Raw genomic sequence first — 57,671 nt, forward strand, 5'->3', positions numbered from 1 at the left:
CTGCCGAGGAAGCACGGCGACGACTGCCTGCAGGAATTGCGCTGGCTCTACGACCGGCGCGATCTCGCAGAGGCCAGGGCTGATCTTGCCGCATGCCTTGCCAAATGGTCGGCACGCTATCCGCGCCTGACAGGCTGGGCCGAGGATGCCATCGAACAAACCCTGACCTTCTTCCGGCTGCCGCGTCAGCATCACAAGCACCTCAAGTCCACCAACATGCTGGAGCGGCTCAACGAGGAAATCCGCCGGCGCACCTATGTCGTGCGCATCTTCCCCAACACCGAAAGCTGCCTGCGCCTGGTCAGGGCCTTGGCCGTCGAGACCAACGAAAACTGGATGGAGGCCAACCGATACATCAACATGGACGACCTGCGCGAGCACAAGAAGCTCGCTCTGCGCCAAGCCGCATGACCAGCATCATGGCCGCCCCATTTTGCAGAACTTGACGCACACAACCACTCTCCAGTGTGGTCGGCACCGTCACGTCACCCAACTGTAACGTTGCCCCCGACAGCGCCGACCACGCTCAATGTTGGCTGATTAGGCCGGGGCCTCCCCTGTACGAAACCGTACCTTTGAACCTCCTTCGCTAAAAAGAGAGTAAATAACTCCCTTCGCCGGAAGGGAGGCCGCGATGGATCTAATAAGCATTTAGAAACCGCACGTGCGGTGATGGAAACCAGCTTTCAGTTGCAGAGCCGGTCGATGACCGGAACAGCTGCGTTCCGCAGCCACATGGACCACACCCGGCAAGCCATCCAAGAGTCGCGCGAACTGCTCAAGCGCCTTCGCCAACGCTACCGCGAAGATATGGCCCAGGTGCTCGAAGACGAGGACGATCTCGCGCCGATGCGCATATCGGGGTTCGATGCCGACGTTCTCCGCTCCGCATTTCAAAACCTAGTCAGGGATGCAGACGTGCCCGAGTGTCAGTGGCGCGTTGTTGCTGAATGCTTGGTACGCGCCATCGATGCGGCAGGTAAGCTGTTCCTCGGCCTCGGTATCGGCCTAGGTGTGGCAATTTGCAATCCGGCTCCCCTGTCTTGGCAAACGCGACGTGAGCCGCCTGCAAGGCAAGGGAGCACTCGTCACGGTCGCGCTTGATCAATTCCGGCAGGATAACGGTCCTTCCGGCCAGCCGCCCAGCAGCAACCAGCCGTTTTACTCAGCGCTAGCACCCTTTGGCTCCGGCGTGATCTCCTCGACCTGCACGTTTTCGCCGATCTCTCTCGCCCAGGCCAAGGCTTTAGCCTTGTCGTTGGTCGTAAGCACCGTGCGCCAGTTCGGCGCTTCAAACACGCTCACAACGTAGGTTGTCACCGACTCGTTGACCATGCTCCACCTTTGCCTACTTCATAAAGGTGTGGTGCCCTCATATTAGCATGAGCGTATATAACTTGGTAGTCAGCCTACGCAGGCCTGGCCGGCTGGGAAATAGGCAGATTCGGCCGTGGCGCCCGTCAGTCCACCAAGGGCTGCGCCGTATATTAGCTACATCTCGACTAAAAAGCTGTCCGCTCCAGAATCCTGTCATGGCTCGGGGAATAGGCATCGGCGACGAGGTGGCGATAAACGGCCACAGTGCGCAGGCGGGTCGACGAGGACCACGTCAGCGTCAGCATACCCAGCTACAACTTCCCCCATTCGATCCTCGATCGCACGACGAAGGTGAAGCGCGGGCAGCAGATCGAACTCGTCGGCAACGTCACCTATGTCGACGAGCAAGGCGGCAAGGTGACAATTATACTGGACCGCCGGTCACGGTCGACATCGACAAGGTCAGGCTGGTGCAGGCCTATGTGCCGCCGAAGCGCAAGAAGCCTCTGCGCGATATGGCCCACTAGGTGCCCTTAGCTTGGCCTTGGAATGGCGAATCGCCGGCTGATCCTTACTGGAACGAGATGCCCACGGCCTAGATGATAGAGCCGGACAGGGTGACTGTGAAATCCCTGGTCGCATCGTTCTCCGTTGTGGGTATCGACCATGCGTCGGTCGCAACAGGCCGATCGTTGGTCAAAGCAATCTCGTCATGAATTGGGCTGTCGCCCCCGCTCCATGAGCCGACTGCGCCACTGCCGGTGATCGACCCCGACAAGAAGAAGGCCGCCCCGGACGTTTTGACTTCAACGTCGGCCAGGGTTTGTGGTCTGCGTCCACTGATGCTTATTCGCATTGGAGCGGACAGTATCGTCGGCAAAAGAGGGTCCGAAAAGGCCTTTCGGCAGCTCCCTCGTAGGAACGAAAAAAGATGAGAAGCGGAACTTGCGTGTGCAGTATTTGCACACGAACCCTCATAAACATCTGATTTTGTTAATCTTCTTCCCCATCCATCATAGGTGCCACGGTCAGTCTATGCTCTTGATTTTTCAGCATCTGTTTAACATCAGAACCTTAGAACCTGCCGCACACGCTGCGTCAGCGAGACCTCCCTGCAACGCGACGTTGCGCGGCGCCGGGGCACCGACACCAAGTCGATCGCGGTGAGACGCCGACCAAGTCCGTATAGCGCGCCTGAAAACTTTCGGCGAACTCATCGACCTCCATATCGACGACATGTGCGATGTAGGCAAGTCCCCTCGCCGCTCCAAGGCCGCAGCCCTCGCTATGCTCCGAACATCTGGGGAAGTGCAGCATCGCCACCCTCGATCGCGAACGGCTCGTTCGCTTCGGTCGTGATCGAGCCGCCCAGGGTGCCGGACGATGAGTCTCGGTATCGACATCACCTAGGGAAAGTCGTTGAGCGTCGTTCCTGGATGATCTGCCTGGTCGTGATCGCGACAGCCGCTGGCGAGAGCCGCCAAACACGCATGAGATTGTCTGAAGCGGAGGACCATCCATGGAAGGACCCATTTCGAGCTATTTTGCATCGATTGAACCCGTGGGGCCCTGACGTTTTCTGGACCGCTTGCTGCATCCGGCGCGGCATTTCAAACATCCCCACGACGTTTTGGCCGATGTTGCCCTGGACGATCAGGAGAAGCGCGCCATTCTTTCGCCATGGGCATCGGATGCCTGCGCCGTATAATCCGTGCCAGCGCTTCGCATGCTGCCGCGAGCGGGTGAACCGGTCAGCTTCGACACGATCATGGATGCGTTGCAACAGTTGGATCAATCGGATGAGCGTGCCGGTCCTGACTGCAGTGACAGCGCGGCAGTGGCCGCGTTCGTACCATTCGTCGATCGGATTTAAGGGCGACGTAGTTGTTCTTGCACCATGGACCCGTCGGCGAGTGACCCCGCCGGCGGAAGGGGTGGCATTGGTGCGTTCGCCCAGATTGCCGATGAAAATTTTCCTATTCTTGCTCTTGAAGGTGCAAGTCGCGATTCTAAATTGATGGTCGCCGGCCGCCCAATGGGGCCGGCAACACCAGGAGGCGCCAAGGCTCTTGGGCGCCTTCTGTTGTCCATGTTGCTCAAAGGAGGATGTGGCTATGAAGACAAACCTCGATTTTACCCCTCTATACCGGTCCAGCATCGGCTTCGACCGCATGGTCGACATGCTTGAAAGTGCGAGTCGTGTGGCCTCGTTCGACAACTGGCCGCCCTACGATATCGCCAAGGATGATCAGTATCGCATCACGATGGCGGTCGCCGGTTTCCCGCAGGACCAGTTGACCGTCACCTACCAGCCCAACATGCTGGTTGTGAGCGGGTCGCAATCCGGCGATGAGAACGGCCAGTATCTCTACCGCGGCATCAACGGGCGCGCTTTCGAGCGTCGGTTCGAACTGGCCGATCATGTCAAAGTCGAGGGCGCCAGCCTTGAGAACGGGCTGCTGAGCATCGATCTCAAGCGCGAGGTTCCCGAGGAGATGAAACCGCGCAAGATCGAAATCTCCAGCGGGGCTCCCATGCCGAAGATCGAGGCGCCCAAGGTCGAGACCGACAAGCTGGCCGCCTGAGCAATCCACCATGAAGGCTTTCGCTTGAGCCGGGCGTCCCGCCCGGCTCAGAGACCTACGAAAGGAGAAAGACAATGAGCGTACGTGACTTGATCCCATGGGGCCGGGGCAACGGAAACTCGGCGCCCAGTCTCTTCCCTGATGGAGATCGAGACCCCTTCGTCTCCCTCCACCGGGAGGTAAACCGGCTGTTCGATGACGCCTTCCGCAGCTTTGGCGCCAGACTGCCGGCCTTCGGTCCCTCTTTCGCCGCCAGTTGGCCGAGTGTCGAAATCTCCGACACGGACAAGGAAGTCCGCGTCACGGCGGAAATACCTGGCCTGGACGAGAGCGACATAGAAGTCCTGCTGGAAAATGGGGCGCTCAAGCTTAAAGGCGAGAAGCGTTCCGAGACCGAGGACAAGGACCGGCAGTTCTCCGAGCGCTTCTACGGTCGCTTCGAGCGCCTCATTCCGCTCGGCTACGAGGTTGAAGAAGACAAGGTCAACGCCGCCTTCAAGAACGGGGTGCTGACCGTGACGTTGCCCAAGACCGAGCGGGCGCAGGCGAAGGCCAAGCGGATCGCAATCAACGGGAAGAACTGACGGATGCAGTATGGGTGGCGGCCCTTACGGCCGCTGCCCGTGCGACCCTTCATAACGGGATGGACAGGCAATGGAGACAGTTCAAAGCAGCGACAACATCAGGAACCCAACCAAGACGTCCGTCCGGCCTGACAATGACAATCGGCCTCGTCTAGACGGGCCGGCTTTGTCATGGGGACGGTCAGTGTTTCCGGACGGCGCAACGGCGCGGATCTACCAGCCCTGCCGCTCGGCCATGACCTCGGCAAAGCCCCGCAAGGACTGGCGATTGGTCTTCGAACGCCGCACAGCCCCGTTCATCGAGCCGCTGATGGGCCTATACCGGTGGCCGGGACACCTTGACCCAGGTTGAACTTAACTTTCCGACGCTGGAAGCGGCCATCCGTTATGCCGAGCGTCAAGGCCTCAATTACGTGGTGCAGGCGGCACCTCCTGCTTCCCAGGCCAAGATCAGGAGTCAGCATGTATCGCAGGAGAAACAGGCCTTTTCCGACGTAGTTTTGCAGCGTGTGCGATTGGCTTGGCTCCAGGCAAGCCATGGTTACGGCACGGGTGTACAGGCAGGGCACATACAGACGGCGCTTTCCGAGCCCGAGACTTTCTACACCTCTCCGATGCAGGTGGTGGATGATCCCGTCCTTTCACCCGACGAGAAACGCGCTGTGCTCAAGAACTGGGCCTGGAACGAGTACCTGATCGACGTGGCCACCGCCGAAGGCATGCCGGAAAATGCACGCCCGTCGCGATTGGACGAGGTCGAACTCGCCTTGCTGGCCTTGGAAGTCCGAAACCGGGGCTTCCAGACCAGGACCAGCCCGGTGCACTCCCGGATAGCCGCATGATGAGGCAAGAAGGAACCCACTGATCGTCTTCGACGCCCAACGGACCATCCCGAAACCCTTCCCGCTTGCGGTCGCGGCAGCGGGCGGGCGCGCGCCGACAACTTTCCCAATGCGTGGGCGCCCGATTGCGCCTCGGCAGAACTCGGCCCAGTTGTTAGGATCGCTGATATGGACTCCAATGAATTGGCGACAGAGGTTCCTATGTATCAATCCTTCAACGGCTCCGCCCATCCCCTGGCACCGAAAGAGATCGCGATCGCTGCCGTCCCCGAAGACGAGCGTGTCTGGGTCCCACAGGCGGAGGGCGTCTGGTTCCGACCACTTATGCTCAACACAATGCAAGGGCAGTGGTGCAATCTGCTCCGCGTACGCCGGGCCGGGATATTAAGCCGTCATCTGCATCCGGCCCCCGTGCATGGCTATGTGATCAAGGGGCGTTGGCACTATCTTGAACACGACTGGGTGGCAGAGACGGGATCTTACGTTTTCGAGCCGCCCGGTGAAATCCACACGCTCACAGTTCCAAGCGACGTGCCCGAGATGATCACCTTCTTCAACATTTCCGGCTGCATGGTTTACCTGGACAAGGATAACAAGCAGATTGGTTTCGAGGACGTTTTCACCAAGATCGACATGTGCAGAAATCACTATGCGAGCGTGGGTCTCGGTGACGATTTCGTCGATCAATTCGTACGGTAGACATCCGCCCGTTTGCCTTCCGCTGCGGTGAGTTCGCGGTCCGCCACAGGGGCGAAACGAGGAGATATTGGTGACCGACTCCATATGGGCCATGCCCTTCTTCGCGGGCAAGACCGTCGTCATTACCGGAGGCACGACAGGTATCGGAAACGGCATCGCCATGGCGTTCGCCGAGGCCGGGGCAATTGTCCACGCGACGGGGGCCACGGCCGCCGAGGTAGCGGCCGCTCGTGCATACGGCACCGCCGTCTCGTATTCAGTACTCGACGTCCGGGACATGACTGCGGTCGAAGGATATTCCAGTCAGTTCACATCCGTTGCAGCGCTCGTAAATTGCGCAGGGGTAAACCTGCGCGCCGCCGAATTCACTGTCCAGGGTTTCGAAACGGTGGTCGATATCAATCTCACCGGCTCCATGCGGAGTGCGAGCGCGTTCCGAGGGGCACTCTCGAACGGGGGCGCCATCGTCAACATCGCCTCGATGTTCGCGTTTTTCGGCGCGGCTCATGCCCCGGCTTACGCCGCATCCAAGGGCGCCATCGTGCAACTTACCAAGTCGCTCGCCATCGCCTATGCCGGGGATGGCATCCGCGTAAACGCATTGGCGCCTGGCTGGATCGAGACCGCCATGACCGCCGCGCCACGGGACCGATCCAGTTCGCAACGCGGAATTGATGAAACGCACTCCGATGGGTCGCTGGGGTACGCCGGGCGACCTGACCGGCCCCGCCTTGTTCTTGTGTTCTTCGCTCGCGGGGTTCATCACTGGGGCAATTCTGCCGGTTGACGGTGGCTATCTCATTGCGTGAGGCGTTGGCTATGCTGCGCGACCGATCTCCAAGCCTGTGTCGTCGAGATCAAGATCGAACGCGACCAATCGACCATGCCTGACCGCAATTGCCGCCACCAACTCCGCAAGCTCGCCATCCGTATGCTCGCAAAAAGCTGCCTGTTTCCTGACAATCGTGACCGCATCCCGGGTCGATACGACAGAGAACGGCCTCCGGGATCTCACGAATGATTCCGCAACCTCGGCGACGGATGAAGCTCGGTCAAAATTATCTTGCATACTTGCACCTCTGTACGACGCTAGCCCAAGCTCGGCCCGCGCAAATTGTTCCCATTGGCCTAATGCAGCCAGTTAGCATCCGGCTTGGGCTCCTTTGTGTGCGAAGGCCGGGAGCAACGCGACATGGCCGTCGCCGTCTGCCTTGGACAGTCGGCTGGACGTATTCGTCTCCGAATACGAACACGGGGCCGGACGCCTAAAAACGAGGAGGATCAGATGTGTCCAAGCCGCTCGCCAAAGTTTCCGATCCTCGGATCACCGCAGTTCCCGCGCAACAAGTCGCCGGGAGGACTGTTTGCTCGCGTTAATTGCGGTCGACCGACTCCTGGCTCATTCGCCGCCTCGCCAGTTGGCTCCGGTCAGCCGGCCTCGTCCGTCTCCGTCATCGCTGGCCGGCGGACGATCCAATCCACCAAACCGGCTTCGGTCTGCTCGCAGGCCACGAATTCGCGCACCAGACTTCGCGCCAGCTCGCGCCATTGACACTCGGGCACGTTCATCTCCGCGATCAGATCTCGGCATGCAGCGCGTATGATGTCGGCATCGAAGGCTGACACGGCGACAGGACCACGGTCTGTATTCTTTGCTCGAGGAGTGTCGTCGCCCTGACGTTCGCGAAAGCGCCTCAGCACCTCGCGCGATGCGGCGATCGCTTGTCGGGTTTGACTCATAGCCTCGTAAAATCCAACTTCGCGGACCGGTGAGCGGTGCCGTGATAGAATGAAGTCCTCCATAACCGCATGCGCAGTGTCCGTACGCGTTGCAACCATCGCCGCCTCCCTGCAGGCGCACCCAATGCTTGCAGCTTCTGCCGGTGTTCGGGCGGCCGCCTGCATTTGTCGAGTCGCTGCTATGATCGCGTGAGTTAAAGCCGGTGAAGCGTCGCTGCAATTACAAATGTAAGTGTAGCATCCGATAAGTGGTATGCCCGCTGGCTGCGGCGGCGGCGAGTTCGTTCTTCAGACGGTCGAAGTCTTCCTCGGCGAAGCGCTCTCCGCGTTGCCGGAACGAGGAAGCAGGATCTGGACAAAATGCATGCGGCCGTGCCGCCGTTCAGGGGGCGCTATTGGCGAAAATCCGCCAATTTCCGCCAGTCGAAGACAACGCCCACTCCAGGCTCGTCGGGTGCTATCGCCAAACCATCCTGAAGCCTCAGCGGCTCAGTGGTATAATGGTCAATATCAAAACTATGCGCCTCCACCCAGCCGGCATTTGTCTGACCTGCAACGAGGCTGACATGAAGTTCCTGCATCCCGTGACTGCAGACCGGAATGCCAGCCTTGCGTGAGAGCGCTGCCACGCGCAGCCAGCCGGTGACCCCGCCGCAGTTGGAGGCGTCGGGTTGGATGTAGGCGAGATTCGACCAAGCGAAGGCATGCTCGAACTCCTCGATGACATGCAGGTTTTCTCCCATTGCCAGGGGCATTCCGGTCGCCTTGGCAATGCTGGCGTAACCCTCATAGTCGTCGGGTATGATGGGCTCCTCGAACCACAGCAGATCGTAGGCGGCGAATGCTCTCGCTGCCTCGATCGCTCGCGGGACGTCCAGCGCGTAGTTGGCGTCAACCATAAAGGTGACATAAGGGCCGATGCGCTCGCGAACTGCCTTCACCCGGGCCACATCCTCGGCAAGGTCGTCCTTGCCGACCTTGATCTTCACCCCGGTGAAGCCGGCATTGAGATAGGAATCGATGCTGGCCAAAAGCTGATCGAGGGTGAAGTTTAGGTCGATGCCGCCGCGATAGGCCTTGGCGCTCTTCCCGGCCCCGCCCGCCATCTGCCAAAGCGGCAGGCCGCTACGCCGGCCCTTGAGGTCCCATAATGCGATGTCGATCGCCGAGATCGCGAAAGAAGCGATGCCGCCGCGCCCGACATAGTGGATGTGCCAGAGCATGCCGTCGTAGATCGTGTCGATTTGCGTTGCGTCGCGTGCCTTGAGGAACGGCGCGAGGTCGTGATCGATCATTGCCTTGATCGCATAGCCGCCCCTGCCGCCGGTGTAGGTGTAGCCTGTGCCCTCGGTGCCGTCGGCAAGCCTCAGCGTGACGGTGACCAGCTCGAAATGCGTGTGCGCGCCGTGCTTGGCATCGGTCATCACCTCACGCAGTGGGACCCGAAACAGCCGGGTCTCGACTTCCTTGATTTCGGTGCGGCTCATGCTGCGCTCCATTCACGTTTTTTCATCGGACCATAATTGCACCGGCAGCGCTGACTGGCAACAATGTGGCTGATCTTTCAGCGGTTCTGAAGCCAATCCGTCATTTTTGGTCCTACAAAAGCATCAATCCGCTTGTGCTTTGGTCCGATTTACCTTCTAATAACAGGACCATCTGGGAGGAAAAAGGCTTGCTGGATACGGAAGAGCGTCCTGAGATGCCCGCGGCTATTCTCGCCGCTCGCGCGGCCGACGCGATGGTGGCCGGCATAGAGGCCGACATCACGTCCGGAAGGCTTGGCGACGGCAGCTACCTGCCGGCCGAGCGCGAACTGATGATCGAGTATGGTGTGGGCCGGGGCGTTGTGCGTGAGGCGATTGCGCGCCTGGCCAGCCGCGGCCTGGTGGAAGCGCGTCCGCGGTTCCGGCCCGTGGCGCGCCGGCCTGGCCTGGATGCCGCGCTCGGCGCCCTCGACGGCATCGTAGGACATCTGCTGAGCGACCAGGCGGGCGTGAAGAACCTCTACGACATGCGCGTCTTCCTCGAGGCGTCGCTGGCGCGCAACGCCGCCATCCATGCCCGCAAGGATGACGTCACAGCCCTGAGGGCGGCGCTGGCGATGAACGAGGCAGCCATCCCGGATTCTGAGAAATTCTATGCGACGGACGTGGCGTTCCACGCAGCGCTCTATGACATCGCGCGCAACCCGGTGCTGCCTGTCGTGCACAAGGCATTTACCGCCTGGCTGTCGCCGCATTGGATGCGCATGCCACGGTCGCCCGAGCGCAACCGCGTGAATTTCCTCAGCCATCGTGAAATCTGCACGGCCATCATTGAGCGAGATCCTGACGGCGCCGAGCGGGCGCTGCTCAACCACCTCTCGGCGGCCTGGGAGTATGTCCGCGGAACATTCGAAAGCCGTGAGGCGCCGGAAGCATGACGCAGTCCTACGACCATATCGTGGTGGGCGGCGGAGCAGCCGGCTGCGTCGCGGCGGCAAGGCTTGTCAAAGCGGGACGGCGAACCCTGCTGCTGGAGGCCGGCCATTCCCATCATCACCCCTTGCTCGACATGCCGCCCGGCATCTTCAAGATGATCAACGGCTCGAAATTTATGCGCTATCACCGCACCGAGCCGCAGGCCCATCTCGACGGCCGCGTCCATGAAATCTCGCAAGGCAACGTGCTGGGCGGCGGCACCTCGGTCAACGCCCAGGTCTACATGCGAGGCCGCTCGGCCGATTATGAGGAGTGGGACGAGCTGCTGCGCGGCAACAATGCCGGCGTACGCTGGAACTGGCAGGCGGTGCTGCCGCATTTCACCGGCATGGAGGGAAACAACCGCCTCGGCGGCGAACTGCATGGAAGCGAAGGTCCGCTGCTGGTCTCGGATCCAGGCCACATCGATGATGTTTCCCGTTGGTTCGTCCAGGCCGTCCAAGGCCTTGGATTGCCGTACAACCATGACTTCAACGGACCGTCGCAGCGCGGGGTCGGCTTCTACCAGTTCATGAACCGGCGGGGAAAGCGAAGCAGCGCCGCCTATGCCTTCATCGAGCCGCTGACGAATGATCCCAAGCTGACGCTGAAACTCAATTGCACAGTCAGCCGGCTGCTGATCGAAAACGGTCGGGTCACCGGCGTCGTCTATTCGGATGCGTCGGGCGCCGAGCATACCGTCCATGCAGATGCCGACGTGATCGTCTCGTCCGGTGCCCTCGTCTCGCCGAAACTGCTCATGCTGTCCGGCATCGGCCCCGCCGAGGCGCTTGCCGGGCACGGCATTTCCTGCGTCGCCGACCTGCCCGGGGTCGGCGAAAACCTGATCGACCATCCGGAGGTGCCGATCATCGCCACCGCAAACGGCCCATACGGCTATTTCAGGCAAGGCCAAGGCTGGAGGATGATCAGGAACGGCCTGCATTTCAAGCTCTTCGGCACCGGCACGATCCTGTCAGCGGGGGTGGAGGCCGGAGCCTTCGTCAATCCGGCCGATCCCGAGGGCGAACCGACGATCCAGGCCTTCTGCGTGCCGCACGTCTATCTGGACCGCGATATCCTGACCTTGGTCGAGAACACCTATGGGCTTACCGTGACGACAGTGGTGGTGAAGCCAAAGTCGCGCGGTTTCGTAAGGCTGCGTTCGGCGGATCCGAAGGACATGCCGATCGTTTCGCCGAACCTCCTTAAACATCCCGACGACATGAGGGAAATGATCTGCGGCCAGCGTTATTTCCTGCAGGCTTTTCAGACCAAGCCGCTCGCCGATCGGGTCAAGGCCATTGCCGTGCCAAGCCAGGATGATCTCAGCGACGAAGCCATGACAAAGCATTGCAAGCGCTTTGTGAAGACCAACTACCATCCGGCCGGGACATGCCGGATGGGCTCGGACAGCGACCGGATGGCGGTGCTGGACGCGGCGCTGCGCGTGCGCGGAATAGACAATCTGCGGGTTGCCGACATGTCGGCCTGCCCCAACATCAATGCCGGCAATACGGCGGCGCCCGCCATGATGCTGGGCGACCGCTGCGCCGACTTTATTTTGGAGGCGGCATAGCGCCCTGATCCAGCTTCCCGACGGCGTCATCGCCGAAGCCGTCTGGGCCGATATCGTGAGGAAATTACACAGTCGCTGAAAGCGACGATAAAGGAGGAAAGAGCATGATCATTACCCGTCGAAAACTACTGGTTGGCTCCGCCGCCGGCGCGGTCGCGCTGACACTCGGCTCACGCGCCTTCGCGGCGCTCCCGCCGCTCGCCAAGAAGGACAAGTACAAGGTCGGTTTCGCCCAGACGGAAAGCAACAATCCGTGGCGTCTTGCCGAGACCAAGAGCATGCAGGACGAAGCCGCCAAGCTTGGCCATCAGCTGGTCTACACGGATGCCGCCGGTTCGTCGGCCAAGCAGGCCTCCGACGTGAACTCGATGATCGCGCAGGGCGTCGACGCAATCTTCCTGCCGCCCCGCGAAGACAAGCCCCTTGTGCCGGTCATTCTTGCCGCGCGCGATGCCGGCATACCGGTGTTTCTGGTCGACCGCGACGTTGATCACACCATGGCCAAGCCGGGCGAGGATTATGTCTGCTTCATCGGTTCGGATTTCATCGAGGAGGCGACCCGCGTCGGCGAATGGCTGGTCAAGAACGCCAATGGCAAGTCGAAGATCATCGAGCTGGAAGGCACGACCGGAGCCTCGGCCGCTACCGACCGCAAGAAAGGCTTCGACGATTTCATCGCCAAGCACTCGCAGTTCACCATCCTGGCGTCGCAGTCCGGCGACTTCGCCCGTGACAAGGGCCGGCAGGTCGCCGAGACGCTGCTTCAGGCGCACCCTGATGCGGATATCATCTACGCGCATAATGATGAGATGGCGCTGGGCGCCATCGCCGCTTTGGAAGCAGCCGGCAAGACCCCGGGCAAGGATGTGCTGATCTTGTCGATCGACGGCGAGAAGGAAGGCGTCCAGGCGATCATTGACGGCAAGATCGGTGCTATCTGCGCTTGCAGCCCGCTGTTCGGGCCGAAGGCCTTCGCTACGATGGCCGACTATGCGGCCGGCAAGAAGATCCCGCCGTTCATCAAGAACGAGGATGCCTTCTTCGACGCCACGAACGCGAAGAAAGACTTCGATATTGCGTTCTGATATCCACTCTCTTTCCAGCTGCCCTACCCGCTCCGGCGGGTAGGGTTTGGGAGTTTGACGATGACCGCTCAGCCGGACCGAGCCCCGCTGCTCCTCGACATGCGTGACATCCAGAAGCGTTTTGCCGGCATCCCTGCCCTGGCCGATGCCTCGCTCCAGGTTCTTCCGGGCGAGATCCACGCACTCATCGGCCAGAACGGTGCGGGCAAATCGACACTTATCAAGGTGCTCACCGGCTATTACCGCCGGGATGCGGGGCAGGTGCTGTTCGAACGGAAGCCGTTCGAAGTTGGGTCTCCGCATCAGGCGCAGGTCAGCGGCATCAGCACCATCTACCAGGAGATCAATCTCGTACCGCTGCGCTCGGTGACCGAGAACATCTGCCTTGGACGCGAGAAGCGCCGCCGCGGCCTGCTCGACTGGAGCGCGATGCATGCGGAAGCCGAGCGCCTGCTCAGCCGCTTCTCGATCGGCATCGACGTGCGCCGCCCGCTCAGCGATTTCAACACCGCCACGCAGCAGATGGTGGCGATCGCCCGCGCCATCGGCTTTTCCGCCCGCCTCGTGATCATGGATGAGCCGACCTCCTCGCTGGACGAGCGTGAAGTCTCGGTCTTGTTCAGCGTTATCCGTCAGCTCAAGGCCGACGGCGTCTCCGTTCTGTTCGTCAGCCACAAGCTCGACGAGTTGTACGAGGTCTGCGACCGGGTCACGATCATGCGTGACGGCCGCACGGTGCGAAGCGCGGCGATGAGCGACATCGGCAAGCTGGAGCTGGTCGCGGCCATGCTCGGCCGCGACGTCGCAGCCGTCGAAGGCCACGCGACCGCGTTCGGCGAACGCGATCGGTCGAGGATCGGTGATGTGCTGTTTACCGCGCAAAGGCTGGCAGCCGGCCAGTTGGTCCGTGACGTGAGCTTCGACCTGCGCCGCGGCGAGATCGCCGGCTTTGCCGGCTTGCTCGGCGCCGGCCGCACGGAAACAGCCCGCCTCGTATTCGGCGCCGACCGCCGGAGCGCAGGCGAGATGACGATGGAGGGCGCGTCCTACCATCCCACACGTGCCGCTGATGCCATCGCCGCAGGGATGGGCTTCTGCACTGAGGACCGCAAGGCCGAGGGCATCGTGCCGGAAATGACCGTCGCGGAGAACATAACACTGGCACTGCTGCCGAAAATCAGCCGCAATGGCATCCTGAACGAGGCCCGGCAGAAGGAGATCGTCGAGCGCTTCATTCGTGAACTCGACATCAAATGCTCGGGGCCTAACCAGAAGGTCCGCGAGTTGTCGGGCGGCAACCAGCAAAAGGTGCTGCTTGCCCGCTGGCTGGCAATGAACCCGAAGCTACTCATCCTCGATGAGCCGACACGCGGCATCGATGTCGGGGCCAAGGCCGAGATCCAGCGCCTAATCCGCAAGCTTGCCGATGACGGGCTCGGCGTGCTGATGATCTCCTCGGAACTCGAGGAAGTGATGGAAGGAGCCGACCGCATATTCGTGCTGCGCGAAGGAGTGAGGGTGGCCGAACTGGAAGGTCAGGCAGCCAACGAGGAGGACGTGCTCGCGGCGATGGCGCATGGCGGCGCGGCGAAGGAGGCAGCGTGAGCGATCTGGCCACACCATCCGCAGCCAACGACGCTGGAAACCGCCGCTTTGATGTGTTCGGTTTCCTGGCGCGCTACGGCACGGTGATCGCGCTTGTGCTGCTGGTCGTCTTCAACCTTGCCTATACGCGCAATTTCGCGACGCTGCAGACACTCAACGTCAACCTGACCCAGGTCTGCACGATTGTGATCGTCGCGGTGGGGATGACCCTGGTGATCGCCACCGGCGGCATCGACCTGTCGGTTGGGTCGCTGATGGCGATCTCCGGCGCATTGGCGCCGATGATCTTCATGGGCACGATTTTCCCGGTCGGAAACATCTATCTGGCGGTAGCCGTCGCGATGGTTGCCTCGATCCTCGTCGCCGGCCTGTTCGGGTTGTTCAACGGCTGGTTGGTCTCGCGCTTCCGCATCCAACCGATCGTCGCAACGCTCGTGCTGTTCATCGCGGGGCGCGGGATCGCGCAGGTTATGACCAACGGCAATCTGCAGACCTTCCGCGTGCCGCAATTCCAGTGGATCGGACTTGCCCGCCCGCTCGGCATTCCCGCGCAGGTCATCATCATGGCCGTGCTGGTTGCGGCGGCCGCTTGGGCCCTTCACCGCACGGTGTTCGGGCGAAGCATCCTGGCGGTCGGCGGCAATGAAAAGGCCTCTGAACTGGCCGGTATCGCCGTATCGAGGATCAAGCTCGCTGTCTATGCGATCAGCGGCCTGTGCGCGGGGCTGGCCGGTCTCGTCGTCATTGCGATCAACTCCTCCAGCGACGCCAATCTCGTGGGGCTGGGCATGGAGCTCGACGCCATCGCGGCGGTCGCGGTGGGCGGCACGCTGTTGAGTGGCGGAAAGGCCACAATCATCGGCACCCTGCTGGGCGCACTGACCATCCAGTTGGTGCGCTACACGCTGCTTGCCAATGGCGTGCCCGACGCCGCTGCGCTCGTCGTCAAGGCCGGCATCATCGCATTCGCCGTCTGGCTGCAGCAGCAACACCGGGTGTAATCCATGAACAGCGCCAGACTGGTTCGCATCATCGGCACCTACGGTGTCGTCATCGCGCTTGCAGCCCTCGTCCTGTTCGGATTCCTGCGCTACGACCGCTTCCTCGGCCTCTTCAACGTGATGAGCGTTCTGCGCTACAACTCGATGTTCGCGCTCGTCGCGCTCGGCATGTGCTTCGTGATCATGACCGGCGGCATAGACCTGTCCGTCGGCTCCGTCGCCGCCTTGGGCAGCGTCGCGTCGGCCCTGGCGAGCCCGCACGGCATCGTGGCAGGCCTTGCAGCGGGCGTTGGCGCCGGCCTGGCAGCCGGGCTGATCAACGCGCTCCTGGTTACGCGCGGCAACCTGATGCCTTTCATCGCCACGCTTGCCACCATGCTGGCCGCAAGCGGCTCGGCGCTGCTTCTGGCCGGCAACCAGACCGTTTCGGTGTCTTACGATTCGGGTTTCACCGCCATCGGCCAAGGGAATTTCTGGATTTTCCCGATTCCGGCAGTCATCGCCCTGGTTGCCTATGCCGTCGGCTCAGTGGTCCTGAACTACACCAGCACGGGACGGACGGTGCTGGCCATCGGCGGCGGCGAGGATGCCTCGCGGCTGATGGGGCTGCGCACGGACCGCGTCAAATTTCTCGTCTATGTTGCAAGCGGGTGCCTGGCCGGGCTCGCCGGCGTCGTTCTCGCTTCTCAGTTCGGCGCAGGCCAACCGATCGAGGGCGTCGGCTGGGAACTGTTTGCCATCGCAGCGGTCGTCGTGGGCGGGACGCTGCTGACCGGCGGCTCTGGCTCGGTGTTGACCACGCTGGCCGGCGTGCTGTTGCTCGGCATCCTTTTCAACGTCCTGAACTTCGAAAACGGCATGGGTTGGATTTCGCTGTCAGCCTACTGGCAGTCGGTGATCCGCGGGCTGTTTTTGCTCGTCGTCGTCCTTCTCCAGGCACGGCTTACGGCAAGGCGCGAAACTGCCTGAGGATGGCGAGCACACTCGAGCACGACGAGCTCAAAAGAGCTCTGACGCTGCAGAATAAATGCGCGTTGGGCGCCCGGCCAATGAGCGCATCCCGCAAACTTTCTGCGGCGATGCTTCCCCGTTGCACCTGGGCTCCGGCGCCTTTGGAGCGGATCCGCAAGCGGATCCTGGTGCAGTCACATGGCCGTCCTGGTCATTTCCCGGCGACCGCCACGAACACGGACTGCCCCTGCCTTTCCAGCCGAAACAGGATGGGCTTGCTCTGCCGGCGAGAGTTCGCCCACTCCTCGACGATATCCGAAGGCTCCGTCACGCGGCGATTGTTGGCCGATATGATGACATCGCCGGGCTGCAATCCGCTCCGGGCGGCAAGGCCATCGGGAACCACTTCCACGACGAAGACGCCGGTTGTTCCTGATTTGATGCCTAGCTGCTGACGCGCCTGATCCGGAATCGGGCTGAGGGATAGGCCGAGGCCTTCGGCCGCCGACTTCTTGTCGGGAACAGCGCCGGTCTTCACCTCCGCATCCTTGCGCTCACCGATGACAAGCGCGATCTCCTGGTCCTTGCCGCCGTTACTCCGTGTCAGAGTGGCCTTGCTGCCAGGCTTCTGGCTAGCCGTCGCAAGCGTGAGGTCATGGACACCCTCAATGCCCTTGCCGTTGAACCGGGTGATCACGTCACCCGGCTTCAAGCCGGCTTTCTCCGCCGGGCTGCCGGGCTCAACCGAAGCAACCAGCGCGCCCTTGTCATCCTTCATCCCGAGGGCCTCAGCCAGCGACGGCGTGATGTCCTGCAGGCGGACCCCGATGAAGCCACGCTCGATCCGGCCGGTTCGGATCAACTGGTCGGCGATGCTCTGGGCGGTGCGCGATGGCACCGCAAACCCGATTCCGATGCTGCCGCCCGACGGTGAGACGATGGCGGTGTTGACGCCGATCACCTCGCCACGTGCGTTGAACAGCGGACCGCCCGAGTTGCCTCGATTGATCGACGCGTCCGTCTGGAGAAAATCGTCGTACGGCCCGGCTTGAATGTCTCGCGAGCGGGCCGACAGAACGCCGACAGTGACTGTCCCTCCGAGTCCGAAGGGACTGCCGATCGCGATTGTCCATGCGCCCGGCTGCATTGCATCCGAGTCACCCCATTTGGTCGTGGTCATGTTGGGCCGCGGGTCGACCTTCAGCACCGCTATATCGGTGGCGGGGTCACGGCCGACCAATTGCGCCGGCGCCGTTTCCTTGTCGGAAAATACGACATGGATCTCTGTCGCATCGGCAACGACATGGTTGTTGGTGACGATGTAGCCGTCGGCACTGATCACAAATCCGGAGCCAAGCGCCTCCCTCACCTGCGGCTGAACGGGTCCGAGGCCCTGGCCGTCGAACGGACTTGTAAAGTCGCCCGCCGTCGTCTGGTCCTGGACAACCTCCCGGGTCGTGATCGCGACCACGGCCGGCAATTTCTGCTGGATGATCGCTGTGAAGTCGGTCGGGGTATCCTGGGCCAGGACAGGCGCCACGCCACTGGCCGAGAGCATCAGCGCAACCGCGATCAAGCGCGTTGCAAATCGTCTTTGCACATCGTGAGACATTGCTGGACCTCCTGCCGGACAGCCCCGGCCGCTCGGCCGCGCCGCGCGGAGCCGGTGCTCCGGACGCTAGAACTGCCAACAAAGCTGTTTGTTTCAGCCCCCCGGAAAAATGGCACGGCCAGGAAAAATAGCCCGACCGCGGGGGTCCGGAAGGCAGCAGCCGGGAACCATTGAGGCCGTCGAGTTCAACCGTCCACAGGACTGGTCCCGGACGTGGCAGAAATCAGCAAAGCGACTGCGTCAGCTCCGGCAAATGCCCGATATGCCCATGGAGCCAACCTAGCGGCTGAGGTGCCTCTACCGGGCCTGGTGCGAAAAGGATCTGCAATGAAAGAGGGAGCTCCACAGCCGCCGAGAGACGCGGCTGTGATCACCACCGCTCGAACTCCCTCAAGGGAACAAAAGGGTACCAACTAAGTTCGGCCCCCATAATGAGGATGCCTATATGGACCTGTTGCCCCAGTCAGCCGAACACACCGTCTCCCCGCCGCCCGCTCCAGACCTTCACCGGCTTTTGTTCGATCCAAACTTGCGTATACACGGCTTGATTGATGACACTGTCGTCACCAAAGCCTTGGACGATTTGAAAGCCGTGCGTTCCGGGGAAGACGATCTCTACGTTGAAATCGACACGCCCGGAGGCGACGCCGACGGCGCGCGACGTCTAGCTCTAGAGTTCAAACTTTTTCTGAAACACTCGGGCCGCAACGGCTACATCATTGGCAAGAATACGGTTTACTCTGCCGGGGTAACGGTCCTTGCCGCTTTCCCGAAAGCCTGCCGGTTCCTTTGCCCGCAAGCAGTCCTGCTGATTCATGAAAGAAGGCTTGAGAAAGACTTGGTTCTGAATGGACCAATTCGAAGCTGTCTTCAGATCGTTCGCGAACAACTTGCGCTGTTGGAAACGGCAGAGCGACTCGAGAATGAAGGGTTCGCCGATCTCGTCCAAGGTTCTCGAACATCGCTGGAAGAGCTGCGCGACCATGCCCTGAACAGCTGCTACCTGATGGCAGCAAGAGCTTTGGAGCTAGGCCTTGTTGAAGACATTGCCCATTAACTTGATGCCTCGATGCAAACAGCAGAGCGGAGTCCAACACGCTTCCCTCACTCATGTCGGCGGCGACCATGAACGACGAGGTTGACAAGATAGAGCGGACCGGCGGCTGTCTTTGCGGGTCTGTGAGGTATGTTGTTACCGGCGCGCCGTTGCGCGTTGGCTTGTGTCATTGCCAGGATTGCAAGCGAACCAGCGGCAGCACCTACAGTGCCTTTGCCGTGTGGCCGCGGTCGGCTTACCAGTGCAAGGGCGAGCTTGCAGCGTTCAACGGCAGAGGTTTTTGTCCGGCATGCGGGTCGCGCGTGGTGAATCTCCGCGACGACGAAGCCGAGATCATGACCGGCACTCTCGATGATGCGCCAAACGACCTTCTCCCGACATACGAGCTTTGGACCCCCCGGCGCGAAGCCTGGCTCCACAACCTGCCTTGGGCTGACCAATTCGCGGGCGATCGCACCGAAGAAGGCCAAAATTGGCGCGAAGCCCGACGAGTATGACCATGCTCGAATGGCCCTCCACCCCGTGAACCGTGAAAGTCAGCTTGATGCGCGATGAATCACTCAAGTTCTTGAAGGAAATTGTGGCGACCCCGTCGCCGAGCGGCTTTGAGCAACCCGTAGCGGAGCTTTTCCGCGAGTATGTTCGTCCCTATGCCCACAGGTTGACGACGGACGTCATGGGCAATGTCACGGCGATCATCAATCCTGAGGCGTCTGTGCGCTTCATGTATGCCGGGCACATGGATGAGGTCGGCTTCATCGTCCATTACATCGACGATGACGGCTTTCTTTTCTTCAGCACCATAGGTGGAACGGACGTTGCCACTGAAATCGGCCAGCGTGTCTGGGTGCACGGCAAGGAGCCGATCCTGGGCGTCGTAGGTCGCAAAGCAATCCAGACGTTCAAAGCCTCTGACACGTCTCAAACTCCCTCGCTGATGGAACTATGGATCGATATCGGCGCGAGTTCGCGAGAGGAAGCGTTGAAGGTCGTAGAGGTCGGCAGCGCGGTCACTATCCACGGCGAGTTTGCGGCGCTACAGGGCAACCTTGCTGTCGGACGAGCGTTCGACAACAAGGTTGGCCTCCTCATCGGCGCCGAGGTCCTGCGCTGCCTCTCCGAGGAGGGAGGCGTTCACCCCGGCGTGGGCCTCTATATCCTGGGTACGGTTCAAGAGGAAATTGGTTCCCGAGGCGCGATGACCTCAGCGTTCAATATCGCGCCTCGAACCGGCCTCGCAATTGATATGGGCGTGGCAATGGACTATCCGCGCGCTCGCGCCGAGGATCAGGGCAAACTGGACCTTGGGAAAGGGCCGGCAATCACTCAAGGCGCGAACACCAACCCGGTGGTGTTCAAACTGCTGAAGTCGGTGGCCGAGAAAGAGGGCCTACCTTATCAGCTTCAGGCGGTGGGCAGCTCAAGCCCTACCGACGCGCGTGTCATGCAGCAGAACCGAGGCGGCGTGGCAAGTGGGGTGCTCTCCGTGCCTTTGCGTTACATGCATACCCCGTCCGAAGTTGTTTGCCTGGATGATGTGCAAACGACGATTGACCTGGTTTGTGCATATTGCCGGCAATTGACGCCGGAGATCGACTTCACGCCAAGATGATCGCTGCGGGATTGATTGTGGAAGTCGTGGCTCCAACAGTCGCCGATCTGGCGCCTGTCGGCTACCGCCCGGTTCGTCGGCTACCGCCCGGTTCGTCGGTCACCGCGCACCTGCGAAAACCCAACCACGGTCCACTGGGGAGCGCGCCTCAGGTCACCGCGACCGCTTCCACCAAACGCCTGAGGAAATCCGTCAGACCGGCTTCAGGATCATCACCTGCGCCAACGAGCACCGAAATACCCCAGCGCCCAAGCACGGCCTCCTCCACAGGGTTGCGGCTGGGCATGAAGATGAACGAAGGGGGACGATCTTTCTCATATCCAGACCGGTGCCAGGTTTGCCAAAGCCGGTGCAACAGCAGCCGGATGTTTGGATCGGAGAGGCTATAGCCAATGAACAGGATCGTGCTGCCGAGAGCATCGGAGCGAAAGCGGACATCAAGGGGAGAATTGAAGGACAGGCGGTCAAGATAGTCGGTTTCGGTGAGGACAAGGGAAGAGTCCTCGTCAAAGTCGCCGTGAAATTTCACGATGTGCGTTATGCCTCGACGGGCCTGCGCAACGTGCCGTGCGTTGGCCACTTTCACGTACTCTCGACCGTGGATTTCAAAAGCGAGTTCCAGGTTCCGGTCATAGTTCGTCGTATAGATGACGGGAAAATCGAGCGTCACGATGAGACGGTGCAATTCCGATTTCTCGATCCGTTCCTTGGCGACAGACCAGTTTCTGTCCATCCAACTGCGAAGTGGTCCGATGCTGCCATGCTTGATCCGATAGTATTCGGCCAAGGTCTGAAAACGATCGCGTCGCGTGGAAAATTCATCGTCGACGCCGAGCTCCTTTGCCATTCGCTCGATGAGCTTCTCCCAAGACGGAAGTCCGACGCTGATCGATACCCCCGCCCCCACAAACAAAATTGCGCTGCGATGACGAATTGCGTTGGCGAGCGAATCTATAGGATCATCATCGTTCATGGATAGGTCCTCCGAAGCCACTCGCGTGGGCCGGACCTAAAGGTGCGTGCCCCGTGCGCGGATCTTGGACGCGGCCCCGCAATTCGAGCCAGCACGGCGCACTGCGGGAGCATCGTGCCCCGCCGTCATCCACTAAATCGGATCGACCGTGCACCAGCCAGCCCAGAGGGGGCGGCCCTTGCAGTCCTGCCGAGCCGCTTGCCACCCGAACCGAGGTAGCGGCCGCGAGGACACTGGCTGTGAACTGGAACCGGCGCTGTTGCGGTTTACTGGCCACGTTGATTCAGTTCTGCGCCAGCCATATTGCGCAAAACTCTATCGAGTTTCGCATTCACCAAGAGGTTGCGCCGCTTCGCGCCGATAAAGATGGCGAGAGAGTAAATCATTGTAAGAACAGAGATCATCGTCATTCCGGCCTAAACATCAGCGGCCGGAGATGTTCCATGCGCCCGGAAATATTCCAGTGCAGGTGTTTTTAAATCGCCGAAGCTACGCGCTCAATGCGCGGTTGGTTTCGTGTCCAGGGCGGACGAATTAGCGCAAGGCGGTATTCATCCTCCCACATCGGCGGCGGACTGAAGCGAAATGCTGGTTGTGTCCCCCAGAATTGCAATGAAACGCCGATGCTTTGCATGCGGCCCGGAACAAATGCTCGCTTGCACAGTTCGAGCCATGCAGCGGTCGACCCCCGCGCTGCAAGATCGGTAGCCCGATCGCCCGCGCCGGCCCCTCCCACGGCGCGGGCTTTCGTTTGAATTCACGCTGTCGGGGTTGGAGTCGCTCCGCCGTTGTCGCGAGCCGGCTGATATACGCGCTGTCCGGGGCTCGCGGGATGCCGGCGACATCGGCATTCGCGCAGTCCGGCAGGTCAGTCGATGCACGGGAACAACGCGGCACTGTGATGGTTTGGTGGCCTCGGAAGGTGGCAGAGAACTATGGGCAAAAAGCCCAAACAGCACGCAAAATCCACGGCGGATCGCGAAAAGGCGATCGAGGCGCTCTACTTCGCGCGCAAGTGCGGCCTTACGAAGGAAGAGGCACTCAAGATGCTCAGGGAAGCCCCGATCGGGATCGATTATGAAGCCGAAGAGCGCTCCGGCAGTTAGAGGCGATCGCCGGTCGCGCGTCGCAGCCGGCCGCGGCGCATGATCTTCTTCACTTCCGATACGCATTTCAACGATCCGCGCATTCTGCGCCTCGACCGGCGTCCCTTCGCCTCGTTGGTCGAGCATGACCAGGCGCTGGTTGCGTTTTGGAACGAAACGGTTGGCCCGAACGACGAGGTCTGGCACCTCGGCGATTTCGCCAAGGGTCCAGCCGAGACCGTGTCTTCACTGCTGTCGTCTCTTAACGGGTCCAAGCACCTGATAATTGGCAACAATGATGGCGCCGCCACCATTGGCGACCCGGCCTGGGCGAGCGTGCACCACTACATGGAGCTTCTTGTCGAGGGCAGCTTGCTGGTTCTGTGCCACTATCCTTTTCGCACCTGGAACCAGATCGGCAAGAGGTCGGTAAACCTGCACGGTCATTCGCACGGTCGTCTGAAGCCGATGACGCGCCAGCATGATGTCGGCGTCGACGCATGGGGGTTTCGTCCGGTAACCTTTGCTGCCATTCAGGCCAGTCGCCGCCGGGGCTAGCTCGGCAGAACGCCGGGTGAGCGAAGGTCTTCAGCTTTGCGGGATTCGAGCCGAGAGAGGCCGTCCGTAATCCTGCCCGGCCCGCAACAACGCGACAATCCTGGTTGGGCGACTTCAAATAGGAGAACTGCCTCATATACGGTTTTCGCGGTACGCGGACCGCGCCATACCATCAGCTTGAGTGCGGCGAAGTCTTAAGGAATCCCCACCGGCCGTCGCAGCGCGAGATCGAACCCGTCGCCTGAGCTCAGCACGTGAACCCTAAGATCATGGATGGAAAGGGCGGCATCAGGCTCACCTTCCGCGATGTTGGAATGCGTCACGCCGGCTGCATCGACCAGATAGACAGCGCCGCTGCCGATGACCTTGAACATCTCGCCCTTCACCACGATCGCGGTGTCTTCATCGATGCCGATGCCGAGGACGCGCGGGTTCTGCGACACCGCCCCGATGAGCCGCCCAATGCGGCCCCGTTCCGCAAAGTGCTGGTCGATAATGACATTCGGCAGCAGGCCCAGTCCCGGCGCCATCCGAATGTGGCCGATCCGAAAGGACGCTGCGTTCGGCCCCCTCACCATCATCGTGTCGCTCATCACCGACGCGCCCGCGGAGGTGCCGGCAATGACGCCTCCGGCTTCATAGATTTCGTGCACCCGCTCGTCGATGGGCGTGTCGCCGATCTGGCTGGTGATCCGGAGCTGGTCGCCGCCGGAGAAGAACACCGCGCTCACGTCTGCAAGCGCACTTATTTTCTTTTCATGAGCTGCCTCGAGGCGGTCGTTGACGTAGAGTTCGATGACATCCTTGATGCCCAGCTCACCGAAGGACCTCTGATACTTCTCGAGATAGCCATCCGGCTCATGAGACGCGATGGTGGCAAGCACCAGGCGGCCGTTCGGAACCAGGCTCGCCACCTCCTTCAAGATGACACGATCGCCATCATGGTCCTCGTGGCCGCCGATGATGACGAGCGTTCCGGCTTTACCGTTCGAGGATCGTTTTTTCTTCTTGTCGGTCATTTGTCCACGTCTTTCTTGCGCAGGAAAACGTGTGGGTGGTTGTCCTCGCTGGTCATGAATGCGACTGCGAACTCCCTGCTGTTATGCGCCCATCCAGACACGCCGGTCGCGGTAAGCACGATGGCTCCGGCTTCGCCGCCGATCGCCTCGACTTCCTTGAGCGCGGGATTCAGCACCTGCTCCAGGCCGCCTTCAGCCTGCCCCGAGGACAATGCCTGCCGCGCCGAGAGTGCCTGCATGACACGGGCCGCGAGAGCCTTTCGCGCAATATGCTCACCGTCTCCCGAGAAGGCGACGCCTCCCAATTGGTTGTCGGCATAGTAGCCGCAACCGGGTTGCGGAGAATCCCCCACACGACCCGGAGCACTGCCGTCCAGTCCGCCGGTCGAAGTGCCCACGGCGATGTCCCCGTATTGATCCAGGGCAACCACACCGATCGTATCCTTCGCCTCAGACTTGCTGGAGGCGTCGCGCTGCTGCGGCGTGATCAAATCCGCCGGATCGCAAAGCTCCAGCTGCTTGTCGGCGGCGAAACGCCGGGCCCCCTCCGACGCCAGCAGGATCGGCTCCTCATGCAGCATGGCCTTCGCGACACTGATTGGATGGCGCACGCCCTTGATCACTGCGACGGCACCTACATTGAAGTCCCTGCCCTCCATCAGGCCAGCGCACATCTCGACCTCGCCGTCCGAATTGAGGGCACTTCCATATCCCGCATTGAACGTCGGGTCCGCCTCGAGGACGCGACCGGCAGCTTCCACGGCATCGACCGCCGTTCCGCCGCCGGCCAGGATGGCCCGACCTGCCTCGAGCGCCTCGATGCATCCGTTGCGATGCGCCTCCTCCTCTTGCGGATCGATCTCCTTGGCGCCGCCGTGCAGGATCAGCGACCACATCAGCCAGCCCTCAGATGGCGAATATGGGTCTGATCGGGCCCTCCCCTCGAAGGCGTCGCGCCTCCGAAGCCGGTTACCTGCCGCCACACGGCTTCAACGTCGTCGACGGTGAGCACGACAAGGTCGTTCTCCCGAGCAAGCCGGAGACACACGTCGACGGCCTCCTTCTCGGGACAGACGGCGTGTATGCGGCCTGGGGCGCAGCCGGCGTTCAAGGCACCTTCCCGCAGCAAGCCGGCGATCGCTCCGGGGGCTCGGCCGCGCAGCTCCTGCTCATCCTCCTTGAAGACGATGACGTCGAATATCCGCGAAGCGATCGCGCCCATCTCGCGGATATCGCAATCGCGGCGGTCGCCCGGTATGGCGACCAGGCCGATCGTGCGCTGATAGCCGCGCCTCATGTGGGAAACGAGCTTTCCGAGCGCCTTCAGCCCCTCCGGATTGTGCGCATAGTCGACGATCGTGCGGAAACCATGCCCGTCGAAGACGTTGAGGCGACCGGGAGATTGCTCGAACGAGGTGCCAAACTCGGCCAGCGCCGCCCGGATCGTTGCCGCCGGAACGTCGTGGCAATGTGCCATGGCGACGGCTGCCAGGCTGTTGGCAACGTTGAATTCGGCCGAACCCTCGAAGGTCGCGGGAATTTCGTCGACGCTCATCAGGAACATCGATTCCCCATCCTCGTGGATGAAAATGTCCCAGCCGTCGCTGCTGGGCTCCCGCGTCACGGCGCGGCCGCCTTCCGCCAGGTGGCTGCGCAAGAAACCGGGCCACTCGCTCCTGCTCGCCAGCGAGAAGTAGCAGGTCCTGCCGCCGGCATCTCGCGACATTGCGGACGTGTGGACGTCGTCGGCATTAAGAATGCTCCATCCGCCGCGGCGGACGGACTCGACCACGACCGATTTCACCTCCGCCAGGTCCTCGATCGTGTCGATGCCCCTCAGCCCGAGATGGTCGCCGTGGACGTTCAGAACCGCGCCAACATCGCATGCATCGAAGGCAAGCCCTTCGCGCAGGATGCCGCCGCGCGCACATTCCAGCACCGCGACATCGACACCCGGCTCGCGCAGCACGATCCTGGCGCTCTGCGGACCGGAGCAGTCCCCCGTCATGATCCGCTCGCCGTTCAAGTAGACGCCGGTGGTGGAGGTGAGCCCGACGGTTGCGCCATTCGCCTGCAGGATGTGCGCCAGCATTCTGGCAGTGGTCGACTTGCCGTTGGTCCCGGTGATCGCGAAGATCGGAATCCGGCCGTCCTTGCCGCCTTTGAAGAGAAGATCGAGCACGGGCCGTGCGACGTTGCGGGCGCGCCCCGACGAGGGTTCGAGATGCATGCGGAAGCCAGGACCGGCATTCACCTCTATGATGCCGCCGCCGGTCTCGCTGACCGGCCGTGAGATGTCGGGACAGACGAAGTCGATCCCGGCAATGTCGAGACCGACGATCTGTGCCGCCCGCCTGGCGATCAGCGCGTTTTCGGGATGGATTTCTTCCGTCCGGTCGATCGCGGTCCCACCGGTGGAGAGATTGGCGGTGGGCCGCAAGAGCACCATTTGGCCCGGCGCTGGAACGCTCGCCAGGGCGAGCTGCGATTTTGACAGGAAATGCTCGACGCATTCGTCGATTTCGATGCGGGTCAATACCGAGGAATGGCCCTCTCCCCTCCGCGGGTCGCGGTTCGTCTCCTCGACGAGCTCGGCGACAGAACTCCGGCCATCGCCGACCACATGGGCCGGAACCCTCTCGGCGAGCGCCACCACCTTTCCGCCGATCACCAGGATCCTGTGGTCCGAGCCGACGAAATGCTGCTCGACGATAACGCTACGGCTGTGTTCTCGCGCCTGTTCGAAGCCCCAGCGGACCTCGTCTTCTGTTGCGAGACCGATGTTGACGCCGCTTCCATGATTGCCATCGAGTGGTTTGGTGACCACGGGGTAGCCCAGCCGTGCTGCCGCCGCGACTGCGTCCTGCGCCGATCGCACCAGCTCCCCGCGTGGCACCGGCAGGCCGGCCTGTTGCAGCAGGAATTTGGTCAGGTCCTTATCCGAGGCGATCTCGGTCGCAATCTCGGAAGTGAGGTCACTGCAACTGGCGCGGATGCGCTTCTGATGCTTTCCGTGACCAAACAGCACGAGGCTGCTGTCGTCGATCCGCGCCGCCGGAATGCCTCGCCTCTCGGCCTCGCGCACCAAGGAAGCAGTCGTAGGCCCCAAGGCACGCTCGGCGGCCAGAAGCTTGAGCTGCTGCAGCCTGGCTGCGAACTCGAATGGCCCCTGCGTTTCCGCAATGTCGCCGAGCCCCTCGACACCATGCAGATTGGCCGGCAGCAGGCTGTCCACCAGTTCGAGCGCGACGCGCCCGGCGAGCAGCCCGACAAGCTCGTCCTTGTAGGCGAACATGACGTTATAAGTGCCCGGACTGCCTTTGACCGACCGTGTCTTTCCTCGTGTCACCCGGTGACCGAGCATGCTCTGCAGTTCCAGGGCGACATGCTCGACGACGTGGCCGAGCCAAGTTCCTTCCTGCATGCGGCGGACGAAGCCGCCGGCGGCGCCATAGCTGCAGCCATGGCCCGCAAGGCCGGGCAACAGTCGGACGATTTGTTCGGAAAACCCGGGCAGTTTGTCTGTCGGGAACGCCTCAAGGGCTCCGAGGTCGATCCTAATCTGGACCATTGGCGTCATGCTATAGAGGTGCGGCCCGCGAAACACGCGGGCATCCACGACGCGGATAGGGCGAAAACGCGAGGCGCCCCGATGAATTTCTTTGTCCGACATAGTCCGTTTCTCCTGACTAACTCCGCAACATCCGGAGGATCGGTTAGTTCCCGGCCTTTCAGCCCAAATATTTTTGCAGGAGAGAGAAACAAAAGTGGCCGTTAACATATGTTGGGCCAAGAACACCCTCTGGTCATCTCGGCCACGTGCGGCCGCTGTTCTGAGGGGCTACTTATCTCTCGGGACGAGGCGGGCCAGGCGTTCGCTCGTTTTCACAAGCATTCGCCGGGCACATCGCGGCCGTTGAGCTAGTGCCCGGCTTTAGCTCATGGCGACCCATTGTGCGGGTCCAGCACTGAGGCATTTAATCTTCAGCACGCCTTCGGCACCCGGGAACATTTCCAGACGCGTCAGGTTTGGAACCATCCTTGCACCGGAACTACAGCCATGCAGAGTCGAAAATCGGTGAAGGCCGCGCTTGTCAACGAGATCGACGCGGTCCGCCTTCGTATCTCGCTGCTTGAAAGCGAGCTATGCGGAGATGGCAGACCCAGGCAAATTGGATGGCGTTCAGGATACGAACTGAACGCCCACAAAGCCCACCTTGCTCGACTGGAGACCGTGCTTGCCCAATATCCGTCGGCACCGACGGCCCGGGCATCGAAACAGCAACAGCTTGAGTTGCGCGCAAGGCAACCAAGTAGTTTTGGGGAAACGCCATGGCTGACAGACCCTCAATCAGAACTCCGCTAGCTCGAGTGCGGGGCCTTGGATCGGCGAAACACGGAACCGAAACGTTCATGCTGGAGCGGCTGACATCTGCTGCCCTGTTGATCCTTGTCATTTACATCGTCGCGATCGTTATAATGCTGGTCGGTGAGCCTCGAGACGCCGTCCTCAGCGTCGTAGGATCGATCTATGTCGCGCCAGCCCTTATTGGCTTCATTCTCGTAAGCTGCGTTCACATGCGGCTTGGAATGCAATCGATCATCGAAGATTACTGCCATGCCACCGTGCTCAAATCGCTTCTTCTGATCGCCAATTGGTTGTTCTGCTGGGCAGTCGCGCTCGCAAGCTTGTTCGCTGTGCTGTTAATCAGCTTCAGATAGCGATCCGGTTCTCAGCTGCAGCCAGCGTCTGCCACCGGCAGGCTGAAGTTCGCCTCAGCGGCGAACCGGGCTGGCTTGCGCAAAGGAGTTCGACAACCCGGCCTCATCTGATTTGCGGCAGCCTGTCCCATTGATGGAAAGGGGGTGGAGAGGTCAGTTCCCACTCCAATGTGGTAGCTCCTGGCCCCCATGGGTTCATGCCGGCGGCTCTTTGCCGGTAGAAAGCTTCCAAGATGCCGAAGAGGAAAATCACGACACTCGCGGCCGACAGGTACGATCCATACGAGGACACCATGTTCCAGCCGGCGAATGCGTCGGGATAGTCGACATAGCGACGCGGCATGCCCGCCAATCCAAGGAAGTGATGGGGGAAGAAGACGAGGTTCACGCCGACGAAGGTCGTCCAGAAATGGACCCCAGCCAGAAGCGGATTGTAGAGATATCCCGTCATTTTCGGAAACCAGTAATACCAGCCCGCGAAGATGCCGAAGATCGCTCCCAGTGAAAGTATGTAGTGGAAATGCGCGACGACGAAGTATGTGTCGTGCAATTCACGGTCGAGGCCGGCATTTGCGAGTTGAACGCCCGTCACCCCGCCCACGGTGAACAGGAATATGAAGCCGAGGGCCCAGAGCATCGGCGTCCGCAGGCTGACCGAACCGCCCCACATGGTTGCAATCCAGGAGAACACTTTTATCCCGGTCGGCACTGCGATCACCATCGTGGCGAAGGTGAAGTAGCGCTGCGTGTCGAGGCCTATCCCGCTGGTGTACATATGGTGGGCCCAGACGACGAAGCCGATCACCCCGATCGCCACGATTGCGTAGACCATCCCGAGATACCCGAAGATCGGCTTTCGAGAGAAGGTCGAGATCACCTGGCTGACGATGCCGAACGCCGGCAGGATCATGATGTAGACTTCCGGGTGGCCGAAGAACCAGAAGAGATGCTGGTACAGCAGCGGGTCGCCTCCGCCGTCCGGCGCGAAGAACGTGGTTCCGAAATTGCGATCGGTCAGGAGCATGGTGATGGCGCCGGCCAGCACCGGCAGAGCCAGCAGCAGCAGGAAGGCGGTGATGAGGATCGACCACACAAACAGGGGCATCTTGTGCAGGGTCATCCCCGGCGCGCGCATGTTGAAGATGGTGGTGATGAAGTTGATGGCTCCCAGGATCGAGGAGGCGCCCGCAATGTGCAGAGACAGGATGACCAGATCCACGGCGGGACCGGGATGGCCGGAGGTCGACAGCGGCGGGTACAGGAACCAGCCGGTCCCAGGGCCATAGCCGCCGGGGACGCTGGGCATGAAGATCGACAATAAAAGCAACATCAATGCCGGCGGCAGCAGCCAGAACGAGATGTTGTTCATGCGCGGGAAGGCCATGTCGGGGGCGCCGATCATGATCGGAACCATCCAGTTGGCGAAGCCGCCGATCAGGGCGGGCATCACAGTGTAGAAGATCATGATCAGCGCGTGCGCCGTGGTGAAGACGTTGTAAAGCTGCTTGCCGGCGTCGATCGCCGCGTCGCCCTGGTAACCGTAGATCATCGACGCCAGTCCGGGGAAAAACTGGATCCCGGGTTGCTGCAGCTCGATTCGCATGCTCACCGACAAGAGCATGCCGATCACCCCCGCGATGAAAGCGAAGACCAGATAGAGTGTGCCGATGTCCTTGTGGTTGGTCGAAAACAGCCATCGGGTGATGCCGGTCGGCTGGTGGCTGTCGAGACCGTCCGGATCTGCCGCCGTATATTCTTTCATGACCTTCTCCGCTTGAGCCGTCCGTCGCCAGCATCGAACCGTGCTGGAACTTGATTGTTCCCTCCACCGAACCGGCGGTAGGAACATTCCACGGAAGTCGCTGTTAGGTTCCGCGCGGCCGACCCTGCGCGGCTGAGGATCGACGTCCATGCTGGCGATAGTTGCTGCGACCCTGGTTCTGACGACGGTGGTTGGTGGGCTGATATCCGCCTTCTGGCTCGAGGCGCGTCATGGTCTCCATGACCCCACGCCGCCGGACATGTCGGTGCCCAGGCAACTGAACGCCCCGGCCTGGAGCCGGTGGTCCTGACATGGACGCGATCACCGCGACACTCGACCCGAGAACGCGAGCCGGCTGGCTGCTGCTCGGCTTCGCGCTCGGCGGTTTCTTCGACGGCATCGTCCTGCATCAGATCCTGCAATGGCATCATCTTCTCTCGGGCGTCGCCGATCCGGTGGGTTCCGACCTGCGCTTCCAGATCATGGCCGACGGCCTCTTCCATCTTTTCATGTATGTGCTCGCCGTCGCCGGCACGGTGTTGCTGGTGGCCGCGAGGGCGGCCGGCGCGCGGCCCGGGACCACCACGGAGATCCTGCGGCTCGCCTTCGCCGGGTTCGGCGTCTGGCATGTCGTCGATGCCGTCGTGTTTCACTGGCTGCTGGATCTGCACCGGATCAAAATGAACAGCGACTTGCCGCTCGCCTGGGATATTGCGTGGCTGGTCATCTTCGGCATCGTGCCGCTTGTGTTGGTGCTGGTGCTGCCCAACCGCGGCGGACCGGCACGCGGTGCTTCGGCAGCGCTTACCAGCATCGTCCTGCTTGCGGGATTGGCAGCCGGCGCCGGCCCGTTCTTCAACGGTGCCGCCAATTCCATCATCGTCTTTCGGGCCGGGATGGAACCGGCGGCGATGATGCGGGCCGTTGAAGTCGCCGACGCCCATCTCAAATGGGTCGACGCCAGCGGCACCATCTGGGCGGTCGACCGCGTCTCATGGCGCGGGTTGGTAGCCCTTCACGCGCGCGGCGCCTTGGTGGTCAGCACGACGCCTGTCATTGCCGGATGCCTTGCCTGGACCGATGCCGCCGGAGTGAGCAGTAGCTCCAGCCAGCAGCGAGGCACTCCTGCCAGGCTATGACTTCCGGACAGGGATAGGGGAGTATCAAGCATGCAATTCGCCACCGAGAGCAGCCACGGCCCGAGCCTGACACCGCGCATCGTCGTGGTCGGCGGAGGCTTTGCCGGTCTGGAGGTTGCCAAGGCGCTCGGCAAGGCGGAAATCGGGGTGACGATCATCGACCGCCACAATCACCACCTGTTCCAGCCCTTGCTCTATCAGGTTGCAACCGCCGCCTTGTCGGCGCCTGATATCGCCGAGCCAATCCGCAAGATCCTGGGCCGCTATCCCTCGGTTCAGGTCCTCTTCGGCGATGTCACCGAGATCGGCACCGAGGCCAGGATACTGGTGCTGGCCGATGGGACCACGGTCCCCTACGACATCCTGGTCTTGGCCACCGGTTCGCGGCCATTCTATTTCGGCCAGGAGAGCTGGGCTCGGGTTTGTCCCGGCTTGAAGACCATCGAGGACGCGCGTACGATCCGGTCACGGCTGCTGCTGTCGTTCGAGCACGCGGAACGGACCACCGATCCAGTCGAGCAATCCCGGCTGATGACGATCGCCATTATCGGCGGCGGCCCGACCGGTGTCGAACTGGCGGGCTCGATCGCCGAACTCAGCCGGCACACACTGGCGCGCGACTTCCGCAACATCCGGCCCGAGAAGACAAGGATCATACTGGTAGAAGCCGGCGAGCGTCTGCTCGCCGGATTCGCCCCGGAGCTTTCCAGATATGCACGTCTGCGCCTTGAAAGCCTGGGCGTCGAGGTCGCGCTCGGCAACCGGGTCGAGGCGATCGAAGCGCATCAGATCACCGTCGGCGGCCAGGTGATCCCGGTGGCCTTGACGCTCTGGGCCGCCGGGGTGGCGGCTTCTCCGCTGGTCGCCCAGCTTGGTGTCGGGCTCGACCGCGGCGGTCGGGTGAAGGTCGAATCCGACCTGCAGGTCGTCGGCCACCCCGATGTCTTCGCGCTTGGCGACGTCGCACTGGTCCTCGATGGGAACGGCCAGCCATTGCCGGGTCTTGCCCAGGTCGCCAAGCAGCAGGGCGAGCACCTCGGCAAGGCACTGGCACGCCGGATAGATGCTGGCGACACGCTGCCCGCTTTTGTCTTCAGCAATCGAGGCAACACGGCCATTGTCGGCCGCCACGCTGCCGTGTTCGAATCGGGCAGGTTGAAACTGAAAGGCTGGTTCGCCTGGTCTGCCTGGGCGCTCATCCATGTCTACCTGCTCGTCGGTTTTCAGCACCGCGTTCAGGTCTCGATCCAGTGGCTCTGGCGCTACCTGACCTATGAGCGTGGCGCCCGGCTCATCGCCGAGGAGCGAGTCGAACCGGGTTCAACATCGTCGCCGGGAGCGGCCCCGAGAGAGCCGCTGCCAACCAAGGCAGACGCCGCCCCGGCATTGCCCGCCCGCACTGACTAGATTGCCGGGTGCTCAGTTCGGAGACAGTGGCGATGCGGGGGTCAGCTCTGGATTCCGCCACGGCCCGTCGTCCCACGGCAGCCCGAACCTCGATAGTTGAGGCGGGTGGTTCCCAGCTTGTATCCGGTGCCGGCCTGATGGATCCGGATGGCACCAACGACGTTGCGTCCCTATATGAACAAATGAACACAGGCTCCTCGAAACGGGATCTGTTGAACCCCTCCTCTTCAGAGACAGCTCGTCATGACGTCACCTGCGACTGCTGAACAAACCCCGGTCATTCAGATGGGGCTTCCCGCCCTGAGCAACAGCTATGCGCAACTGCCGGAGCGCTTCTTCGCGCAAACAGATCCGAAGCCGGTATCCGAACCGCGGCTGATCCGGTTCAACCGGCCCCTCGCCGAGGAACTCGGGCTCGATGCCGACCTGCTTACCAGCCCGGCTGGAGTGGCGATGCTGGCCGGCAACAAATTTCCGGAAGGCTTGCAGGCAATCGCTCTGGCTTATGCGGGCCACCAGTTCGGAAGCTTCGTGCCTCAGCTCGGCGACGGGCGCGCTCTGCTGCTTGGCGAAGTGGTGGACGTCAACGGCATTCGCCGTGACATCCAGCTGAAGGGATCGGGACCCACGCGGTTCTCGCGCAACGGTGACGGCCGCGCCGCCCTCGGCCCTGTCCTGCGCGAATATGTCGTCAGCGAAGCGATGGCGGCGCTCGGCATTCCGACGACGCGAAGCCTTGCGGCGGTGCTCACCGGCGACCCGGTCTATCGCGAGGTCCGGCTGCCCGGCGCCGTCCTGACACGGGTGGCGGCAAGCCATATCAGGATCGGCACGTTCCAATATTTCGCCGCGCGCCACGACACCGAGGCGCTCAAGATACTGGCCGACTATGCCATTCAGCGTCACTTCCCACAGCTGGCGGGGGAAGCACGGCCGTACCGGGCTTTGCTGGAGGCCGTTGTCGCCGCACAGGCGGACCTGGTGGCGCGCTGGATGCTGGTCGGCTTCATCCATGGCGTCATGAACACCGACAATATGTCGATCTCGGGCGAGACGATCGACTATGGCCCATGCGCCTTCATGGACGCCTATGACCCCAGCGCGGTGTTCAGTTCGATAGACCGCGCCGGCCGCTATGCCTATGCCAACCAGCCTCGTGTCGCCACATGGAACCTTGCGCGCTTTGCCGAGACCCTGCTGCCGCTCATGAGCACGGACGAGAATGACGCAGTGTCTGAAGCGGAAGAGGTGCTGAGGTCGTTCCAGGCCTCCTATGAGGCTGTGTTGCAGCGCGGCTTCCGCAGAAAACTCGGACTGCTGACCGAAGCGGAAGGCGACTTGCAGCTCGCTGCCGACTTTCTGGATGTGCTGGCTCGCGGCGAAGCGGATTTTACGCTCGGCTTCCGGCGCCTGGGCGATGACCTCGACGCTGCGGACGGCCAAGGCACGGCGCGGCAGTTGTTTAAGGATCCAGGTGCATTCGATGCCTGGTCGGCGCGGTGGCGCCAGCGCATCGCAAGCGAGGGCGACACGGCCACGCGCCGTTCTGCCATGCAATCGGTCAATCCCAAATTCATCCCCCGCAATCATCGCATCGAGGCGATGATCCAGGCGGCGTTGGGCGGCGACTTCAGACCGTTCGAGGAGATCCTGGCAGTCGTCAGCCGTCCCTTCGATGAGCAGCCGGGAATTGAACGCTATGCTGAGCCGCCACGCCCGGATGAGCGCGTCCTGCAGACATTCTGCGGTACATGAGACATTCGTGATGGTCGCTTAACATGTGCAAATGCGGAAGACCCATTAGCAAGCTATCGTCACGGGCACTCTCGTAGGGGCTGAGCTATGACGATCATAGAATTGGCATTCGAATTGCTGGCACGGAAGCTCGTAGACCGTACCGGAATATCAGACGAAGATGCTCGAGACCTTGTCGCAGCCATGGGAGCTGACTGGTCATCGCTCGTGCGAGCAGCGAGGGCGATCAAAGAGGCTTAGGTCTTTTGACGTCGTTTTAGCTGCCACAGCTGCAGGCAGATCGGACCAGAGGCTGCTGCCGCGATCCAGGCGCGACACCGCGCTGGTCACCGATCATGTCAGCAACGTGGTCAAGCACTGTATTTCGGTCGCCACTGAAGCCCGCTACGCAAGTCGCCGGAGCTCGCAATCTGCGATAGCAGCCCAGGCTTAGGATTTATATTGCAGGCCCGCACCACTGGCGGGGCGACGCGGGCGGGCCGCTGCCGTTCCTTGAAATCCGCGTTGGGAGTCAGATTCCGTCGGCACCGAAAAGCACAGGTGCTGACGAAGCAGACGGAACTTCCCCCCACGATCACGGTTTTGAGTCACGATGCCAACCCAAGGAGATGCAGATGTCGAGCAAAATGCCGCCCGTGCCGCCTGAGAACCAGAGCCAGAAGGGTCGAGGAGAAGGGCGACAGGTTAGCCACGATGATGCCCAGCACGGCACTCACGGAGCGCCGGATCCGGAGCGCCAAGGGCAGCAAGCCAACACCAAGGTCAACACCACTCATAGGGCCGTCAGCAGGATCGGTGATCATGTCCACATCGAAGAAACACCCGAACACGATCCGGCAGGGCGGGCCAGGCGCATCGCACGAGAACGCCAGAAAACCCCTGCAGGTCAACAAACCCCCGGCGGATGAAGACCGTCGATCCAAAAGCCGAGTTTCAGGGGGTGGCGGTGAAAAGGACAGTCATCATTCGCACAATCCAGCCAAGAAGGGTAGCAACAGTTGAACCCACGGCTTTGTAAATGATTGTGCTAAAGCGCGCCGCGTGTGCATGTCATTGTCTCACAACCGAGCCTTTTTTTGAGTGACATGCATAGCCGGACCAGGGTGAGGATCAGCGAGTCGAGACGCCCGGAAAAACCGGAGGCCGTGGGCCCGCACCACTGGCGGAGCGATGCGGGCCCGGCCAAGGGTTACGGCCCTCGACCAGCAGCGAGGGGCTCGCTGCCGCATGCAGAACAAGCCCCGTAATTTCAGGTTCCGCTAATATACAAAAAAGCCGGCCACCTTTCGGCAGCCGGCCAGTTCCAACAGAACAAGGGAACGTGCACTGATGGGGCAGTGCAACGCCCGAAGTGTTTCGAGGCGACGATGTTCCACCGGAAATCCACAGATTCGCCGTTTCGATCTACATTGGCCGGATTGAAAGATCTTTGACGATCTCTCCCAAGTTCTCGCGGAGCCCGGTCCGACGTGTGGCGCCCTGTCTGCGCCTTGGCTCTCTATGCGGCCAGCAAGCTCATCTTTGAAGAATGCCCGCCGCGACTGCCGCGCGCGTCAAACACCGGCGTGCAATTGGTCGAGCGCGCGGCAGACCGGGGACGCGTCAAGTCGAGCGTCGGTCGACGTAGGTGTAGACGCCGGCCCCAATGGCGACCGCGCCGACCGTGATCACGATCGATGGCGCGCCCATCAAACTGGCAAAGACCGCCCAGATGAGGGCGATGACGATAGCGCCGAGTGTTCCCAGGATCAGTCTCGGCATTGTCTACCCCTCCACGTTCGGGCCGCCCGTCGATGGTCGTCACCCACCGGTCATGCGAAACGCCGCATGAAAGCACAGTGTGGCCCATGAGGTGAAGGGCCGCGCCGGAATACTCCGGTGCGGAAAAGATGATGCCCGCGCCGCCAAAGCCCGGGTGTTCAATAGCCAAATGGCTGGACCGGCGCCTAGCGCCTCAGCGCGTGGACTTCCGCCATGCTTTCGCCGCCCATCGGGAGGGCCATGTCATCATCGAGCAGCCGGGTGATGCGGGCAAAGCCCGTAAACGCCTTCCTGGCTGCTTCGGCCGACATTCTGCCCGACAGGGCCGCGGAGCAGCAATTCACGGCGCACTGATACACAGGCCCACGCCGTCCCAATGGCCATTTCTGCAAAAAGACCATCGCTTCGGCAACGCTATCGACTTCCTCGACGGGGTGTCCCTGCCCGCGCGCAATGCGCACGGGCGTAAAGAAATGCAAGCGGTCCATTTTGTTCTCTCCCTGGTCGGCCGCAGCGCGGACCAACCCTACTAAATTCGCGGATGGCGCGTTTGTTCCGCTTATTGCAAAAAAATCTGCGCTGGTGGGCTTGGGTTGCCGACGCCCGCTTTTGTCCGGAACGTTAGGCCGGCTGATGCATTTCGCTCTCGTGATTGCCTTGAGGGACACGTTCAAACCATGCGGATAGCCCATGTCGCCCCTTTGCACGAATCGGTGCCACCCCTTCTCTATGGCGGCACCGAGCGCATCGTTTCCTATCTGACCGAAGGTCTGGTCGAACTCGGCCATGAGGTGACGCTGTTCGCCAGCGGCGACAGCCGGACGTCGGCCAGACTGATACCAGGTCGCGAACGCGCGCTACGCCTCGATCCGCGTCCACTGAAATCGGACACGGCGGCGCATCTTGCGATGCTTGCCGATGTGAGGAACCGAGCCCACGACTTTGATATCATTCATTTTCATCTCAGCCATTTCCTGCATTTCTCGTTCTTCGAGACCATGCCGGACAAGACGGTGACGACGCCGCATGGCCGGCTCGATTATGTCGACCTGGCGCCAGCCTATGAGCGCTTTCCGCGCTTTCCGCTGATCTCGATCTCACATAGCCAGAAGACCGGGCTTGCGAATGCCAATTGGCTGGCCACCATCCATCACGGGCTGCCGACGGGTCTCTATAAGCCGACCTTCGAGACGGCGGCGGGCGAACCATACCTTGCCTTTCTCGGCCGGCTTTCGCGCGACAAGCGGCCGGACCGGGCCATCGACATCGCCTTGCGCTCGGGCATGAAGCTCAAGCTGGCGGCAAAGATCGGCGACGATGATCGCGCCTATTTCCATGAGACGATCGAGCCATTGATCGATGGCGACCGCATCGACTATATCGGCGAGATCGCCGAGGGTGAGAAGACTGAATTCCTCGGCAATGCCGCTGGTCTGCTGTTTCCGATAGACTGGCCCGAGCCGTTCGGCCTTGCCGCGATCGAGGCGATGGCGTGCGGTACGCCAACCATCGGCTGGAACTGCGGTGCGTTGCCGGAAGTCATCGACCATGGCGTTACCGGATTTGTCGTCGATTCTCTCGATGCCGCGGTCGCCGCAGTGCCGGCCTTGCTGCAGCTCGACCGGCGAAAGGTGCGCGCCGTCTTCGAAAGTCGGTTCTCCGCCAACAGGATGGCGCGCGACTATCTCACTGCCTATGCGCGTCTCATCGGCGCCCCGGCTGAATCGAAAGCATCGTGAACGACGGCGGACGTTCCGAGCCTGAAACAGAGATTTGTGACTGATGACCGAACTTGACGAGCGCAAGCTCGACCCTGCCGTTGCCCTTGCCTCCCTGGACGAAACCGCGCCGCGCGAGCCGCACCGGCTGTTTGCCCTCAAGCAGGGTGACTGTTTTGCCGTGGCCGATGCCTACGGCGATATCAGGGGTGCGGGCGACGGTTTCTTCCGTGACGACACGCGGGTGCTGTCGGAGTTCAGGCTCACCGTCGGCGGCCGGCAGACATCGCTGCTCGGTGCCTCGCTCAGCCAGGACAATGTGCTGTTCACCAGCAATTTGACCAATTTGCCGATGCAAAGCGTCGGTGGCCGCGACATCCCCCAGGGCGCCATCCATATCGAGCGCGTCAGGCTGTTGTGGCAGGACCGGCTGTTCGAGCGCATCACCCTTTCCAACTACAGCCAGGAGCATTCGGCAATCCGCGTCTCGCTGCATTTTGCCGCCGATTTCCGCGACATGTTCGAGGTGCGCGGTTCGACCCGGCCGAAGCGCGGAATGGCGCATGCAGCGGAGATCGCGCCTGCCTCGGTGCTGCTGCGCTATGACGGACTGGACGGGCTGGCGCGGGTGTCGGCGATCTCGTTCTCGCAGCCGCCGGACCAGTTGAGCGCCGAGCGCGCGGATTTCCTCATCGCAGTGACCAAGCGCAGCAGCAAGATGCTTTACGTCGAGGTCGGCGCGGAACTGACCGAAATGCCCGATCGCGACCGTTTTCGGGCGGCCGCGGCGCGCGCTCGTTTCGGCATGCGGGCCAAGCGCCGCCATGGCGCGACGGTGCACAGTTCGGGCCGCGTCTTCAACGATTGGGTCGAACGCGCCCGCGCCGATGTCGCCTTGCTGACCACCGAGCTGTCGACCGGCCCTTACCCCTATGCCGGCATCCCCTGGTTTTCGACGGCCTTCGGGCGTGACGGCGTCATCTCGGCGCTGCAGATGCTGTGGCTCAACCCCGGCCTGGCGCGCGGCGTGCTTGCCTTCCTCGCCCAGCACCAGGCGACCGAGACATCGCCTTTCAGCGACTCGCAGCCCGGCAAGATCATGCACGAGACACGCAAGGGCGAGATGGTGGCGCTGCAGGAGCTACCCTTCGGCCGCTACTATGGCGGCGTCGATACCACGCCGCTCTACATCCACCTCGCCTGCGCCTATGCCGAGCGCACCGGCGACATGGACTTCATCGCCAGCCTGTGGCCGTCTCTCTGCGCCGCCGCCAAGTGGACGGAAGAGGCGAGCCGCGCAACCGGCTTCGTCACCTATCAGCGCGCTGCCGAATCCGGCCTTGCGAACCAGGGCTGGAAGGACAGCTTCGACTCGGTCTTCCACGCCGACGGCCGCATTCCCAAGGGGCCGATCGCGCTGGTCGAAGTGCAGGGTTATGTCTTCGCCGCCTTCAGGGGCCTTGCCGCTCTCGCCCGCCGCCGGGGCGAGTTCGCGCAGGCCGAGCACTGGGAAAATCGCGCCGAAGAGATGCGGATCGCCGTCGAGCGTGATTTCTGGCTGGACGATCTCGGCTTTTATGCGCTGGCGATCGACGGCGCCGGAGAGCCGTGCAAGGTGCGCACGTCGAATGCCGGACACCTGCTCTATGTCGGCCTGCCCGAACCGGCGCGGGCGAAGATGGTCGCCGACCAGTTGCTTTCGGCTTCCTTCCACTCCGGCTGGGGGGTGCGAACGCTTTCCGACGATGCTGTGCTGTTCAACCCGATGTCGTACCACAACGGTTCCATCTGGCCACACGACACGGCGATGTGCGGCGCCGGCCTGGCGCGGTTCGGCGAGCGTGACAGCGTGGTGCGGCTGATGAGCGGCACGTTCGAATCCGCCGTGCACTTCAACATGCGGCTGCCGGAACTGTTCTGCGGCTTTACCCGCTCGCCGGGTGAAGCACCGATCGCCTACCCCGTCGCCTGCCTGCCGCAAGCCTGGTCCGCAGGCTCGGCCTTCATGCTGATGCAGGCGTGCCTCGGTCTGGAAATCGACGGCTGGAACGGCGAAATCCATGTGACCCGACCCCGTTTGCCGATCGGCATCGATACGCTGACGCTCAGGCATCTGGGTGTCGGCGAAAAGAGGGTCGATCTTACCTTTCAGCGCGTCGGCGACCGCGTCGTCGCCTTTCTCGCCGACCGCCATGAGGGGCTGGTTCCGCTGATGGTGCGGACATGATCGGAACGGCTTTCAACGGGAACCGATCCCAGGTTTGTGCGTTGCAAAAAACACAGGTTCTCACGGGCGATCGTCGGCTGCGAACACTCAAATCGAACCATGAAGAAAATGGCCCTGACGGCCGAAGTTGAGTTGGAATTTCAATGACTGATTATGGCATGGCCCTGCTCTGGGTCTTGATCCTTGCAAGCCTTGGCCTTTCGGTTCTAGCCGTTCTGTTATCGATCTCCAGGCAACGTCGTAGCCATAGCTTGACGGTTGCGCCGACTGCCGGCGAGGACGTCGCATCGGAAGCGACGCGCAAGGTCTTGCGGGAGTTCGAGAAGAACGGACAATCTCCCGACGCGGCGCTGGTGAACTGGTCGCCCGACACCTTGCGCAAGATACTTGCCGACGACCTGCCGGACGCGCAGGTCATCGTCGTCTCGAACCGAGAACCCTATATCCACAACATCAAGGACGACGGCGTCGAGCTTCTGGTGCCGGCCAGCGGCCTGGTGTCGGCGCTTGAGCCTATCACCCGCGCCTGCAGCGGCACCTGGATCGCCTATGGCGGCGGAACGGCGGATCGTCTGACGGTCGATAGCAACGATCGGGTTCAGGTGCCGCCGGACAATCCGTCCTATACGCTGCGCCGCGTGTGGCTGAGCGACGACGAATATCAGGGCTACTATCTCGGCTTTGCCAATGAAGGGCTTTGGCCGCTCTGCCATATCGCCTTCACCCGGCCGGTCTTCCGTGCCTCGGACTGGGAGGCCTATGAGGTCGTCAACCGCAAATTCGCCGATATGGTGGTTGCCGAGGCGCGCAATGAGCGGCCGATCGTGCTGGTTCAGGATTACCATTTCGCGCTCCTGCCGCGCATGATCCGCGAGCGCCTGCCGGAGGCGATCATCATCACCTTCTGGCACATCCCGTGGCCGAACTCCGAAGTGTTCAGCATCTGCCCATGGCGCGAACGCGTTCTTGATGGACTGCTCGGGAGCTCGATCATCGGCTTTCACACCCAGTTTCATGCCAATAATTTCACTGAAAGCGTAGACCGGTTCCTGGAAAGCCGCATCGAGCGCGCCGACGCCGCGATCTCGTATGGCGGGCGGACGACCCTGGTGCACGCCTATCCCATCTCCATCGAATGGCCGGCCGAACTCCTGGCCAAACTGCCACCGGTCGAGGAAAGCCGCGCCCGCCTGCGTGAGCGGTTCGGCCTGTCGGCGGACGTCAAGCTGTGCGTCGGCGTCGAGCGCCTGGACTACACCAAGGGCATCCTCGACCGCTTCCATGCGCTGGACGAATTGTTTACGCGCCACCCCGAGTGGATCGGCAAGGTAGTGTTCCTGCAGATTGCTGCCCCAAGCCGCGGCACGCTGCCGGCCTACCAGCAATTGCACGATGAATGCCTGCGTTATGCCAACGAGCTCAACCAGCGCTACGGTCATGACGGCTACAAGCCCGTGGTCATGGTGGCTGAGCACCATTCGCAGCAACAGGTCTATGAGATCTATCGCGCCGCCGACATCTGCATGGTCACCAGCCTGCATGACGGCATGAACCTCGTAGCCAAGGAATTCGTCGCCGCGCGTGACGACGAACAGGGCGTGCTGTTGCTCAGCACGTTTGCCGGCGCGTCGCGCGAACTGCTGGAAGCACTGATCGTCAATCCTTACGACGCGGCGATGATGAGCCAGGTGTTGCTGCAGGCGCTGACCATGTCACCGGACGAACAACGCGAGCGCATGCGCCCGATGCGCGAAATAGTGCGCGACAACAATGTCTTTCGCTGGGCCGGCAGCATGCTTCTCGATGCCGCGCGCCTGCGCAAACGCGGCGACCTCGAAAGAGCGACAAGTGTCGCCGAGCGGCCCGCAAACACCGACACCAACATCGTCTCGCTGTTCGACCGCGTGCGGAAGGTGGCGTCATGAATAGCCTGTCGAAAGCACCGGGCCTGCCAACCGCACCCGACCTGCCGGAAGGACAATGGGCGCTTTTCCTCGACATCGACGGCACGTTGCTGGAGCACGCCGCGCACCCCGACGCCGTGTCCGTAAGCGACGAACTGCGCAACCTCCTCGGCGTCGTCGACAAACGGCTGGACGGCGCTGTCGCCTTTATCACCGGCCGCTCGGTCGAAGGCGCCGACCGCCTGTTTCATCCGTTGAAGCTGCGTGTTGCCGGTCTCTATGGGCTGGAACACCGGCTGACGCCGGACGGCCCGGTCGTTACCGCTGATGCTCCCGCCGATATCGCTGCCCTTGCCCACGCCATCGAGGCCGAACTGGATGACGGCCTTGTTCATATCGAGCGCAAGGGTCCGATCCTCGCCATCCATACGCGTGCGGCGCCGCATCTGCTGGCCAGGGCAACGCATCTTGCCGAACGGGCATTGACCGAGCTTCCCAAGGGCTATCGGGTTATCCCGGGCAACGCCGGCGTCGAACTCATGCCGCTCGAAGCGGCCAAGGGCGCTGCCGTGCGGCGTTTCATGGCAATCCCGCCCTTTGCCGGACGGCGGCCGGTCTTTCTCGGCGACGACACCGCCGACGAAAACGGTTTCGAGGCGATCAACGAGGCCGGCGGCATCTCGATCCGGGTCAAGCCGCGTGGGCCGACCGTGGCCCAATACAGGCTCGATGATGTCACCTGCGCGATAGCTTGGCTTGCCGCCAATTTCGACGCATCACCGGCCCTCAACCGCAAAGCGTCCTGATCGCTGCCGCCTGCGGATCGAATCAAGATCGCCGCGTTTGCGCCGGCCTTCGCCAAAAGCCGATCGATAAGCGCTGTTCTCATTGAATATCTTTAAGGCCAAAGCCGGCAAATGGATTGCTTGCCGGTTCCCCTGCGTCAGGCATAACCTGCGCAGTCGACGCGTGAGGGCGCGTGCGGCATCAAGGGGAGGACATCGCAGTGACCATACAAGGCGCATCACCTGATCTATACAATGAGGATCTGGCTCCGGCCAAAGTCCGAAACTGGGGGCCGTTCTCGATCTTCAACGTCTGGACGTCGGACGTCCACAGCCTCTGGGGCTATTATCTCGCCGCAAGCCTGTTCCTGTTTTGCGGCGGCTTCGTCAATTTCATCATCGCCATCGGCATCGGTTCGCTGATCATCTACGCGCTGATGAACATGGTCGGCTATGCCGGCGTGAAGACCGGCGTGCCCTACCCCGTGCTGGCGCGCGCGTCCTTCGGCATCTGGGGCGCCAACATTCCGGCCTTGGTGCGCGCCATCGTCGCCTGCTTCTGGTACGGCGCGCAGACGGCAGCGGCATCGGGCGCGATCGTGGCGTTGCTGATCCGCTCGCAATGGTTCGCCGATTTCAACGCCAACACGCATTTCCTCGGCCATACGGGTCTGGAAGTGATCTGTTTTGTGGTCATCTGGGCAATGCAATTGCTGATCATCCAGAACGGCATGGAAACGGTGCGCCGCTTTCAGGATTGGGCCGGACCGGCGGTCTGGGTGATGATGTTGATCCTGGCGATCTATCTCTGTGTAAAATCCGGGAGATTTGCCTTTACCAGCGACATCCCGATGGATGTGCTGCTCGACAAGACAAAGGATGCCGGCGTACCCGGAACCCCTGGCTCCTGGACGTCGCTATTTGCGGTGGCCGCGATCTGGGTCACCTATTTCTCGGCGCTCTATCTCAATTTCTGCGATTTCGCCCGCTATGCCCCAGACAAGGCATCGCTGCGCAAGGGCAACATCTGGGGCCTGCCGATCAATCTCATCCTGTTCTCGCTGGTCGCCGGCGTGACCACCATCGCTGCCTTCGACGTCTATGGCGAAGTGCTTCTGCATCCCGACCAGATCTCGGCGAAATTCGACAGCTGGTTCCTGGCAGCGCTTGCAGCCCTGACTTTTGCCGTGGCGACGCTCGGCATCAATGTGGTGGCAAACTTCGTCTCGCCGGCCTTCGACTTCTCCAATGTCTTTCCCCGGCAGATCGACTTCAAGAAGGGCGGCTATATCGCGGCCGTGATCGCGCTGGTGCTTTATCCCTTCGCGCCGTGGGAAGGCAGTGCCGCGTCTTTCGTCAACGTCATCGGCGCGACGATGGGGCCGATCTTCGGGGTGATGATGGTCGACTACTATCTGATCCGGAAGGGCGAGGTCGACGTCGAGGCACTGTACCGCGAACATGGCGAGTTCCGCTTCCAGGGCGGCTGGCACGTCAACGCCTTCATAGCCGCCGGCATCGGCGCCATCTTCTCCTCGGTCCTGCCGAACTTCACGAACCTGCTACCGGCATGGTGGGGCGTTTATGGCTGGTTCTTCGGCGTCGGCATTGCAGGGGTCATCTACTACGTCCTTCGCACTGCCGCCCTTGGCGCAGGGGCCAGGACGGCGAAGGCGTGAAATGAGAGATAGGGAGTAGTCAGTAGTCAGTAGTCAGTAGTCAGTAGGGAATAGTATAACCCCTACTCCCTACTCCTTACTCCTTACTCCTTACTCCTTACTCCTTACTCCTTACTCCTTACTCCCTACTCCTTACTCCCTACTCCTTACTCCCTACTCCCTACTCCCTACTCCCTACCATCTCAGCCAACCTCCGCACCGTGTTCCAGTTGCGTGCGGTGCCGATGCCCATGCGCTTGTGGTTCATGGCAGCGAGCAGCCGCGAGCTTGGCCGCTCGCGCGAAAAGACGACCCAGATGTCACCGTCGACCGAAGCCACCTTCTCGTCCTCCGCGGCATAGGCCTGGAGCGCGGCCACACCATCCGCTGGCGCTGGCTTGCGCATCACCCGCACAGCCACCTGATCGCCTGCCTCGGCAGAGTCGGCCGGGAATGGGTTGCCGGCGGCAAGTTTCAGCCAATCCTCGGCAGTGCGCACGATGATGACGACATTGCGGCCGAAGGTTTTTTCGAAGGCCGTTTCCAACTGCTGTTCCAGCTTGGCGATACCAGTCGCCCGTGTCTCGAAGACCAGATTGCCGGTCGCCACCAAGGTGCGCGGGTTCTTCAGCCCAAGCTGTTCAGCCATCGCCTTGAGGTCGGACATGACGACCCGGCGGCCTTCGCCCAGGATAATGCTGTAGAGCAGCGCAACATAGGTCTGCATCAGCTGCGAAACCTCACCGTGGCCCTAGACCAGTCGCGACTGGTCCACCGCGGCCGAGATGAAGCTGGCGAACAGGGGATGCGGCTCAAGCGGCCGGCTCTTCAGCTCCGGATGGTACTGGACGCCGATGAACCAGGGATGGCCGGGGTATTCGACCGTTTCCGGCAGCACGCCGTCGGGCGACATGCCGGCAAACACCAGGCCGCAATCCTCCAGCCGCTCCTTGTAGTCGATATTGACCTCGTAGCGGTGGCGATGGCGCTCGGAAATCTGGGTGTCGCCATAGATGTCGGCGATCTTCGAACCCTTGGCGAGTTCAGCCTGATAGGCGCCAAGCCGCATGGTGCCGCCGAGATCGCCCGTTTCGCGGCGCTTCTCCAGCATGTTGCCTTTCAGCCATTCGGTCATCAGGCCGACGACCGGCTCGTCGGTCGGACCGAATTCGGTCGACGAGGCGTGTTCGACGCCGGCCAGCGAGCGCGCTGCCTCGATGCAGGCCATCTGCATACCGAAGCAGATGCCGAAATACGGCACCTTGCGCTCGCGGGCGAATTTCGCCGCCAGGATCTTGCCTTCCGAGCCGCGCTCGCCGAAGCCGCCGGGCACCAGGATGCCATGCACCTTTTCCAGCCACGGCGTCGGGTCTTCCTTCTCGAAAATCTCGCTCTCGATCCAGTCGAGCTTGACCTTGACGCGGTTGGCCATGCCGCCATGCGACAAAGCCTCGATCAGCGATTTGTAGGCATCCTTGAGGCCGGTGTATTTGCCGACAATGGCGATCGTTACCTCGCCTTCCGGATTGTGGATGCGGTTGGACACGGCCTGCCAGGGCTCCATGCGCGGCTTCGGCGCCGGATCGATACCGAAGGCGGCCAGCACTTCCGAATCGAGCCCTTCCTTGTGGTAAGCCATCGGCACGTCATAGATGTGGGGCACGTCGAGCGCCTGGATGACGGCACTTTCGCGCACATTGCAGAACAGCGACAGTTTTCTGCGCTCTTCCTTGGGGATGGCGCGGTCGGCGCGGACCAGCAGGATATCGGGCGCGATGCCGATGCCGCGCAGTTCCTTGACCGAATGCTGGGTCGGCTTGGTCTTCAGCTCGCCGGCCGTGGGGATGTAAGGCATCAAGGTCAGGTGGACATAGACGGCGTTGTTGCGCGGCAGATCGTTGCCGAGCTGGCGGATCGCCTCGAGAAACGGCATCGCCTCGATATCGCCAACCGTGCCGCCGATTTCGCACAGCACGAAATCATAGTCGTCATTGCCGTCGAGCACGAAATTCTTGATCTCATCGGTGACATGCGGAATGACCTGCACGGTGGCACCGAGATAGTCGCCGCGCCGTTCGCGCTCGATGATGTTCTTGTAGATGCGGCCGGTGGTGATGTTGTCCTGCTGGTTGGCCGAGCGGCCGGTGAAGCGCTCGTAATGGCCAAGATCGAGATCGGTCTCGGCGCCGTCATCGGTGACGAAAACCTCGCCATGCTGGTAAGGCGACATCGTTCCGGGATCGACATTGAGATAGGGATCGAGCTTTTTGATGCGTGCGCGATAGCCTCGCGCCTGCAAGAGAGCCCCAAGGGCCGCTGCAGCGATGCCTTTTCCAAGTGAGGAAACCACGCCGCCTGTGATGAATACATATCGCGCCATGGGAGTCATCGCTTAACGCGGCCGAATTGATTCCGCCAGAGAAAAAACCGCCGCTGAGGCTTTTTCCAGAGAAGGCGCGATAGTCCCGAGGTTCGAGACTGGTGTTTTGGTCAAAACAAAAGGGCCGGCAAAAGCCGGCCCTTTCGGCAGGTTTGTGAAAGCGTCAGATGATGACGACCTTGGTGCCGACCCTGACGCGGCTGTAGAGGTCCATGACGTGCTCGTTGATCATGCGGAAGCAGCCATTGGAAGCGCTGGTTCCGATCGACTGCGGCGCGATGGTGCCGTGGATGCGCAGATGCGTGTCCTTCTTGCCGTCGTAGAGATAGATGGCGCGGGCGCCGAGCGGGTTCTGGCCGCCGCCGGGCATGCCGTCCTTGTACTGGCCGTAATGCTTGGGTTCGCGCTTCTGCATGTCGAGCGTCGGGATCCAGCGCGGCCATTCCTGCTTGTCGCCAACGGCAACCTTGCCCTTGAACTGCAGGCCTTCGCGGCCGACCGCGATCGCATAGCGGCGGGCGGTGAAAGCCGATTCGACGAGGTAGAGGCGGCGCGCGCTGGTATCGATGACGATCGTACCCGGCTCATAGCCGCTGAATTCGACGTCCTGCGGCACGAATTCCGGCTTCACCTTGAACTGCTTCTTGGCTTGCCGCTTGGCGAGAGCCTGGTCGAGCGCGCGCGTTTCGGGGAGATAGGCAATCGACGAGGCAGAGGACGTGCCGCCGAACAGGCCGGCGAACAGTCCGCCACTCGTCGGCTTCTGGCCCGGGGCCTCGCTGCGCAATTCGCCATTGTTGCCGGTCAGCGCGATATTCATCGCTTCGGCCGGAAGCGGTTCAGCCGATTCGATCGGCTCGATCGGGTCAACCGGAGCGATGATCTTGGTGGTCTTCTTGCCTGGCTTGGCGTCGGCAACCACGACCGGCTTGCCCTTGCTTGCCAGGAACGCCTGGCGCTGGGCATCGGCCCTGGCTTTCGCCGCATCGCGCATCGCCAGCTTGCGGGCCTCGAGCGCCTTGACGCGGGCGAGATCCCTGTCGGCGGCGATCTTGTCTTCGAGCTTGCTGATCTGAGCCAGATCATCCGGGCTCGGGTTTTTCTTCTTCTTGAGAAGCTTCAGCTGCGTCGCATCGCTCTTGGCGGCGACGTTGATGACAGCGGTTTTGCCAACCGCCTGCGGTGAGGTCATTGCCGGAGTGCCGGCGAAGACCGCGGAGCTCATGCCGAATACGGCACAAAACCCCATGAAAATGAAGCTGCGAAGCTGCATGGCGAAGATCCGATCGTTCAATGCTTGTTGCCCACGGCGTCGCCCGGCGCCCCCAAGGGCGCAGAAAGTGCCGCCGGCAATCTATAATCGAAGTGGCGTACGGGCCTCAAGCACGGGGTGCGGTCGAATCTTCGTGATCGTGTGCCATTTGCCGCGACTGTGTTGAAACAACAACAGATCGCGGCACCGGACGCTACCGACTACTGGTTCGGAACCTGCGGTGTGACCGGCAAGGTAACGCCATTGGTAGCCGGCGGCGCAGCCGAATCGGTTGCAGGTGGCGTCGCCGGAGATGGAGCCGTCGCCGGGGCCGTGGTGGCGGGAGCCGTCGCGGGCGGCGTGGTGGCGGCGCCGTTGGCCGCGGGCGCGGCCGGTGCGGTGTTGCCCGAAGGCGGCGTCGGCGCCGTCGTGCCGGGCAACTGATTGAGCACGCCGTTGCCGCTGTCGGCCGGCACGCGGTCGAGAATGTCGATCGGTTTTTCGCCATAGCGGGCAACGATCGAGAGTGTCAGCGACGTCACGAAGAAGGCCGCGGCCAGGATCGCCGTCGCCCGCGTCAGCGCATTGGCGGCGCCACGCGCGGTCATGAAACCGGAACCGCCGCCAATGCCGAGACCACCGCCTTCGGAGCGTTGCAGCAGTACCACGCCGACAAGGGCGAGCACGACCATGAGGTGGATGACGATCAGTACGGTTTCCATATTTTATCCTGGCAAGCCCTGCCGCTCCCTGGCGATCAGGGCCGGTGATTTGGAGGCGGCTCCATACAATGCTTTAACGGCATTTCCAAGCCCGTGGCCGGAATATGGGAAGCAATGCGCCCTTTGCAACGATTTCCGCCGAACTGCTGCGTTCATAAGTCGATGACGGAACTGGTCGGCAACGAAATTCCGGGGCCTACGCGATATTCTGGTATGCCTCAGCGATGGCGAGAAAGTCGGACGCCTTCAAGCTGGCGCCGCCAACCAGCGCGCCGTCGACGTTTTTGACGCCCAGCAGTTCGACCGCGTTGGACGCCTTGACCGAGCCGCCATAGAGGATGCGCATCTTGCCGGCCACGGCTGCGCCGAGCGCTTCCGCCAGTTTTTGGCGGATATGCGCGTGCGCCTCCGCCACGTCTTCGGCGGTCGGCGTCAGGCCGGTGCCGATAGCCCATACCGGCTCGTAGGCGATAACGGTGTTGGCGGGCGTTGCGCTCGGTGGCACCGAGCCGGCGACCTGGCGCGATAACACGTCGAGTGCTGTGCCCGCTTCGCGCTCGGCCTTGGTCTCGCCGATGCAGATGATGGCGACGAGCCCTGCCCGCCACGCCGCCGAGGCCTTGGCGAGGACGATGGCATCGTCCTCGCTGCGCTGTTCGCGGCACTCGGAATGGCCGACAATGACGTGGCTGGCGCCCGCATCCTTCAGCATCTCGGCTGAGACGCAGCCGGTGAAGGCGCCGCTTTCCTTGATGTGGCAGTCCTCGCCTCCGGCCCGCACCGGCGTGCGCGACAGGATTTCGACGGCGCGCGACAGCAAGGTCGCCGGCACGCAGACCAATGCTTCGGTCTCTGCGTCGAGCCCGCTCATGAAGCCGTTGCCGATCATCCTGAGCTCGTTCAGCGAAGCGCTGGTGCCGTTCATTTTCCAGTTGCCGGCAACGAGCGGTCGAATTCCTGGCGTCATGGGGATCTGGTTCTCCGGGCGACATTGGGGTCTCGCCCTCCCTATCAAAATCAGGCCACAAAGCAATCGACAGTGAGCCGGAAGGGCGCTATTGCGCTTGTTTCAGACTCGGGCGCACGCAAAACTGCGCAAAAATCGGAAGTAACAATGCTTGGTATATTGAGAAGCGCGGCAGGGACCTGGGTCGCGAAAGCCCTGCTGTCGCTGCTGGTGTTGAGTTTCCTTGCCTGGGGCGTCACCACGCGGATGACGGGCGGCTTCCTGGCTGGCCATCATGCGGTGATCACCGCCGGCAGCACCACCGTGTCGATCACCGAGTACCGCCTCGCCTATGATCGCCAGATCGCCATGCTGCAGCAGCAGATCGGCCAGCGCATCAGCCGCGACCAGGCCAAGGCCTATGGCATCGACAACCAGGTGCTGGCTCAGTTGGTGTCCGGCGCCGTCCTTGACGAACAGGCGCGCAAGCTCGGGCTTGGCTTCTCCAAGGACAGGCTGGCCGAACTGACGCGGCAGGAACCCGCCTTCCAGGGCCCGAATGGCCAGTTCGACCGCCGGCTGTTCGAATCCCGGCTGCGCGAACTGGGAATGCGGCCGGAGGATTATCTGAAGAACCGGGCTCAGGTGGCGGTGCGCCAGCAGATCGTCGAAGCGGTTTCGGACGGCCTCAAGGCTCCGGACACCTTCTTCAAGGCAGTTGCGCTCTATCGGGGCGAAGACCGCACCATCGACTATCTGATCTTGCCAAAGGCGTTGGTGGAGCCCATCGAGGCGCCATCCGACAGCGTGCTTCAGGCTTATTTCGAGGCCAACAAGAAAACCTACGCGGCGCCAGAATACCGCAAATTCTCCTATGTCCGGCTCGAGCCCGAAGACATCATGGATGTCAGCGCCGTAACGGACCAGCAGGTCAGCGACGACTACAACAAGAACAAGGGCCGCTACACCACGCCGGAAATGCGCACCATCGAACAGCTGGTGTTTCCTTCCGCGGACGCCGCCAAGGCGGCATCCGATTCGCTGAAGACGGGCGCCACTTTCGACAAGATCGTCGCCGCGCAGGGCAAGACCCCGGCCGACACGCTGCTCGGCACGCTCTCCAAGGATAAGATCACCGACAAGGCGGTCGCCGATGCCGCATTCGCGCTTGCCGTCAACGAAGTCAGCCCGGTCGTCCAGGGCGCGTTCGGTCCGGTGCTTTTGCGCGTTACCGAGATCAAACCGGAAACGGTGAAGCCGCTGGCGGAAGTCTCAAACCAGATCCGCAAGGATCTGGCGCTTGGCGAAGCAAGCCGCATCCTGCTCGACGTGCACGACAATTACGAAGACACCCGCGCCGCCGGCAGCACGCTGGCCGAAGCCGCCGCCAAACTCAAGCTCAAGGACGTTACCGTCGAGGCCATAGACCGCACCGGCCTCAAGCCGGACGGCACCATCATCAAGGACCTGCCGGCATCGCCGGACCTCATCAAGGCGGTGTTCGAGGCCGAGCCCAACACCGAGAATCAAGCCCTGACCACGCCTAACAACGGCTTCGTGTTCTATGAACTGACATCGATCACGCCGGCTCGCGACCGCACGCTGGACGAAGTCCGCCAGCGCGTGGTGGCGGACTGGACGACAGAGGAAACGACCAAGCGGCTGACCGCGAAAGCAGACGAACTCGACAAGCGCCTCAAGGCTGGCACCACACTCGACGTCATCGCCGGCGAACTGAAGCTTGAAAAGCAGACCAAGCGCGGCGTGAAGCGCGAGGCCGACGATGTCGATTTCGGCAAGGAGGGTGCTGCTGCGATGTTCGGCGTCGGCGAAGGCGGCACCGGGCTGATCCCCTCGCCCACCGGCGACGGCCAGATCCTGTTCAAGGTCGCCGAAGTGTTCGAGCCGGCCGGAGCCGACGCCAGCTCGGTACCCGACGATGCGCAAAAATCCTTCACGCAAGGCATGTCCGACGATCTGCTCGACCAGTTGGTGGCGCAGTTGCAGACGCAGTACGCCGTCAGCGTCGACCAGGCCGCCGTTGCCCAAGCCCTCGCCCAATGAATGGCCTTAGCCCAATGAACGTCTTGGCCCAATGAGCGCCCTGAAGACCCATATCGCCAAGGTCGCCACGGGAACCGGGCTTACCTTCGAGGAGGCGCGCGAAGCTTTCGACATCATCATGTCTGGCGACGCGACGCCGGGCCAGATCGGCGGCTTCCTGATGGCGTTGCGCGTGCGCGGGGAGACCGTGAGCGAGATTTCCGGCGCCGTCGCCACCATGCGTGCCAAGATGCTGCGCGTCGAAGCTCCTGAGGGCGCCATCGACATTGTCGGCACGGGCGGCGACAATTCGCATTCAGTCAACATCTCGACCGCTTCGGCCTTCGTCATTGCCGGCTGCGGCGTGCCGGTCGCCAAGCACGGCAATCGGGGCCTGTCGTCGCTGACGGGCGCTGCCGATGTGCTGGTCGCGCTCGGCGTCAAGATCGATATCCCGCCAGAGGTGATCGGCCGCTGCATCCAGGAGGCCGGCGTCGGCTTCATGTTCGCACCTGCGCACCACCCGGCGATGAAGCATGTCGGCCCGACCCGCGTCGAGCTCGGCACGCGCACGATCTTCAACCTGCTCGGACCGCTGTCCAATCCGGCCGGCGTCAGCAGGCAGATGGTCGGCGTGTTCCTGCCGGAATGGATCGTGCCGGTGGCCGAGACATTGAAGGCGCTGGGCACCGAGCATGCCTGGGTCGTCCATGGCGACGGCTATGACGAAATCACCACCACCGGCGAAACGCAGGTGGCGGAACTGGCCGGCGGCGAGATCCGCCATTTCACGCTCACCCCGGAAGCCGTCGGCCTGCAGCGCCACACCAAGGACGAGTTGCGCGGCGGCGACGCCGCCTACAATGCCACGGCGTTGCGCGACATGCTGAGAGGTGATGCCGGGGCCTATCGCGATACGGTGCTGATGAACGCCGGCGCCGGCATGGTGGTGGCCGGCAAGGCGACGACGCTTGCCGACGGCATGGCCGCGGCCACACAGGCCATCGACAGCGGCCGGGCGCTGGGCGTGCTCGACAGGCTGGTCGAGATTTCGAACGGATGAGCCGTGGCTGACATTCTGCGCAAGATCGAGGCCTACAAGCGCGACGAGATCGCGGCAGCGAAGGCGCGGATACCGTTGGCCGAGATCAAGGCGCGAGCCAAGGATGCCGACGCACCGCGTGGCTTTCTGGGGGCGCTTGAGGCGAAGCGCAGATCGGGCAGCTTCGGCCTGATCGCCGAGATCAAAAAGGCAAGTCCATCCAAAGGCTTGATCCGTGCCGATTTCGACCCGCCCGCACTGGCGCAGGCCTATGAGAAAGGCGGTGCCGCCTGTCTTTCGGTGCTGACCGATGCGCCATCCTTCCAGGGCGCGCCGGAATTTCTCATCAATGCACGGAAGGCAGTATCACTGCCCGCGCTGCGCAAGGATTTCCTGTTCGACCCTTATCAAGTCTACGAGGCTCGCGCATGGGGCGCCGATGCCATCCTGATCATCATGGCCAGCGTCGATGATGCCTTGGCGAGCGAATTGGAAGCGACCGCATTCGAACTCGGCATGGACGCGCTGATCGAGGTGCATGACGAGGCCGAGACGCAGCGCGCGGTAAAACTCTCGTCGCAGCTGATCGGCATCAACAACCGCAATCTGAGAACATTCGAGACCAGCCTCGACACCTCGGAACGGCTGGCGTCGATGGTGCCGGGCGGCCGATTACTGGTCAGCGAGAGCGGCATTTTCACCCACGACGATTGCTTCAGGATGCAAAAGACCGGCATCAGCACCTTCCTCGTCGGCGAGAGCCTGATGCGGCAAGAGGATGTCGCTGCGGCAACGCGGCTGCTTTTGACAGGCAAGGCGAAGGCAGAGGCCATCTGAGGATGGCAGCCGCCCTCACCCATCTCGGCGCCAAGGGCGAGGCCAACATGGTCGATGTCGGCGACAAGGCGGAGACGACGCGCACGGCGGTCGCCGAGGGCTTTGTCTCGATGCGGGCCGAAACGCTGAAAATGATCCTCGACGGCGACGCCAAGAAGGGCGATGTGCTCGGTACCGCGCGCATTGCCGGCATCATGGCGGCCAAGAAGACGCATGAGCTGATTCCGCTCTGCCATCCGCTGCTTTTGACCAAGGTGTCGGTCGACATCGAACCGGACACCACGCTGCCCGGCCTTAGGGTCACCGCGCTTGCCCGCGTCACCGGCAAGACCGGGGTCGAGATGGAGGCGCTGACCGCGGCATCTGTCGCGTGCCTGACCATTTACGACATGGCCAAGGCGGTCGACCGCGCCATGGTGATTTCCGGTATACAGCTGGTGGAAAAGACCGGCGGCAAGTCCGGCGACTACAAGGCGGGTTCGTAAATGGCGCTGGTTCCGGTCGCCGAGGCGCTTCAACGCCTACTCGACGGCGCTGTGGCGTTGCCCGGTGAAAGGGTCGCGCTGGCGGATGCGGCCGGCCGGGTGCTGGCGGAGCCGGTCGTGGCGCTGCGTACCCAGCCGCCTTTCAATGCATCTGCCATGGACGGCTATGCCGCACGGGCGCAGGATGTGGCGTCGGCCCCGGCGCGGCTTTCGGTGATCGGCATGGCGCCCGCAGGGCGAGGCTTTGAGGGCACAGTTGGTAAATCCGAGGCCGTGCGCGTCTTCACCGGCGCGCCGCTGCCTGAAGGCGCAGACACGATCGTCATCCAGGAAAATGTTCGCGATCTCGGCGGTGGCCGGATCGAGGTCACCGAACCGACGGCGGAGAACCGCAACATCCGCCGCCTTGGACTGGATTTTGCCCAAGGCGACGTGCTGCTGGAAAAAGGCCGCGTGCTCGATCCGGCTGCATTGTCCCTGGCGGCGTCGGCCAATCATTCCCGGCTGAACGTGGTGCAACGGCCGCTGGTCGCCATCATCGCCACCGGCGACGAATTGCTGCCACCGGGCAGCGAACTTGGCCCCGACCAGATCATCTCGTCCAACGCCTATGGCGTCGCTGCTGTGGCGCAGTCGGTCGGCGCCCGCGCCCTCGATCTCGGCATCGCTGCCGACCGCAAGGAGGCGATTGCGGCACTGGTGAAAAAGGCGGTCGCTGCGAAAGCCGACGTCATCGTCACGCTGGGCGGCGCTTCGGTCGGCGACCATGATCTCGTCCATGACGTGCTGACCGGCGAAGGCATGAAGCTCGACTTCTGGAAGCTCGCCATGCGCCCGGGCAAGCCGCTGATGTTCGGGCGGCTCGGCGATATCAGGTGCATCGGCCTGCCCGGCAATCCGGTGGCGAGCCTGGTCTGCTCGCAATTGTTCCTGAAGCCGTTATTGGCGCAGCTCGGCGGCCGTCCCCACCGGCAGGACATCCGCCAGGCTCAGCTTGGCGCCGCGATGCCGGCCAATGATCTAAGGCAAGACTATGTGCGCGCCGTGGTCCGGGAAGAAGCCGGCGCATTGGTGGCGACGCCGTTTGGCATCCAGGATTCCTCGATGCTGAGAATGCTGGCCGACGCCAACGGCCTGATCGTGCGCGAGCCCTTCGCTCCGGCGGCAGAAGCAGGCGCCGCTTGCAGCGTTCTGATGTTGCGCTGAAGGTCGCGGATCCAAGCCGTTAATTCCAAGAGATAAGACTGGTTGTTACTCCGCCAGCAATGTCCGCGTCAGCGGATGTGTCGGATCGGCAAGCCCGTCGACGATGCTGAAATGATGCCGGTCCGGCTCGACCACTGTGCTGGTCGTGGCGCCGAGGCCGATCCAGATGTTGGCAAGCAGCGCATTCTGGCGCAGGAACTCCGCCCGCTCGCCGCCGCCGGCCCAGCAGGTGATGCGCGCGCCCTGCATGGGGCGCAGCAGAACCGGGCTTTCGGCCAGTGCTTCCGCTTCATCGATGGCCAGTGTCGCGTTCATCCCCGTCCGCATGATCGGCCGCAGATCATGAACCCCGGAGATCGAGACGACATTGCGTATGCGGCCGGCCACATCGGCGGCCAGAGGCGTCGTTGTCGTCACCATCCTGGAGGCGAGATGGCCGCCGGCGGAATGCCCGGTCAGGATCACCGGCCCGCCGACCATCGTCGCCGCCTTGCCGATCGCCGCCGCGATTTCCCTGACGATGCCGGAAATGCGTATGTCGGGACAAAGCGTGTAAGTCGGCATTGCCACGGCAAAGCCATTGGCAACCGCGCCGTTGGCCAGATGCGACCATGGCTTGTTGTCGAACGCCTTCCAGTAACCGCCATGGATGAAGACGACGAGCCCTTTGGGCATGACATCGGGAAGGAACAGATCGAGCCTGTTGCGCGGGCTGTCGCCATAGGCGATGTCGAGCTTGGCCCGACCGGACGCCGACATTGTGTCGCGAAAAGCCTGTGCCGGTGTGTCCCACGCGGCCGGCCAGCGATTGCTGCCGGCAATGTTGTCGCCGTTGGCGTAGGCATTGTCCCAATCGGCAACACGATGTTGGAGCATCTGCATCCCTCCCGGATGGCTTCAGTTCAGTCGACAGGAATGGCCGCCGAACAGGGCGGCGTCAATCCTGCGACCTAAAAACATTTTAGGCTTGAAACAAATTTCGACTGGTGCGATCCTGCGCCTTGTTCAGCCATGGGCGCGAGGCAGACAGGGGCAGCCGAAAATGCTTGGGCCATCAGCGCATATCGACACATTCACGCGCGACAACCTGCCGCCGCCGGAGCAATGGCCGGAGTTTTTGCTCGACGGCTTCGACTATCCCGACCACATAAATGCCGGCGTCGAATTGACCGACAGGCTGGTCGAAAAAGGGTTCGGCGACCACACCGCGCTGATCGGCAATGGCCGCCGCCGCACCTACAAGGAACTGTCCGACTGGACCAACAGGCTCGCCCATGCCCTGGTCGAGAATTATGGCGTCAAGCCGGGCAACCGGGTGCTGATCCGCTCGGCCAACAACCCGGCCATGGTCGCCTGTTGGCTGGCCGCCACCAAGGTTGGCGCGGTGGTCGTCAACACCATGCCGATGCTGCGCGCCGGCGAACTCGCCAAGATCGTCGACAAGGCGGAAATCACGGTTGCGCTTTGCGATACAAGGCTGATGGACGAGATGACCGCCTGCGCCAAGGGCAGTGCGTATCTCAAGCAGGTCATTGGCTTCGACGGCACGGCCAA

Annotated in this window: 50 protein-coding genes and 1 pseudogene (1 of these 51 running past the window's edge); 34 read left to right on the forward strand and 17 right to left on the reverse strand. The window is 62.2% G+C overall.

Translation table 11 applies throughout. The features are described from left to right. A partial coding sequence (locus NKH35_RS17825) for a transposase (protein ID WP_352915614.1) occupies positions 1-411 on the forward strand: 411 nt, incomplete at its 5' end. 261 nt (positions 412-672) lie between these two features. Further along, positions 673-1,104, forward strand: coding sequence for a hypothetical protein (locus NKH35_RS17830; RefSeq protein WP_352915617.1), 432 nt, complete (start codon positions 673-675; stop codon positions 1,102-1,104). Between the two features lie 57 nt (positions 1,105-1,161). On the opposite strand, the gene NKH35_RS17835 is transcribed toward NKH35_RS17830, so the two are convergent. Beyond that, positions 1,162-1,335, reverse strand: a complete 174-nt coding sequence (locus tag NKH35_RS17835) for a hypothetical protein (protein WP_023672650.1) — start codon at positions 1,333-1,335, stop codon at positions 1,162-1,164. Positions 1,336-3,431: 2,096 nt separating this feature from the next. Between NKH35_RS17835 and NKH35_RS17840 the strand changes: the two genes are divergently transcribed. The 5 genes and pseudogenes from NKH35_RS17840 (at position 3,432) to NKH35_RS17860 (ending at position 6,836) form a co-directional block, all read left to right on the forward strand. Continuing rightward, positions 3,432-3,902, forward strand: coding sequence for an Hsp20 family protein (locus tag NKH35_RS17840; protein WP_352915620.1), 471 nt, complete (start codon positions 3,432-3,434; stop codon positions 3,900-3,902). Between the two features lie 74 nt (positions 3,903-3,976). Next, positions 3,977-4,486, forward strand: coding sequence for an Hsp20/alpha crystallin family protein (locus NKH35_RS17845; RefSeq protein WP_023696160.1), 510 nt, complete (start codon positions 3,977-3,979; stop codon positions 4,484-4,486). A 338-nt stretch (positions 4,487-4,824) separates the two neighbouring features. Continuing rightward, complete coding sequence (locus NKH35_RS17850) at positions 4,825-5,328, forward strand: ETC complex I subunit (RefSeq protein WP_352915622.1); 504 nt, start codon at positions 4,825-4,827, stop codon at positions 5,326-5,328. Positions 5,329-5,529: 201 nt separating this feature from the next. Then, the gene (locus tag NKH35_RS17855) at positions 5,530-6,027 is read left to right on the forward strand and encodes a 2,4'-dihydroxyacetophenone dioxygenase family protein (RefSeq protein WP_023710477.1); all 498 of its coding nucleotides are present in this window, start codon (positions 5,530-5,532) and stop codon (positions 6,025-6,027) included. Positions 6,028-6,187: 160 nt separating this feature from the next. Next, a pseudogene (locus NKH35_RS17860) lies at positions 6,188-6,836 on the forward strand (SDR family NAD(P)-dependent oxidoreductase). A gap of 619 nt (positions 6,837-7,455) precedes the next feature. Here NKH35_RS17860 and NKH35_RS17865 read toward each other — a convergent pair. Both NKH35_RS17865 and NKH35_RS17870 read right to left on the reverse strand, forming a co-directional pair. Then, positions 7,456-7,866 carry a hypothetical protein gene (locus NKH35_RS17865; protein WP_023710474.1) on the reverse strand — a complete coding sequence of 137 codons (411 nt, stop codon included), beginning with the start codon at positions 7,864-7,866 and terminating at the stop codon, positions 7,456-7,458. Positions 7,867-8,159: 293 nt separating this feature from the next. After that, positions 8,160-9,254: a mandelate racemase/muconate lactonizing enzyme family protein gene (locus tag NKH35_RS17870; RefSeq protein ID WP_023734372.1), complete on the reverse strand. Its 1,095-nt coding sequence runs from the start codon at positions 9,252-9,254 to the stop codon at positions 8,160-8,162. A gap of 188 nt (positions 9,255-9,442) precedes the next feature. On the opposite strand from NKH35_RS17870, the gene NKH35_RS17875 reads away from it, so the two are divergent. The 6 genes from NKH35_RS17875 (at position 9,443) to NKH35_RS17900 (ending at position 16,468) form a co-directional block, all read left to right on the forward strand. Beyond that, positions 9,443-10,192 carry an FCD domain-containing protein gene (locus NKH35_RS17875; protein ID WP_023682469.1) on the forward strand — a complete coding sequence of 250 codons (750 nt, stop codon included), beginning with the start codon at positions 9,443-9,445 and terminating at the stop codon, positions 10,190-10,192. Continuing rightward, complete coding sequence (locus tag NKH35_RS17880) at positions 10,189-11,808, forward strand: GMC family oxidoreductase (protein ID WP_023714229.1); 1,620 nt, start codon at positions 10,189-10,191, stop codon at positions 11,806-11,808. Before NKH35_RS17875 ends, NKH35_RS17880 begins: the two co-directional genes overlap by 4 nt. A gap of 104 nt (positions 11,809-11,912) precedes the next feature. Continuing rightward, positions 11,913-12,893, forward strand: a complete 981-nt coding sequence (locus NKH35_RS17885; RefSeq protein WP_023672664.1) for an ABC transporter substrate-binding protein — start codon at positions 11,913-11,915, stop codon at positions 12,891-12,893. Between the two features lie 60 nt (positions 12,894-12,953). Next, on the forward strand, positions 12,954-14,498 hold the full coding sequence (locus NKH35_RS17890; RefSeq protein ID WP_352915627.1) for a sugar ABC transporter ATP-binding protein: 1,545 nt from the start codon (positions 12,954-12,956) through the stop codon (positions 14,496-14,498). Further along, complete coding sequence (locus NKH35_RS17895) at positions 14,495-15,499, forward strand: ABC transporter permease (protein ID WP_023726632.1); 1,005 nt, start codon at positions 14,495-14,497, stop codon at positions 15,497-15,499. The genes NKH35_RS17890 and NKH35_RS17895 overlap by 4 nt, the downstream gene beginning before the upstream one ends. A gap of 3 nt (positions 15,500-15,502) precedes the next feature. Beyond that, positions 15,503-16,468, forward strand: coding sequence for an ABC transporter permease (locus NKH35_RS17900; protein WP_023672667.1), 966 nt, complete (start codon positions 15,503-15,505; stop codon positions 16,466-16,468). 193 nt (positions 16,469-16,661) lie between these two features. On the opposite strand, the gene NKH35_RS17905 is transcribed toward NKH35_RS17900, so the two are convergent. Then, positions 16,662-18,062 carry a Do family serine endopeptidase gene (locus NKH35_RS17905; RefSeq protein ID WP_352915630.1) on the reverse strand — a complete coding sequence of 467 codons (1,401 nt, stop codon included), beginning with the start codon at positions 18,060-18,062 and terminating at the stop codon, positions 16,662-16,664. Between the two features lie 445 nt (positions 18,063-18,507). On the opposite strand from NKH35_RS17905, the gene NKH35_RS17910 reads away from it, so the two are divergent. The 3 genes from NKH35_RS17910 to NKH35_RS17920 all read left to right on the forward strand — a co-directional run bounded on the left by NKH35_RS17910 (position 18,508) and on the right by NKH35_RS17920 (position 20,731). Continuing rightward, a complete protein-coding gene (locus tag NKH35_RS17910; RefSeq protein WP_023672669.1) occupies positions 18,508-19,119 on the forward strand; it encodes an ATP-dependent Clp protease proteolytic subunit in 612 nt (203 codons plus the stop codon). 68 nt (positions 19,120-19,187) lie between these two features. Beyond that, positions 19,188-19,616 carry a GFA family protein gene (locus NKH35_RS17915; protein ID WP_050587750.1) on the forward strand — a complete coding sequence of 143 codons (429 nt, stop codon included), beginning with the start codon at positions 19,188-19,190 and terminating at the stop codon, positions 19,614-19,616. A 47-nt stretch (positions 19,617-19,663) separates the two neighbouring features. After that, positions 19,664-20,731, forward strand: a complete 1,068-nt coding sequence (locus NKH35_RS17920; RefSeq protein ID WP_352915694.1) for a M42 family metallopeptidase — start codon at positions 19,664-19,666, stop codon at positions 20,729-20,731. A gap of 148 nt (positions 20,732-20,879) precedes the next feature. Here the strand turns inward: NKH35_RS17920 and NKH35_RS17925 are convergent, their stop codons facing one another. Further along, entirely contained in the window at positions 20,880-21,704 is an 825-nt protein-coding gene (locus NKH35_RS17925) for an SIR2 family NAD-dependent protein deacylase (RefSeq protein ID WP_023730103.1), read from the reverse strand. A 935-nt stretch (positions 21,705-22,639) separates the two neighbouring features. On the opposite strand from NKH35_RS17925, the gene NKH35_RS17930 reads away from it, so the two are divergent. Both NKH35_RS17930 and NKH35_RS17935 read left to right on the forward strand, forming a co-directional pair. Next, entirely contained in the window at positions 22,640-22,810 is a 171-nt protein-coding gene (locus NKH35_RS17930; RefSeq protein WP_352915633.1) for a hypothetical protein, read from the forward strand. Positions 22,811-22,849: 39 nt separating this feature from the next. Further along, positions 22,850-23,347 (forward strand): hydrolase, encoded by a 498-nt coding sequence (locus NKH35_RS17935; RefSeq protein ID WP_023702861.1) that lies wholly within the window; start codon positions 22,850-22,852, stop codon positions 23,345-23,347. A 194-nt stretch (positions 23,348-23,541) separates the two neighbouring features. Here NKH35_RS17935 and NKH35_RS17940 read toward each other — a convergent pair whose 3' ends face one another. The 3 genes from NKH35_RS17940 to cphA are packed head-to-tail and all read right to left on the reverse strand — an operon-like array spanning position 23,542 to position 28,159. Continuing rightward, positions 23,542-24,366, reverse strand: a complete 825-nt coding sequence (locus NKH35_RS17940; RefSeq protein WP_023736588.1) for a cyanophycinase — start codon at positions 24,364-24,366, stop codon at positions 23,542-23,544. Beyond that, the gene (locus NKH35_RS17945) at positions 24,363-25,262 is read right to left on the reverse strand and encodes an isoaspartyl peptidase/L-asparaginase family protein (protein ID WP_023736587.1); all 900 of its coding nucleotides are present in this window, start codon (positions 25,260-25,262) and stop codon (positions 24,363-24,365) included. The genes NKH35_RS17940 and NKH35_RS17945 overlap by 4 nt, the downstream gene beginning before the upstream one ends. Then, positions 25,262-28,159, reverse strand: coding sequence for a cyanophycin synthetase (gene cphA, locus NKH35_RS17950; protein ID WP_352915637.1), 2,898 nt, complete (start codon positions 28,157-28,159; stop codon positions 25,262-25,264). The genes NKH35_RS17945 and cphA overlap by 1 nt, the downstream gene beginning before the upstream one ends. A gap of 539 nt (positions 28,160-28,698) precedes the next feature. Here cphA and sdhD point away from each other — a divergent pair. Then, on the forward strand, positions 28,699-29,088 hold the full coding sequence (sdhD, locus tag NKH35_RS17955) for a succinate dehydrogenase, hydrophobic membrane anchor protein (protein WP_023688545.1): 390 nt from the start codon (positions 28,699-28,701) through the stop codon (positions 29,086-29,088). Between the two features lie 103 nt (positions 29,089-29,191). Here sdhD and ctaD read toward each other — a convergent pair whose 3' ends face one another. Then, positions 29,192-30,850, reverse strand: coding sequence for a cytochrome c oxidase subunit I (gene ctaD, locus NKH35_RS17960; RefSeq protein WP_352915696.1), 1,659 nt, complete (start codon positions 30,848-30,850; stop codon positions 29,192-29,194). Between the two features lie 311 nt (positions 30,851-31,161). Here ctaD and NKH35_RS17965 point away from each other — a divergent pair, with 311 nt between their 5' ends. From NKH35_RS17965 to NKH35_RS17980, 4 genes are all read left to right on the forward strand, one after another. Further along, a complete protein-coding gene (locus tag NKH35_RS17965) occupies positions 31,162-31,989 on the forward strand; it encodes a DUF2243 domain-containing protein (RefSeq protein ID WP_352915641.1) in 828 nt (275 codons plus the stop codon). 30 nt (positions 31,990-32,019) lie between these two features. After that, positions 32,020-33,396: an NAD(P)/FAD-dependent oxidoreductase gene (locus NKH35_RS17970; RefSeq protein WP_352915644.1), complete on the forward strand. Its 1,377-nt coding sequence runs from the start codon at positions 32,020-32,022 to the stop codon at positions 33,394-33,396. A 285-nt stretch (positions 33,397-33,681) separates the two neighbouring features. Further along, positions 33,682-35,151: a protein adenylyltransferase SelO gene (locus NKH35_RS17975; RefSeq protein ID WP_352915647.1), complete on the forward strand. Its 1,470-nt coding sequence runs from the start codon at positions 33,682-33,684 to the stop codon at positions 35,149-35,151. Positions 35,152-35,765: 614 nt separating this feature from the next. Then, positions 35,766-36,059, forward strand: a complete 294-nt coding sequence (locus NKH35_RS17980) for a hypothetical protein (RefSeq protein ID WP_352915697.1) — start codon at positions 35,766-35,768, stop codon at positions 36,057-36,059. 694 nt (positions 36,060-36,753) lie between these two features. On the opposite strand, the gene NKH35_RS17985 is transcribed toward NKH35_RS17980, so the two are convergent. Further along, positions 36,754-36,912, reverse strand: coding sequence for a hypothetical protein (locus NKH35_RS17985; RefSeq protein ID WP_023672685.1), 159 nt, complete (start codon positions 36,910-36,912; stop codon positions 36,754-36,756). 185 nt (positions 36,913-37,097) lie between these two features. After that, on the reverse strand, positions 37,098-37,400 hold the full coding sequence (locus tag NKH35_RS17990) for a DUF982 domain-containing protein (RefSeq protein WP_023688551.1): 303 nt from the start codon (positions 37,398-37,400) through the stop codon (positions 37,098-37,100). A 189-nt stretch (positions 37,401-37,589) separates the two neighbouring features. On the opposite strand from NKH35_RS17990, the gene NKH35_RS17995 reads away from it, so the two are divergent. The 5 genes from NKH35_RS17995 (at position 37,590) to NKH35_RS18015 (ending at position 45,225) form a co-directional block, all read left to right on the forward strand. Next, positions 37,590-38,651: a glycosyltransferase family 4 protein gene (locus NKH35_RS17995; RefSeq protein ID WP_352915650.1), complete on the forward strand. Its 1,062-nt coding sequence runs from the start codon at positions 37,590-37,592 to the stop codon at positions 38,649-38,651. Between the two features lie 43 nt (positions 38,652-38,694). After that, entirely contained in the window at positions 38,695-40,857 is a 2,163-nt protein-coding gene (locus tag NKH35_RS18000; RefSeq protein ID WP_352915653.1) for an amylo-alpha-1,6-glucosidase, read from the forward strand. Positions 40,858-41,000: 143 nt separating this feature from the next. After that, entirely contained in the window at positions 41,001-42,782 is a 1,782-nt protein-coding gene (locus NKH35_RS18005) for an alpha,alpha-trehalose-phosphate synthase (UDP-forming) (RefSeq protein WP_352915656.1), read from the forward strand. Next, positions 42,779-43,567 carry a trehalose-phosphatase gene (gene otsB, locus NKH35_RS18010; protein WP_352915659.1) on the forward strand — a complete coding sequence of 263 codons (789 nt, stop codon included), beginning with the start codon at positions 42,779-42,781 and terminating at the stop codon, positions 43,565-43,567. The genes NKH35_RS18005 and otsB overlap by 4 nt, the downstream gene beginning before the upstream one ends. A 200-nt stretch (positions 43,568-43,767) precedes the next feature. Further along, complete coding sequence (locus tag NKH35_RS18015) at positions 43,768-45,225, forward strand: NCS1 family nucleobase:cation symporter-1 (protein WP_352915662.1); 1,458 nt, start codon at positions 43,768-43,770, stop codon at positions 45,223-45,225. A 160-nt stretch (positions 45,226-45,385) separates the two neighbouring features. On the opposite strand, the gene NKH35_RS18020 is transcribed toward NKH35_RS18015, so the two are convergent. The 5 genes from NKH35_RS18020 to tpiA form a co-directional block, all read right to left on the reverse strand. Next, positions 45,386-45,931 (reverse strand): DUF1697 domain-containing protein, encoded by a 546-nt coding sequence (locus NKH35_RS18020; RefSeq protein ID WP_352915664.1) that lies wholly within the window; start codon positions 45,929-45,931, stop codon positions 45,386-45,388. A 24-nt stretch (positions 45,932-45,955) separates the two neighbouring features. Continuing rightward, entirely contained in the window at positions 45,956-47,593 is a 1,638-nt protein-coding gene (pyrG, locus tag NKH35_RS18025) for a CTP synthase (protein WP_352915667.1), read from the reverse strand. 154 nt (positions 47,594-47,747) lie between these two features. Continuing rightward, positions 47,748-48,857, reverse strand: a complete 1,110-nt coding sequence (locus tag NKH35_RS18030; protein ID WP_352915670.1) for a L,D-transpeptidase — start codon at positions 48,855-48,857, stop codon at positions 47,748-47,750. Between the two features lie 200 nt (positions 48,858-49,057). Further along, positions 49,058-49,558, reverse strand: coding sequence for a preprotein translocase subunit SecG (secG, locus tag NKH35_RS18035; protein WP_023688558.1), 501 nt, complete (start codon positions 49,556-49,558; stop codon positions 49,058-49,060). A 196-nt stretch (positions 49,559-49,754) separates the two neighbouring features. After that, positions 49,755-50,525 carry a triose-phosphate isomerase gene (tpiA, locus tag NKH35_RS18040; protein ID WP_023671052.1) on the reverse strand — a complete coding sequence of 257 codons (771 nt, stop codon included), beginning with the start codon at positions 50,523-50,525 and terminating at the stop codon, positions 49,755-49,757. A gap of 147 nt (positions 50,526-50,672) precedes the next feature. Here tpiA and NKH35_RS18045 point away from each other — a divergent pair, with 147 nt between their 5' ends. From NKH35_RS18045 to NKH35_RS18065, 5 genes are read left to right on the forward strand one after another with little or no spacing between them, the layout of a single operon-like run. Then, positions 50,673-52,568 (forward strand): peptidylprolyl isomerase, encoded by a 1,896-nt coding sequence (locus NKH35_RS18045; protein ID WP_352915672.1) that lies wholly within the window; start codon positions 50,673-50,675, stop codon positions 52,566-52,568. A 31-nt stretch (positions 52,569-52,599) separates the two neighbouring features. Further along, the gene (trpD, locus tag NKH35_RS18050; RefSeq protein WP_352915675.1) at positions 52,600-53,610 is read left to right on the forward strand and encodes an anthranilate phosphoribosyltransferase; all 1,011 of its coding nucleotides are present in this window, start codon (positions 52,600-52,602) and stop codon (positions 53,608-53,610) included. A 3-nt stretch (positions 53,611-53,613) separates the two neighbouring features. After that, entirely contained in the window at positions 53,614-54,426 is an 813-nt protein-coding gene (gene trpC / locus NKH35_RS18055) for an indole-3-glycerol phosphate synthase TrpC (RefSeq protein WP_352915677.1), read from the forward strand. 2 nt (positions 54,427-54,428) lie between these two features. After that, positions 54,429-54,911, forward strand: coding sequence for a cyclic pyranopterin monophosphate synthase MoaC (moaC, locus tag NKH35_RS18060; RefSeq protein ID WP_352915680.1), 483 nt, complete (start codon positions 54,429-54,431; stop codon positions 54,909-54,911). Then, a complete protein-coding gene (locus tag NKH35_RS18065; RefSeq protein ID WP_352674521.1) occupies positions 54,912-56,117 on the forward strand; it encodes a molybdopterin molybdotransferase MoeA in 1,206 nt (401 codons plus the stop codon). Positions 56,118-56,162: 45 nt separating this feature from the next. Here the strand turns inward: NKH35_RS18065 and NKH35_RS18070 are convergent, their stop codons facing one another. Next, positions 56,163-56,999 (reverse strand): hormone-sensitive lipase, encoded by an 837-nt coding sequence (locus tag NKH35_RS18070; RefSeq protein ID WP_488473701.1) that lies wholly within the window; start codon positions 56,997-56,999, stop codon positions 56,163-56,165. 160 nt (positions 57,000-57,159) lie between these two features. Here NKH35_RS18070 and NKH35_RS18075 point away from each other — a divergent pair, with 160 nt between their 5' ends. Beyond that, positions 57,160-57,671 carry the beginning of an AMP-binding protein gene (locus NKH35_RS18075; protein WP_023822204.1) on the forward strand. It continues 1,114 nt past the right edge of the window, so the window shows 512 of its 1,626 coding nt (coding positions 1-512); it begins with the start codon at positions 57,160-57,162; its stop codon lies beyond the right edge, outside the window.

It is taken from the genome of Mesorhizobium sp. M1143 (assembly GCF_040318435.1).
Lineage (GTDB): Bacteria > Pseudomonadota > Alphaproteobacteria > Rhizobiales > Rhizobiaceae > Mesorhizobium.

What these genes read in the sequence shown, in the direction of transcription:
- NKH35_RS17830 (WP_352915617.1), top strand. Translation starts at nt 673, where the DNA reads ATGGAAACCAGCTTTCAGTTGCAGAGCCGGTCGATGACCGGAACAGCT.
- NKH35_RS17835 (WP_023672650.1), bottom strand. Translation starts at nt 1,335, where the DNA reads ATGGTCAACGAGTCGGTGACAACCTACGTTGTGAGCGTGTTTGAAGCG.
- NKH35_RS17840 (WP_352915620.1), top strand. Translation starts at nt 3,432, where the DNA reads ATGAAGACAAACCTCGATTTTACCCCTCTATACCGGTCCAGCATCGGC.
- NKH35_RS17845 (WP_023696160.1), top strand. Translation starts at nt 3,977, where the DNA reads ATGAGCGTACGTGACTTGATCCCATGGGGCCGGGGCAACGGAAACTCG.
- NKH35_RS17855 (WP_023710477.1), top strand. Translation starts at nt 5,530, where the DNA reads ATGTATCAATCCTTCAACGGCTCCGCCCATCCCCTGGCACCGAAAGAG.
- NKH35_RS17865 (WP_023710474.1), bottom strand. Translation starts at nt 7,866, where the DNA reads ATGGTTGCAACGCGTACGGACACTGCGCATGCGGTTATGGAGGACTTC.
- NKH35_RS17870 (WP_023734372.1), bottom strand. Translation starts at nt 9,254, where the DNA reads ATGAGCCGCACCGAAATCAAGGAAGTCGAGACCCGGCTGTTTCGGGTC.
- NKH35_RS17880 (WP_023714229.1), top strand. Translation starts at nt 10,189, where the DNA reads ATGACGCAGTCCTACGACCATATCGTGGTGGGCGGCGGAGCAGCCGGC.
- NKH35_RS17885 (WP_023672664.1), top strand. Translation starts at nt 11,913, where the DNA reads ATGATCATTACCCGTCGAAAACTACTGGTTGGCTCCGCCGCCGGCGCG.
- NKH35_RS17890 (WP_352915627.1), top strand. Translation starts at nt 12,954, where the DNA reads ATGACCGCTCAGCCGGACCGAGCCCCGCTGCTCCTCGACATGCGTGAC.
- NKH35_RS17900 (WP_023672667.1), top strand. Translation starts at nt 15,503, where the DNA reads ATGAACAGCGCCAGACTGGTTCGCATCATCGGCACCTACGGTGTCGTC.
- NKH35_RS17905 (WP_352915630.1), bottom strand. Translation starts at nt 18,062, where the DNA reads ATGTCTCACGATGTGCAAAGACGATTTGCAACGCGCTTGATCGCGGTT.
- NKH35_RS17910 (WP_023672669.1), top strand. Translation starts at nt 18,508, where the DNA reads ATGGACCTGTTGCCCCAGTCAGCCGAACACACCGTCTCCCCGCCGCCC.
- NKH35_RS17915 (WP_050587750.1), top strand. Translation starts at nt 19,188, where the DNA reads ATGAACGACGAGGTTGACAAGATAGAGCGGACCGGCGGCTGTCTTTGC.
- NKH35_RS17920 (WP_352915694.1), top strand. Translation starts at nt 19,664, where the DNA reads ATGCGCGATGAATCACTCAAGTTCTTGAAGGAAATTGTGGCGACCCCG.
- NKH35_RS17925 (WP_023730103.1), bottom strand. Translation starts at nt 21,704, where the DNA reads ATGAACGATGATGATCCTATAGATTCGCTCGCCAACGCAATTCGTCAT.
- NKH35_RS17930 (WP_352915633.1), top strand. Translation starts at nt 22,640, where the DNA reads ATGGGCAAAAAGCCCAAACAGCACGCAAAATCCACGGCGGATCGCGAA.
- NKH35_RS17935 (WP_023702861.1), top strand. Translation starts at nt 22,850, where the DNA reads ATGATCTTCTTCACTTCCGATACGCATTTCAACGATCCGCGCATTCTG.
- NKH35_RS17940 (WP_023736588.1), bottom strand. Translation starts at nt 24,366, where the DNA reads ATGACCGACAAGAAGAAAAAACGATCCTCGAACGGTAAAGCCGGAACG.
- NKH35_RS17945 (WP_023736587.1), bottom strand. Translation starts at nt 25,262, where the DNA reads ATGTGGTCGCTGATCCTGCACGGCGGCGCCAAGGAGATCGATCCGCAA.
- sdhD (WP_023688545.1), top strand. Translation starts at nt 28,699, where the DNA reads ATGGCTGACAGACCCTCAATCAGAACTCCGCTAGCTCGAGTGCGGGGC.
- ctaD (WP_352915696.1), bottom strand. Translation starts at nt 30,850, where the DNA reads ATGAAAGAATATACGGCGGCAGATCCGGACGGTCTCGACAGCCACCAG.
- NKH35_RS17965 (WP_352915641.1), top strand. Translation starts at nt 31,162, where the DNA reads ATGGACGCGATCACCGCGACACTCGACCCGAGAACGCGAGCCGGCTGG.
- NKH35_RS17970 (WP_352915644.1), top strand. Translation starts at nt 32,020, where the DNA reads ATGCAATTCGCCACCGAGAGCAGCCACGGCCCGAGCCTGACACCGCGC.
- NKH35_RS17975 (WP_352915647.1), top strand. Translation starts at nt 33,682, where the DNA reads ATGGGGCTTCCCGCCCTGAGCAACAGCTATGCGCAACTGCCGGAGCGC.
- NKH35_RS17980 (WP_352915697.1), top strand. Translation starts at nt 35,766, where the DNA reads ATGTCGAGCAAAATGCCGCCCGTGCCGCCTGAGAACCAGAGCCAGAAG.
- NKH35_RS17985 (WP_023672685.1), bottom strand. Translation starts at nt 36,912, where the DNA reads ATGCCGAGACTGATCCTGGGAACACTCGGCGCTATCGTCATCGCCCTC.
- NKH35_RS17990 (WP_023688551.1), bottom strand. Translation starts at nt 37,400, where the DNA reads ATGGACCGCTTGCATTTCTTTACGCCCGTGCGCATTGCGCGCGGGCAG.
- NKH35_RS17995 (WP_352915650.1), top strand. Translation starts at nt 37,590, where the DNA reads ATGCGGATAGCCCATGTCGCCCCTTTGCACGAATCGGTGCCACCCCTT.
- NKH35_RS18000 (WP_352915653.1), top strand. Translation starts at nt 38,695, where the DNA reads ATGACCGAACTTGACGAGCGCAAGCTCGACCCTGCCGTTGCCCTTGCC.
- NKH35_RS18005 (WP_352915656.1), top strand. Translation starts at nt 41,001, where the DNA reads ATGACTGATTATGGCATGGCCCTGCTCTGGGTCTTGATCCTTGCAAGC.
- otsB (WP_352915659.1), top strand. Translation starts at nt 42,779, where the DNA reads ATGAATAGCCTGTCGAAAGCACCGGGCCTGCCAACCGCACCCGACCTG.
- NKH35_RS18020 (WP_352915664.1), bottom strand. Translation starts at nt 45,931, where the DNA reads ATGCAGACCTATGTTGCGCTGCTCTACAGCATTATCCTGGGCGAAGGC.
- pyrG (WP_352915667.1), bottom strand. Translation starts at nt 47,593, where the DNA reads ATGACTCCCATGGCGCGATATGTATTCATCACAGGCGGCGTGGTTTCC.
- NKH35_RS18030 (WP_352915670.1), bottom strand. Translation starts at nt 48,857, where the DNA reads ATGCAGCTTCGCAGCTTCATTTTCATGGGGTTTTGTGCCGTATTCGGC.
- secG (WP_023688558.1), bottom strand. Translation starts at nt 49,558, where the DNA reads ATGGAAACCGTACTGATCGTCATCCACCTCATGGTCGTGCTCGCCCTT.
- tpiA (WP_023671052.1), bottom strand. Translation starts at nt 50,525, where the DNA reads ATGACGCCAGGAATTCGACCGCTCGTTGCCGGCAACTGGAAAATGAAC.
- NKH35_RS18045 (WP_352915672.1), top strand. Translation starts at nt 50,673, where the DNA reads ATGCTTGGTATATTGAGAAGCGCGGCAGGGACCTGGGTCGCGAAAGCC.
- trpD (WP_352915675.1), top strand. Translation starts at nt 52,600, where the DNA reads ATGAGCGCCCTGAAGACCCATATCGCCAAGGTCGCCACGGGAACCGGG.
- moaC (WP_352915680.1), top strand. Translation starts at nt 54,429, where the DNA reads ATGGCAGCCGCCCTCACCCATCTCGGCGCCAAGGGCGAGGCCAACATG.
- NKH35_RS18065 (WP_352674521.1), top strand. Translation starts at nt 54,912, where the DNA reads ATGGCGCTGGTTCCGGTCGCCGAGGCGCTTCAACGCCTACTCGACGGC.
- NKH35_RS18070 (WP_488473701.1), bottom strand. Translation starts at nt 56,999, where the DNA reads ATGCAGATGCTCCAACATCGTGTTGCCGATTGGGACAATGCCTACGCC.